Source organism: Klebsiella sp. K-3, assembly GCF_051207495.1.
Classification (GTDB): Bacteria; Pseudomonadota; Gammaproteobacteria; order Enterobacterales; family Enterobacteriaceae; genus Klebsiella; species Klebsiella aerogenes.
Map to the genome: position 1 here is coordinate 56,953 of NZ_JBPNXF010000009.1, position 55,017 is coordinate 111,969.

The window sequence follows — 55,017 nt, forward strand, 5'->3', positions numbered from 1 at the left end:
CGAACCGCGGCGCCAGTTTGCCAGGCAGCCTGGCTGACGGTTTTCAGCACCAGCGGCATCGATTGCCCTGCCACCGTCACCGTCAGCGTCGAGATATGGCCGGCGAAATCGACATCTACGATGCGAAAGGCGCTCTCCTGCGGCGCGCACGGCGACACCCGCAGTTGCTCCGGGCGCAGCATCACGCGCCCGCGGCCGCTGGCGTGAGGATTGTCAGTCGGCAATTCGCCGATGGCGCAACGCGCGCGCCCCTCCATGAGTTCGGCGTCGAGCACCAGCGCATCGCCAAGAAACAGCGCGGTGGCCTCGTCAACCGGGCGCGAATAGACCTCGAACGGGGTTCCTACCTGAGCAAAACGTCCTTGCCGCATCACCGCGACCTGGCTTGCAAACGACAGCGCCTCCGTCTGATCGTGAGTGACCAGAATCGACGCTACGCCAGCCTCGGCCAGCAGGTCGGCGGTGGCTTTACGCGTTGCCGCCCGCAGCCCGGTATCCAGCGCCGAGAAAGGTTCATCCAGTAACATCAGCGATGGCCGCTGGGCCAACGCGCGCGCCAGCGCAACCCGCTGCTGCTGGCCGCCGGAAATTTCATGCGGCCAGTGGTTCGCTAATGTCGAATCTAACGCCACCATCTCCATCAGCGCAGCGACCCGACGGCGTTTCTCTTCGCGGTTACAATCCAGCCCCCAGGCAATATTGTCCGCGACGTTAAGATGGGGGAACAGCGCCCCTTCCTGCGGCACGAAACCGATCCCGCGCTGATGCGCCGGCACAAACACGCCTTCGGCAAACAGGGTGTTGCCCTGCAGAACGATTCGCCCGTTATCCGGGGTTTCAAAACCGGCAAGAATTCGCAGCAGCGTGGTTTTACCGGAACCCGACGGGCCGACAATGGCGGTACGGCTTCCCGGCGCCACGGTCAGATTAAGGTTATCAAGCACCAGCGCGTCGGCGAAGGATTTCGAGATAGAGGACAATTCCAGCATGTTACAACCCTGCAATTTTTTTCGACTGCACATAAAGAACCGCCGTCAGCGGCAGCGAAATCACGATCATCAGCATCGCATAGGGCGCCGCGGCGACGTAGTCGATCTCGCTGGTCAACGCCCAAAAACCGGTCGACAGCGTGCGGGTGCCTAACGGCGATAGCAGCAACGTCGCGGTGAGCTCGTTGCTCACGCCAAGAAACACCAACGCGGCGCCAGCGGCCGCTCCCGGCGCGGCCAACCGCATGGTAACGCTCCATAAGGCGCGAGCCGGGCTGCGGCCAAGGCTACGGGCGACGTTTTCCAGCTCAACCGGCGCCTGGGCGATACCGGCGCGCAGGTTAATCAGCGCTCGCGGCATAAACATCAGCAGGTAAGCGAGGAACAGCGTCACTTCGGTCTGATACACCGGACGGGCATAGTGGATGGCGACCGTCACCAGCGCCAGCGCGGTGACGATGCCCGGCAGTGAGCTGGTGATATAATTACAGCCTTCCATCACGCGGAACAGCCGGCGCGGATAACGCACGCCGAGCCAGGCGATAGGAATCGCGCAAGCGGTGGTCAGCAGCGCGCCGCCCGCTCCCAGTAGCAGGGTCTGGCGCAGCGAATGCCAAAGATCGGCATGCAGCCAGTTCTCCACACCGCCAAGCCATAGCCAGCGGCACAGCACCAGCAGCGGGACGCCCATCGCCAGCATCACCAGCGTCAACAGCAGCAGTTGCGCGCCCCATGCGGCCACGTTGCCCAACGGACGACGCTTCTGTTCTCGCGCCGCGCCGGCGCCGATGCGCGCATAACGCGCTTTGCCGCGCGAGAGGCTCTCCAGTAGCAGGATAGCCAGGCAGCACAGCGCCAGTACCCCTGCCAACATATTCGCCGCCGGTCCGCTAAAGGTGGACTGGAACTGGTCATAAATGGCGGTGGTGAAGGTATCGAAGCGAATCATCACATACAGGCCATATTCCGCCAGCAGATGCAGCGCCACCAGCAGCGCGCCGCCGCAGATAGCCAACCGCAGTTGCGGCAGCACCACGCGGAAGAAAACCTTCCACGGCGGCGTGCCCAACGAGGCGGCAACATCTTCCAGAGTCGGGTCGAGACGACGAAGCACCGCCGCCACCGGCATGTAGATAAAGGGATAGTAGGCCAGCACCGAAAGGAACACCCCGGCGGACAGGCCGTGCAGCGAGGGAACCGCGCTAACCCAGGCATAGCTCTGGACAAATGCCGGGATAGCCAGCGGCGCGACCGCCAGCGCCGACCACAGCTGACGCCCGGCAAGCGCGGTGCGTTCAGTAAGCCAGGCCACCGCCACGCCAAGCGTGATGCAGATGGGCACCGCCAGCAGCGTCAGCCACAGCGTATTGCTGAGCAGTTCGGCCACCCGCGGGCGAAACACCAGGGCTTTAATAGTCGGCCAGCCGGTCTCAATCCCCACCGCGGCCACAAAACCTAAGGGCAGTAACGCCATTACAGAAAACAGTACAGCTAAGGCAACCATCGGAAATGCAGGACGCCTGCGCTCGGGCAGGCGTCCTGTTTTCTTTCCGAGTACCAGACTCAGGACAGACATAGATAAATCACTTCAGCATCAAATTACAGCAGGCCAGCCTGGGTCATCAGGTCGATCACTTTTTTGCTATTCAGCGTTGATGGCTCAACCTTCGGCGCGTCCAGCTCTTTCAGCGGCGTCAGTTTCGGGTTAGAGGCGGCATTCACGCCCACCGCATATTCGAAGGCATTATTGGTACGCAGCTCATCCTGACCCTGCTTGCCGGTAATCCATTTGATAAACGCCTGCGCCTGCTCTTTATGTTTGCTGGACGCCAGTACGCCGCCGCCGGAGATACTCACGAAAGCGCCCGGATCCTGGTTTTTAAAGTAATACAGCCTGGTGTTTTTGCTGTTCTCGCCGGTTTTCGCCTGGTCGACAAAGCGGTAATAGTGGTAGATCACCCCGCCGTCGATTTGTCCGGCGTTGACAGCTTTCATTACCGTGCTGTTGCCTTTGTAGGCCACGAAGTTCGTTTTCATCGCCTTCAGCCAGTCGAGCGTCGCTTTTTCGCCCTTCAACGCCAGCATGGCGCTAACGATGGCCTGGAAGTCTGCGCCCGATGGAGAGGCGGCCCAGCGCCCTTTCCACTCAGGTTTCGCCAGGTCCATCAGCGAATGCGGCAGCTGAGATTCGCTGATTTTCGCCGGGTTATAGACGAAAACGGTACTGCGGGCAGCAATGCCAATCCAGCGGCCGTGCTCAGGACGATACTGCGGCGCGACCTGATTCAGCGTCGCGGCATCCAGCGGCGCAAACAGTTTGGCGTTATCAACCAGCACCATTGAAGGCGAGTTTTCAGTCAGGAAGACATCCGCCGGCGAGGCTGACCCCTCCTGCACCAGTTGATTACCCAATTCGCTATCGTCGCCGTTGCGCAGCGTGACTTTAATACCGGTTTCTTTGGTAAAGCCGTCAACCCAGGATTTCACCAGGTTTTCATGCTGGGCGTTATACACCACAATGCCGTCGCCATTGTCAGCAGCCATAACCTGCGGAGCGGTAAACAGAGCCGAAGCAGCGAGCATCGCCGCGCAATATGCCGATAAGCGGAAATTCATAAGCTAATCCTTAGTATGGGTAGTCGAAAAGCCGTGGAGAAACCGGGTTGGCACGGATTAAATCACAGAGGAATGTGAATGATAATGAAAACAATTACCATCATTTTAAAAAAGTGAAAAACACCGCCAATTAGAATTTCCTGATGACAAAATGCTTATTTCGACGCGCGACTGAAACAAACATTAAGACAACATTAAGCCAGCAGCTTTAAATATTATCGCTGTTTAAAATCTTGATCGTCTTCACAGATTCTACCCACGACACGGCAACGGACAGCTGTTTGCCGGGTGAAACCATCACTCTTACCAATAATTTTAAATGAGAATGATCTTGATAATCATTCTCAATATCACATATCATCCTGTTCCAGCAGCAAGATACGAAGAAAAGACGACTAAAAAGCCGAAAATGGATATTTTATGTTTAAGGAAACCCTTTTAAACACTCTGGTTATAGGCTGCGCGTTGCTCATGAGCGCCTGTCACAGCCCGGTTTATCCCCTCTCCCCTGCCGGCGAGCGCGCGCTGGTAGAGCAGGCGGATATTCGCGATACCGCCAGCGGACGCTCCCTGACGCCGCAACAATTGCTGAACCAACTCGCTCAGGCGCCGCTGGTTATTGTCGGCGAAGAACATACCAACACCCAGCATCACCAGATTGAGCGCTGGCTGCTGCAGAACCTTCACACCCTTCGCCCGCAGGGCAGCGTACTGATGGAGATGATTGACCTAAGCCAGCAGGAGGCGGTTAATCGGGTCAAGCAGGCCAGCCTCAGCGGAACGACCGTGAGCGCCACTCGCGCGGCGGAAACGCTGCGCTGGAATCCCGGCTGGCCGTGGGCGCTTTATCGCGATGTCGTGATGACCGCGCTGCAAGCGCCTTATCCACTGCTGGCAGCTAACCTCAGCCGCCAGCAGGTGAGCGATATTTATCAACATCCCACGTTTCCCCGCGGAGCACTTTCCAACAGCCCGCAGGTACATGAATCGCTATCGGCCATTATCTTTCTGATGCATAACGGGCAAATCGATGGCGAGCAGGTTACCTCTATGCTCGCTATCCAACAGCAGCGCGATCGCCTGATGGCGATGCAAATGAAAGCCGCGCCGCGCCCTGCGCTGTTAATTGCCGGCGGTTATCATGCGGCGAAAGATATTGGCGTACCGCTGCATCTGGCCGATCTCAAGGCGGAAAAACCGCTGGTCTTACTGCTGACCACCGACGGCGCCACGCCGACGGCGAAGCAGGCTGATTATGTCTGGTCGGTAGCGGCAGAAAAATGAATATCCCTCTCTCCACGCCATTGATAGCGTCGCGCCCCCGCTGGTTCACGGGAACAACGGCCAGCGTGCTGGGTCATCTGGCGCTGGCCGTACCTTTTATCATTCATTTCGCCTCGCCGCCGGATGCCGCGCCCCCTGCCGCGGTGATGGTGGAGTACGCGCCGGAACTGGAAGTGTCATTTATTCATCCCGAGCTGCCGCCGGGCGTCACCCAGCAGCGCAAAGTCGAGGCGATGACCGAGCAGGAAACAGCCGCGGTGAAAGAGGCGCCGAAGCTACAAATTCACGACAATGCGCAAATAAAGCTGTCCGCCAGCAAACCCGAACCGCAGCGGAAAAAGAAAATCGAGGTTAAAAAACAGTCCCGCCGCCAGCAGCAAGAGGAAAAGGGCAATTCAACCATTACCAGCTTCGCCGCGCCCCCGGCGCCGGCCGTCCTTACTCAGCGCACCACCGCGCCGCTCGATAGCGATGCCGCGCGCCTGAGCCACAACAAGATCAGTTGGGAATCGCTGGTGAAAGGCAAAATCAACAAAATGCGCCACTATCCGGAAGATGCGCGCCGCCGTAAACGTACCGGTACCGTCATTATTACCTTCAGCGTCAACGAACGCGGCGAGGTGTTGCAATCGCAGTTGGCGAACTCATCAGGGACCCATTCGCTGGATCGCGCCGCGCTGATGGCGCTGGAAAATGCGCGTCCGCTTCCGCCGCCGCCAAAAGAGCTGCTGCGTAACGGTATAAATAAGGTCACCCTGCCGGTGGAATTCGGCTTATTAAAAATATAAACCCCAGGTTCCCTGTTATTTATTCAGGCAACCCGGACGTTATTTATAACGGTCACTGACCGCTAATAATTTTTTATTTTGGGCAATGTGTCATCGCACTTAGCAATAAGCGCGATGCACGCTGCTGCCCTTTTTGTGCGTTAAATATTTATTACCTCAGGATTGGATTATGGAAAAATCACAAATAATCACGGGGCTCGTTACCGGGCTACTTATCGTCAACGGCCAGGCTTTCGCCGCCGAAAGCGAAGGAGAATCGGTTTTCTCTCCTATCACCATTACCGATAACCCGCTGGCGGAGAATGCCGGCCAGGTCGGCTCCTCAGAGGAGAGCTATATCCGTCCCGGCGCCTACAGTTCGCGAACGCTCAATAAGAATCTGCAAAGCCTCGACGCCTCGCTGCGCAGCATGGCGGGCACCTATACGCAAATCGACCCGCTGCAGGGCACCATCAGCGTCAATATTCGCGGCATGAACGGGCTGGGCCGGGTAAATACCATGGTGGATGGCGTCACCCAGACCTTCTTCGGCATGGCGCCGGCTAACTATCACGGCGGGGCGAATACCGCCGCCGGGGTGCCGCTTGACCCCAACTTCCTGGCCGAAGTGGATATCACCCGCGGCAACAGCGCCGGTTCGCAAGGCGTCAACGCGCTGGCGGGCAGCGCCAACCTGCGCACGATCGGTATCGATGATGTGTTAAAACCGGGGCATCAGGTCGGCCTGCTGTCGCGTTTTTCCGTAGGCGATAACGGACTCGGCCGCACCGGTATGGTAACGGTAGCCGGCAAAACCGACGCCTTCGATAACGGCGGCGGCCTTGGCGCGCTACTCGGCATCAGCGGCACCCGCACCTATGCGACCTATAAAAACGGCGGCGGACGCAGCAGCGAAGAGTTTATCGGCGAAGATAATAAATATCTGCGCCAGGAGCCGCGCTCGCAGCTGTATAAAATCAATTTCAACGTCGATCAATTTAACCGCTTCGAGTTTTCCGGGCGTAATTACCGCAATAGCTTTACCCGTCGCGATATTAGCAGCGACGACTACTATCTGCGCTATAACTATGCGCCGCTCAATGAACTGGTCGAGTTCAATGTTTTAGCCAGCACCAGCCGCGGCAATCAGTCATATAAACCGGAGTCGCTGTATAACTTTAACGACTCCTCGACCACCAATAAGTCCAACGCGCTGGACGTGAACAACACCAGCCGTTTTCGTATTACCGACGATCTGTATGCCGCTTTCCAGCTCGGCGGTAAATTAATGGATACCCGCTATTCCCGCCACTTCGTGCAGGATAATGAGACCGACCACAACGCCTTTGCCCCGGCAGGCAAGCAGAAGATCGCCTCGCTCTATAGCGGGCTGACATTAAACAAGGATATTTATCAGCTCGATCTTAATCTCAACTATACCCGCAGCCGGGTACAGGGCTATAAACCGGCCTGTGCAAATAACGAAAAATGCTTCCCGCAAGGGGCAACCCAACTCAACGTCAAAGATAACGGTTTTAATCCCTCGGTGACCTTCTCCGCTCAGGTGACGCCATGGCTGCAGCCGTTTGTCAGCTGGAGCCGTTCCTCGCGCGCGCCGAACGTTCAGGAAGTGTTCTTCGCCAATGAGGGCGGCGCATCGATGAACCCGTTTCTGAAGCCGGAAAAAGCCGAGACCTGGGAGGCCGGTTTTAACGTTATCAAACAAGGATTATTGAGCGAGCAGGATAGCCTGCATCTGAAAGCTCTGACCTACCGCTCGCGGATTAAAGATTACATCACCAGCGAATCCTTCCTGCTGTGCAGCAACGGCGGGCTGTGTAAAGATGTCGCCAATGCTTCACCGGATTTCAACGCCAATATCTCGGTTAACGTCACCTCGCCGGTGACCACCGAGGGCTATGAGATTGAAGCCGGATACGACATCGGTTTTGCCTACGCCAATGTGTCATGGAGCAAGCAGCGTACCGATCAGCCCACCTCTATTGCCAGTACGGTCTATAGCTTCGCCTATAGCGACCTTAGCGATCTCCCCAGCAGCTACGCCACGGTGGATGTGGGCGGGCGCCTGTTCGATCGCAAACTCACCGTCGGCAGCCTGGTGAAATTCACCGGTAAATCAAAACGCCTGAGTACCGAAGGCATTAGCCTCGACACCAACACGGTGCCTAAAGAGAGCATGCCGAATATCCCGACCATTATCGACCTCTATAGCAGCTGGCAGATGACCGATAACGTACTGCTGCGCTTTAGCGTGCAGAACGTGACGAATCGTGACTACTCCGAAGCGCTAAACCGTATGAACCAGAGTCTCGATAACGCCAAAGAGGGCGCCTCTGTTAACACCACCGCCCGCGGCCGCACCTATATTTTCGGCGGCGAAATCCAGTTCTGATCCCTATTTATCAACAAGGATAACCATCATGACTAATCGCAACTTGATAAAACCGCTGGCTGCGCTGCTGCTCGCCGCCCTGCTCCCCCAGCCGGCTTTCGCCATCGATCCACCGCCGCGGGAGGCATCGCGCTTTGCGATGAAAACCAATTATCTGCAGGAAGCCAACGAAGGGGTTTATGAGCTGGCGTTCGATAATGGCGACAACCTGCTATTCGCCGCGGCGACCGACCGGGTTAACCGCGCGGCCAATAAAGGTTATCTCTACGCCTTTAATCCGGCCACCCTGCAGGTTATCCAGCGCTACGATATGCCCAGGCGTGCCTTCTCGCTGGCGATGAATCAGCCGGCGCGCGTGCTTTACGTCGGCCATACCCAGGCGGCTTCGCTGCGTATCAGCCAGTTCGACGCCGCCAGCGGTAAAATCACCCGTACCAGTCCGCGCCTGAGCTTCACCACCGACGGCGCCGCCGATGCGCGCTTCGAACATCTGCGGCATATGGTATACAGCCGCGCCGCTAACCTGTTATTTGTCAGCTACAGCCATATGCTGAAAACCCAGGACGGGATGCGTCCGCTGCATAAATTGTTGATGCTCGACGGCACGACGTTGCAGCTGAAAGGGGAAGTCAAAGGCGCCTATCGCGGCACCGCCTACGGCCTGACGCTGGATGAAAAGACGCAGAAGATCTACGTTGGCGGCCGCGACTATATCAACGAGATCGATGCCAGAACCCAGCAGGTTGTCCGCACTATCCCGCTTAACGCGCCGCAGTTGGCCAGCGCGCAAAACCTGATCGTTGATTCCGACTCAGGGCGTATTTTCGTCGTCGCCTTCGATCACGACGATCGCAGCGGCCCGCACGACGGCCTGTATATTTTCGATCTGAAAGACGGCAAATCGCTGGGTTACGTGCGTACCGGCGTCGGCGCCAACGCGGTGCGTTTCAATCCGAAATATAACGAGCTGTACGTTAGTAATTTCACCAGCGGCACCATTAGCGTCGTGGACGGCAAAACCTGGCGCGTGACACATGAATTCCGCACCCCGGTTTATCCGAATCAAATGGTGTTGTCGCCGGACATGGATACCCTGTACGTCGGCATTAAAGAAGGGTTCAATCGCGAGTGGGATCCTGAGGTATTTGTCGAAGGGGCGAAGGAGCGCATTCTGCGCATTGATTTGCGTAAATCATAATCCGCTAACCACCTGCCCGGCAGGTGGTTATTAGCCTTCGTTGGCCAGCTTCGCGCGCAGGCGCTTAATCGCCTGGCTGTGTAGCTGGCTGACGCGGGATTCTCCCACCTCCAGCACCGCGCCAATCTCTTTAAGGTTTAGCTCTTCCTGGTAGTAGAGGGTGAGGACCATTTTTTCACGTTCCGGCAAGGCTTCAATCGCCTCGATGACCCGCTGGCGCAGGCTGCCTTCCAGCAGATGATGCAACGGATTGGCCTCTTCATGCCCTTCCAGTAGTCGTTCGGCATTCTCGCCCTGCTCTTCCCGCCATTCGTCATAGGAGAACAGCTGGCTGTTATTGGTATCCAGCAGGATTTGTCGGTACTCGGCAAGGGTGATACCCAACGTCTGCGCGAGTTCGCTTTCCGTGGCCGGGCGGCCCAGCTGCTGCTCCAGCTTCTGCATCGCCTGAGCGACTTCGCGGGCGTTACGCCGCACGCTGCGCGGCACCCAATCGCGGCTACGCAGTTCATCAAGCATTGCGCCGCGGATACGTTGCACCGCATAGGTGGTAAAGGCCGTTCCCTGTAGCGAGTCGTAACGCTCGATGGCGTTCAACAACCCGATTCCCCCGGCCTGCAGCAGATCGTCAAGCTCGACGCTCGCGGGCAGCCTGACCTGCAGGCGTAACGCCTCGTGCCGCACTAACGGAACGTAGCGCAGCCAGAGGGAATTTTTGTCCATCACGCCTTCGGCGGTATACAAATCGCTCACTATTTCTGAAACCTGCGGATAAGAGAGTCAGCGCTATTATGCGCAGGGGCAAAAATGCCAATCGCCGGAAAAACCGCATAAAAGCGTCTCTATTTACGACATGCTCCGCCGTTGCGCCGTTTTGCGCCGGGTGGCTATGGCATAAAGCAAAAACCCCGCCGAAGCGGGGTTGCGATGCGACAGTAATCAGGCGTGCGATTAACGCAGCAGAGACAGGACGTTCTGAGTCGACTGGTTAGCCTGCGCCAGCACGGAGGTACCCGCCTGCTGCAGGATGTTCGCGCGGCTCATGTTGGACACTTCGGTCGCGTAGTCAGCATCCTGAATACGGGACTGGGAAGCGGACAGGTTGTTAACGGTGCTGTTCAGGTTGTTGATAACAGAATCGAAACGGTTCTGTACCGCACCCAGGGAGGAGCGCAGTTGGTCAACCTGGGACAGCGCTTTGTCGAGGGTAGCCAGCGGATCGGCAGTTTTCGGCGTGGTGCTCATTTCAGCGCCTTTGGTCACTTTACCGGTGCTGTCAGCGGTCGCTTTGAAGTATTTCGCATCCGCACCAGTACCTTCCTGGATGATGTAGGATTTACCACCATCGTAGGATTTCAGGCCAGTGGTATCGCCGGTTGCGGTTACTTCTTCGCCAACGGTGGTCACTGTTTTCGCTCCGGTCAAGCCAGTGACGGCACCAGAATCCGAGGTGCTAAAGCCAGTTACTTTACCTGTAGCTTTATCAATGGTGGCTTCATAAGTTTCGCTACCTGCGGCGTTAGTACCATAGATCTTACCGTCCTTAGCCTGTACAAAATGGTCCGGGTCGGCTGGAGTTGCACCGATTTTCTTACTGTTGGCATCGATAGCCAACGACTTACCGGTAGCAACAGTTGTGGTATCACCATCAATTTTAGTGGTATCAATACCGTCAGCCACGCTGAATTTTTCCAGACCCAGAGTCTTCGCATTGATATCTTTCAGATCGATATCGATAGTTTCGCCGTCGTTGGCGCCGACCTGGATGGTCAGCTTCTGGTCGCCGCTCAGGACTTTAACGCCGTTGAAATCGGTCTGTTCGGAGATACGGTTGATTTCTGACAGACGCTGGGAGATTTCATCCTGGATGGACTGCAGGTCGCTTGCGGAGTTAGAACCGTTCTGCGACTGTACGGTCAGACGACGGATGTTCTGCAGGTTATCGTTAACTTCGTTCAGCGCGCCTTCGGTGGTCTGCGCCAGGGAGATACCGTCGTTAGCGTTACGGGAAGCCTGAGTCAGGCCTTTGATGTTAGCGGTAAAACGGTTGGAGATCGCCTGACCCGCGGCATCATCCTTGGCGCTGTTGATGCGCAGACCGGAAGACAGACGCTCAATCGCCGTGCCCAGGGAAGACTGGGATTTGTTCAGGTTGTTTTGCGCCATCAGCGACAGGCTGTTGGTATTAATTACTTGTGCCATTATATGCATTCCTTACGAGTCAGTTGCGTTCAGTGCAACGTGGTTAAAAGGTTCGGGCTTGCTTGCCCACGGCGTCAACCACCGTCCCTTCTGGTATCGACGTATCCTTTGCAACCTTTAGCCATTTTTTGAAAAATTTTTGCCCCTCCGCCAATGGCGAAAATAACGCGCTTTTTCCCTCTTCTATTACGCCATCGCCTTTTTCACTTTTTCGGTAAACTTTTTCTCCACTGGGCCGATAACGCAATAAGCGAATAACGTCATTAGTAAGGAGAAACACCAATGGCATCGATCAGTTCCTTAGGCATCGGCTCAGGACTCGACCTCAACGGTTTACTGGACAAACTCAGCAAGGCGGAACAACAGCGCCTGACGCCGTATACCACTCAGCAAACCAGCTATAACGCGCAGCTAACGGCTTACGGCACGTTAAAAAGCTCGCTGGAAAAATTCGATAACCTGAGCAAGGAGCTGGCTAAGCCGGAGTTTTTCAACAGCACTACCGCCACCAAGCACGACCAGTTCACCATCACCACCACCAATAAGGCGGTGCCGGGCAACTATAGCGTTGAAGTGCAGAAGCTGGCGCAGCCGCAAACCCTGACCACCCAGGCGACAATTACCGACCAACAAGAGAAACTAGGAACCGCCGGCAATAGCAATCGCTCCATTACGATCACCGCCGGTAATCCGCCGAAAGAGACCACGATTCCGCTGAGCGACGACCAGACCTCGCTGCTGGAGATGCGCGATGCCATCAACGGCGCTAAAGCCGGCGTCACCGCCAGCATCATGCGCGTCGGCGACAATGACTATCAGCTGGCGCTGAGCTCCTCCACCACCGGCGAGAAAAACACCGTTTCGGTGCAGGTGAATAACGACGATAAGCTCGGCGCCATCCTCAACTACGACAGCAGCAGCAAAAGCGGCGCGATGAAGCAAACCGTCGCCGGGCAGGATGCGGAGATCGTCGTCAACGGCACCAAAATTAAGCGCAGCACCAACTCGATTGCCGATGCGCTGCAGGGCGTCACCATCGACCTGAAAACCACCACCAAAGCCGGCGAACCGCAAAACCTGGTGATCGGCATTGATAAGAGCGGCACCGCCGACAAAATCAAAGAGTGGGTCGATAACTACAATTCGCTGCTCGACACCTTCGGCTCGCTGACCAAATACACCCCGGTGAAAAGCGGTGAAGCGCAAAGCGCCAAGAACGGCGCGCTGCTGGGCGATAACACCCTGCGCGGCATTCAGTCTTCGATTAAAAGCGCGCTCAGCGCCGCTCAGGACAACCCGGAGCTGAAAGGCCTTGGTAACCTCGGGATCTCAACCAATCCCAAAACCGGCAAGCTTGAAGTCGACAGCACGAAACTCAATAAAGCGCTCGACGAGAAACCGGATCAGGTCGCCAACTTCTTCGCCGGCAACGGTAAAGACACCGGGATGGCCACCGAAATCCATAATGAAATCCAGAACTATATTAAAGCGGGCGGCATCATCGAGAACTCGACCAAAAGCATCAACACCAATCTCGATCGCCTGAATATCCAGATCGACACCGTTTCCGATAGCATCCAGAACACTATCGATCGCTATAAACAACAGTTTGTTCAGTTGGATACCATGATGTCCAAGCTGAGCAGCACGGGTAACTACTTACAACAGCAGTTCTCGTCCCAGTAACCCTTAATCAGGTAATGAAACAGCATGTATAACCGTAGCGGCACGCAAGCCTACGCACAGGTCAGTCTGGAAAGCAGCGCGATGAGCGCCAGTCCGCACCAGTTAATCGTAATGTTGTTCGACGGGGCGCTTAACGCCCTGCTTCGCGCACGCATCCTGATGAATCAGGGTGATATCGCCGGTAAAGGCCTGGCGCTGTCGAAGGCTATCAACATCATCGACAACGGGTTGAAAAGCGGCCTCGACCACCAGCAAGGCGGCGAAATCGCCGATAATCTGGCGGCGCTGTACGATTATATGAAGCGACGCCTGATGCAGGCCAACCTGCATAATGACGAAGCGGCGATCGTCGAAGTGGTCAAGCTGCTGGAGAATATCGCCGATGCCTGGCGGCAAATTGGGCCAAACTATCAACCTGCTCAGGGTACATTGTGATGGAACGCCAACAGCAGCTTTTAGCCGCCTATCAGCAGATCCATACCCTGAGCAGTCAGATGATTGCCCTGGCGCGCGCCGGGCAATGGGAAGCGCTGGTGGAAATGCAGTTTGCCTACGTGACGGCGGTTGAGAAAACCGCCGAATTTACCGGCAAAGCGGGGCCATCGCTGGCTCTGCAAGAGATGCTCAACGCTAAGTTGCAGCAGATTATCGACAACGAAGGGGTACTGAAAGGGCTGTTGCAGCAGCGGATGGAGCAATTAAAAACGCTGATCGATCAATCCACTCGCCAGAACGCGGTCAACAACGCTTACGGCCAGTTCGACGATCGTTCGCTCCTGCTTGGCGAACTGCAGTCCGATAATGTGGTCGCCATCAAGAGCAAAAGCGAAGAATTACAATAACAACAACAGCCTCACAGCCAGATATTCCGGCCAGGAAGCGCATGATGGGTCTCACCAGGGCAATGCAGAGTGTTGCCTGGTAAGCCATCGGCGGATTTTACAGGGCTAATAAGCAATAATATATAATCTATTATTTCATTTACGCTTCATACATTCATCAATTAAATATTCCAAACATCGCACCAGCTAAAATAAGCCACTCACGGGCTTAAGGAAATATGCCTGTAAAATATACTGTGTTATCTTGACCGGATTAATATGATATTACTCACGGGATAAAACATGGATGTATTCTTCGGGAAAACGCGTTTTTCCAATTATTTTATGGCCATGGCGCAAGCTGAAACTAACGGATTAATGAATACCGCGCTGGCGGTTTCTGCTTATCACCTTCATGATCCCCTAACCCGAGTCAGGTTTCAGGACAGCGTTAAAAGATTTGCCCTTTCACAGATTAACATTATCCGTCATAGCAGTGATGATAAGCAGTGCCAGCAGTGCATTCAGGCAATCAGGCAAGAGCGGGAAAATCTGCTTATTCAGGACAGAATGTTGCGAACCGGTGAAGCCATGCTCACTGCCTCCGCGCGGTTCTACCGGGAAAACGAAAAAGTCATCGGCTACATCATCGACGGAATCGGTGTTGTTCTTGGCGGTATGCAGGTTATCGGAGGTTTTGGAATAACGGCTAGCTCATTAATGACAGGAAACGTTATTGGCGTTATTGCTGGTGCAACATTGATGTTTCATGGCTTTGGCACAATGGCTGAAAAGTTAGATGGTGTTAATTTTGCAGAAAAATATTATGAAGATGCATCTCAATTTTTAGGGTTTAGTAGAGAGTTGGGAAAGCTTTCATATCAGGTAGTCGATCTTTCAACCTCTTTTTATGGCCTTGCCAAACTTACCTTAAAACCAGAAGCGTGGCGCTTGTTTTATTTCACTGGCCCAGATTTTTACCGAAAAGTAACAGCCATGAGTAAGCCAGCCATGGTGTTAAAAGGGATATCCTCAACGGTAAAAGGGATACAGATAGGTAACACGATGTATGAAGTTAAAGATAAATGACTATCTTATTTTTAGATACAATTTGTATGCTTTGAGCGCCATTGGAAACGGAGTTAGTTTGTAAACTACCGAGAAACCGAATAATAAAATGAAAAAATAGGCAAAATGATTAATTGACTCATAATTATAACACCAATGAATGAGCACTATAAAAACAATAAAAAAACCTAAGACTCCAGCCCAAAGTCTTTTGCGAAGTTCATCGATTAAATCAAAATAGCTTTTGTTTTGGCTTTCTTGCCGCGCCAGGATTTCACGCAGGCGCGCAATCTCTTTTTCGGTGAAGCCATGTTCACGAAGATCATCTTCTGTTAGCTGCTTTCCCACGCCCGGCTCCTCCATGCTGGTTATATATTTTTCCAATATTTCCGACTGAAGATACCCATTGTGTTGCTCAGCCAAATGCTCAGATGTAATGCCACTGCCGGGGTTACCACAGTCCGTGGAATATTGCCCCTGAAGTTGCCAGGGGTCAAGCGCGCGTTCATACCCTACAACGGTTTCACGCCCGAACCGCCAGAATGCTGTCAGTTTAAAGGAAAAACGTCACGCTAGCGCCCCGCCTTCATCCTCCCAACGGCAGACCATATGGTACAGCTCCCGCTCGTCGTATTCATCGTGGAATCTATTCACAACAACCTCCAGACGATTGTTAGACACGATCTAAGTTTAGTTGTTGGTAAGGAGGGGGTATATCAAGAAGAGTAAAAGCGGCGATTACTCGCTATCCTGTCGCCAGGTTTCATGAAACATCGCTATCGCAACAAAAGCTAAAACGACAAAAAATACAACGGTCTGAAGCCACAGCATAACGCCTCCGCGGAGCAAAATTTGCGCAGATTATTTGCCACCGGGCCGAGAAACGATAGTGAATTGCCATCCAAATTTAAATTTTCGCCTTACACTGCTAAAACAAAGATACCCTCTCTTCTGGCTGAAGAGCCGATATTTAATAATGGTGTAAGTTGTCCTTGTTAAGCCAACGCGAAGGCCACAATCGTCGCAATCGTTCCCCAAAAGACCAATAAACCGAGAAAAATCCCTATCCATACCTTACGCCGCAATTGATGGTCTACTTTTTCGGACATCTGCTATTCCAAATTAGAATTATTTTGGCAAGACCATACAGTTTGTAGTGGTAGTAGTCAGATCGTTTGTATCGATCGATGAGCCGCTATTGATCTGTATCCCCTATCAATTGTAGTGATATTTCAGTCTCATTCATTCACCGGTTGATGGATTAAAATCAATGCAGAGGCGAGCAATTTTTGTCGTTGTCGCCGTAAATAGACAAAACCGCCAGCGTTAAGCATAGCGGTTTGCAGGAAGAAGTAGCGTCGAGATTTTATGACTAAACCGGCATATTCATGATGTCCTGATAGGCCGCCACCAGCTTATTGCGCACCTGCACACCCATCTGCAATGAAACTGAAGATTTCTGTAAATCGACCATCACATCATTGAGGCTGATGCCCGGCACGCCCAGCTCGAAGTTCTGCGCCTGTTGACGCGCGGCCTGCTGGGTATCGCTGATTTTACCCAGCGCGGCGGTCAATTCACTGGCAAAACTGACTCCCTGCGGTACGCTATTCTGCCCGTTATTTCCCGCCTGAATCGCCATCGCCTGCATCTGTTGCAGTACGCCTTCAATACCCTGAATCGCCATCTTTTCCTCAATACTATCGTGATCGCCAGGCGCTATTTCACCCTGTACTTCTCCAATGCTGCACACCCTAACACAGCGATTTTTACTTAAAGCGGTTAATTAGCTGCAAAAAACCCGGCTTATCGGGCAATCAGAATCATCTGATAAGACGAATAATGGCCTGCCCAGAAATGGGAGCGCCGCTATTGAGAAAAGATGTGTATCAGGGAGTCTGTTTTGTCACATAACGCTATCCATACCGTTCGTCAGCACGCCAGCGCGCGTCGCCGCCTGAACGCCAGCGAAGGATACCGCCAACCATGAGTGCCTCGTTATCCGCCGGCGAAAGCCGCGACAACGGCCTGCAGGCCATCTGGAGCCGTCTGCGCGCCAATCCAAAAATACCGCTGCTGGTCGCCGCCTCCGCCGCTATCGCCATTATCGTCGCGCTGCTGCTGTGGGCGAAAAGCCCGGATTATCGCGTGCTGTACAGCAATCTGAACGATCGCGACGGCGGCGCTATCGTCACCCAGCTGACGCAGATGAACATCCCCTACCGCTTCGCCGAAAACGGCGCGGCGCTGATGATCCCGGCGGAGAAAGTGCATGAAACCCGCCTGCGTCTGGCGCAACAAGGGCTGCCGAAGGGCGGCGCCGTTGGCTTCGAACTGCTGGATCAGGAAAAATTCGGCATCAGCCAGTTCAGCGAACAGATTAACTATCAGCGCGCTCTCGAAGGCGAACTCTCACGCACTATCGAGTCGCTGGGGCCGGTGCAGAATGCGCGTGTGCACCTGGCGCTGCCGAAACCCTCGCTGTTCGTCCGCGAGCAAAAATCCCCTTCCGCCTCTGTCACCCTGACGCTGCAGCCGGGTCGTGCGCTGGATGATGGCCAAATCAACGCTATCGTCTATATGGTATCAAGTAGCGTCGCCGGCCTGCCGGCGGGCAACGTCACCGTGGTCGATCAGGCCGGACGCCTGCTGACGCAGTCCGACGGCACCGGGCGCGACCTCAACGCCTCGCAGCTGAAATATGCCAACGAAGTGGAAAACGGCTATCAGCGACGCATTGAAACCATCCTGGCGCCGGTGGTCGGCAGCGCCAACGTTCGCGCTCAGGTGACCGCGCAGATCGATTTCGCCTCCCGCGAGCAGACCGACGAACAGTATCAGCCGAACCAGCAGCCCGAGAAAGCGGCGATCCGTTCGCAGCAAACCAGCAGCAACGAGCAAATCGGCGGGCCGCAGGTGGGCGGCGTCCCTGGGGCGTTATCCAACCAGCCGAGCGCGCCGGCCACCGCGCCGATTGAAACCGCTAAACCGGCGGCCAATAACGCCAACAACACGACCAACACCCGTAGCGCCGCGGCCAACAGCGGCCCGTTAAGCACCCGACGCGACGCCACCACCAACTACGAACTCGATCGCACCATCCGCCATACCCAACAAAAAGCCGGGACGGTGGAACGTCTGTCGGTCGCCGTGGTGGTGAACTATAGCCTCAACGCCGACGGCAAAGCGCAGCCGATGAGTAAAGAACAACTGGCGCAGATTGAAGCGCTGGTGCGCGAAGCGATGGGCTACTCCAGCACCCGCGGCGATAGCCTGCAGGTGGTCAATACGCCGTTTACCGACAATCAGATGACCGGCGGCGAGCTGCCGTTCTGGCAGAGCCAGGCGTTTATCGATTTGCTGCTCGAACTGGGACGTTATCTGCTGGTACTGCTGGTCGGCTGGGTATTGTGGCGCAAGCTGATTAAGCCACAGCTGCAGCAGCGTCAGGCCGCACAGCAAGCCGCGGTCGCCGCCGCCAGCGCGCCGGTCGCTAAAGCAAACGACAGCCATAAACCAAGCAATGAGGAGCTGGCGCTGCGTCGTAAATCGCAGCAGCGCGTCAGCGCAGAAGTCCAGAGCCAACGCATCCGCGAACTGGCGGATAAAGATCCGCGGGTCGTCGCTCTGGTAATCCGCCAATGGATGAGTAACGAACTATGAGCCTGACCGGAACCGATAAAAGCGCCATTTTACTGATGACGCTGGGCGAAGACCGCGCGGCGGAGGTGTTCAAGCACCTCTCCTCCCGCGAAGTCCAGCTTTTGAGCGGCACCATGGCCGGCATGAGCCAGGTCTCGCATAAACAGCTCGGCGAGATCCTGTCTGAATTTGAAGACGATGCCGAACAGTTCGCCGCCCTGAGCGTCAACGCCAGCGACTACCTGCGATCGGTGCTGGTGAAAGCGCTGGGCGAAGAGCGCGCCGCCAGCCTGCTGGAGGATATCCTCGAGTCCCGTGAAACCACCTCCGGGATGGAAACACTCAACTTTATGGAGCCGCAGAGCGCCGCCGATCTGATCCGCGATGAACACCCGCAGATCATCGCCACCATCCTGGTACACCTCAAGCGCGGCCAGGCGGCGGATATTCTGGCGCAGTTCGATGAGCGCCTGCGCAACGACGTGATGCTGCGTATCGCCACCTTCGGTGGCGTACAACCAGCGGCGCTGGCGGAGTTGACCGAAGTGCTCAACAACCTGCTCGACGGCCAGAACCTCAAGCGCAGCAAAATGGGCGGAGTGCGTACCGCCGCCGAGATTATCAACCTGATGAAAACCCAGCAGGAAGAAGCCGTTATCGACGCGATGCGCGAATACGATGGCGAGCTGGCGCAGAAGATCATCGACGAGATGTTCCTGTTCGAAAACCTGGTGGAGGTCGACGATCGCAGTATCCAGCGCCTGCTGCAGGACGTGGACAGCGAATCGCTGCTGATTGCCCTGAAGGGCGCCGAGCAGCCGCTGCGCGAGAAGTTCCTCAAAAACATGTCCCAGCGCGCGGCCGATATTCTGCGCGACGATCTCGCCAACCGCGGGCCGGTGCGCATGTCGCAGGTGGAAAACGAACAGAAAGCGATTCTGCTGGTGGTAAGACGGCTGGCGGAGAGCGGCGAAATGATCATTGGCGGCGGCGAGGACACCTATGTCTGATCGCATTAATTCCATGCCCTGGCAGCCCTGGTCGCTCAACGACCTCGGCGACGCGGCGCCGGCTTTCGAACCGCCGCTACCGACGCTGGATAACGAAGCCTTGCAGCCTGACGCTCAGGCGGAACTGCAGCAGCAGCTTGCCGCCCTGCGCGTACAGGCCGAGCAGCAAGGTCAGCAATCCGGTTATGCCGATGGTCAGCAAAAAGGCTATGAAGCTGGATTTCAGCAGGGGCTTGAGGAGGGTCGCCAGCAGGGGCTGCTGGAAGCACAGCATCAGCAACAGCCGCTGACCGACCACTGGCAGCAGCTGGTGAGCGAGTTTCAGCACACCCTTGACGCGCTCGATTCGGTCATCGCCTCACGCCTGATGCAGCTGGCGCTGACCGCCGCGAAACAGGTGCTTGGCCAGCCTCCGGTCTGCGACGGCACCGCCCTGCTGACGCAAATTCAACAGTTGATCCAGCAAGAGCCGATGTTCAACGGCAAGCCGCAGCTGCGCGTACACCCGCAAGATTATGAGCGCGTTGAGCAGCAGTTAGGCACTACCCTCAGCCTGCACGGCTGGCGGCTGCTGGCGGACGGCGATCTACACCCCGGCGGCTGTAAGGTCAGCGCCGAAGAGGGCGATCTCGACGCCAGTCTCGCCACCCGCTGGCATGAATTGTGTCGCCTCGCCGCGCCGGGAGCGCTGTGATGACCGCCCGTCTCGGCCGCTGGCTGAATTCGCTTGAAGCGCTGGAACAGCGTATCGCCCGAACGCCGACCGTGCGACGCTACGGTCGGCTGACCCGCGCCACCGGCCTGGTGCTGGAAGCCACCGGCCTGCAGCTGCCGCTCGGCGCGACCTGCCTTATCGAACGCGACGGCGGCGACGGTGTGCAGGAAGTGGAGAGCGAAGTGGTCGGCTTTAACGATCAGCGGCTGTATCTGATGCCGCTGGAAGAGGTCGAAGGGATTGTACCGGGAGCGCGGGTTTACGCCCGCAGCGCGGCGGACGGCCAGCACGCAGGTAAACAACTGCCATTGGGCCCGGCGCTGCTGGGACGCGTGCTCGACGGCGGCGCCAGGCCGCTTGACGGCCTGCCCGCGCCGGAAACCGGCTATCGCGCGCCGCTGATTACCGCGCCGTTTAACCCGCTGCAGCGTACCCCTATCGAGCAGGTGCTGGACGTCGGCGTGCGCACCATCAACGGCCTGCTGACCGTTGGACGCGGCCAACGTATGGGACTGTTCGCCGGCTCCGGCGTCGGTAAAAGCGTACTGCTGGGTATGATGGCCCGCTACACCCAGGCCGACGTTATCGTCGTCGGCCTGATCGGCGAACGCGGCCGGGAAGTCAAAGACTTTATCGAGAATATTCTCGGCGCCGAAGGCCGCGCGCGTTCGGTGGTGATCGCCGCCCCAGCAGATGTATCGCCGCTGCTGCGCATGCAGGGCGCCGCTTACGCCACCCGCATCGCTGAAGATTTTCGCGATCGCGGCCAGCACGTGCTGCTGATCATGGATTCGCTCACCCGCTATGCGATGGCGCAGCGCGAAATCGCGCTGGCGATCGGCGAACCGCCGGCTACCAAAGGCTATCCGCCCTCGGTATTCGCCAAACTGCCGGCGCTGGTTGAACGCGCGGGCAACGGTATCAGCGGCGGCGGTTCGATCACCGCCTTCTATACCGTACTCACCGAAGGGGACGATCAGCAGGATCCGATCGCCGATTCGGCGCGCGCGATCCTCGATGGCCACGTGGTGCTGTCCAGACGGCTGGCGGAGGCCGGTCACTACCCGGCCATCGATATTGAAGCCTCGATCAGCCGTGCGATGACGTCACTTATCGATGACGAACATTATCGCCGGGTACGCACCTTTAAACAGATGCTGGCCAGCTTCCAGCGCAACCGCGATTTGATAAGCGTCGGCGCCTATGCCGCCGGTAGCGACCCGCTGTTGGATAAAGCCATTACCCTGTATCCGCAAATGGAGACCTATCTGCAGCAGGGAATTTTCGAGCGCTGCGGTTATGACGAAGCCTGTCTGCAGCTACAGCAGTTGATTGTTTAACGCCATCGGAGACGCCACGCGATGAAAGCACAGTCCCCTTTGATTACCCTGCGCAATCTGGCCCAGGAGGCCGTCGAACAGGCGGCGCAGCGCCTGGGCCAGGCGCGCCAGGCGCAACAGGCCGCCGAGCAACAGCTGACGATGCTGCTTAACTATCAGGACGAGTACCGGCAGAAGCTCAACAGCACCCTTTCCGGCGGCATGGAAAGCTCCCGCTGGCAGAACTACCAGCAGTTTATCGCCACCCTCGAACAGGCCATCGAACAACAGCGCCAGCAGCTGCTGCAGTGGGGGCAAAAGGTGGATCACGCCGTAAAGCAGTGGCAGGACCATCAGCAGCGGCTGAACGCCTACGACACCCTGCACACACGCGCGCAAAACGCCGAGCTGCAGTTGGAAAACAAACGCAATCAAAAATTGATGGATGAGTTCGCGCAACGCAGTACACAAAGGAATACCGCTTCATGAATCTCAATGCTTTGCCCGCCCTTAGCCTGCACGGCGACGCTAGCGCCCTGCCGGATCTGGCGCTCGATGACGTTCAGCTGTCGTCTGCCTTCGCGCAACTGCTTGGCGCGCGCTTCACGCCCGCGCCAAGCGGCACGCTGCCGCCGGCGGCGCTGAGCGCCGACGATGAAAGCGCCCCGCCGCTAAGCCGTAACCAGCTTAACCAACTGCTGGCCGCGCTCGGCGAACGCGGCGCGCTGCTGGTCAATGCGCTACCGGCATCGGCGGAAAACGCCGTCGACGCGACAGTGAAAAAAGAGGATGCCGACACGGATACGCCGCCGCTCAGCGAGGCGAAAACCGTAGATCCGGCGACGCTGCAGGCGCTGTACGCCATGCTGCCGGCGACAATCGTCGCTCAGCCGCCGCAGACCGCGCTACCGCAGGATCAACAACCTGCTCTTACCGGCGATAAAGCCGCGCTCCGTATCGGCAACGCGACTACTCAGGATATCGGGAATCTGCCGCCAGGCGAGCCGGCGGCGAAATTGCAGCCGGGCACGGATCCCCTTAGCGGACAAAATCTGCCTTCCCCTGTCGCGCAGGCCGCGACCACGCCGCAGCACGATATGGCCGAACGCCCGGCGGAGAATGCTCCAGCGCAGCCAGCCGCCATCGCTTTCGCCGCCGCCAGCCCCAGCCAAAGCGCCACGCCCGCCAATGCGCTGGTGACCGCGCCGCCGACACCGCAGCTTAATGCCCAGCTCGGCAGCCCGGAATGGCAGCAGGCGCTGAGCCAGCAGGTGCTGATGTTCCATCGCAACGGCCAGCAGAGCGCCGAACTGCGCCTGCATCCGCAGGAGCTGGGCGCGCTGCAGATCACCCTACAGCTCGACGATAAACAGGCGCAGCTGCATATCGCTTCCGCACACGGTCAGGTACGCGCGGCGGTCGAGGCGGCGATGCCGCAGCTACGTCACGCGCTGGCGGAAAGCGGAATCAACCTCGGTCAGAGCAGCGTTGGCGGCGAGGCGACGCCGCAGTGGCAGCAGCAAAACGGTAACGGTGAAGGCCGCGCCAGCTACGCTGAACGCCATGGCGGCGGCAGCGATGCCGCGCCGATTGAGCCAGTCAGCGCCCCGGCAGCCCTGCAGCGAATGGCCAACCAGCTCAACGGCGTCGATATTTTCGCCTGAGGGGCGCTAAACGGCCAATCTGGCCCCCATTTGCCCGTTTATTCCGGCTATTGCCTCGCGCGTTAGCCGCGATAATACCTTTATATGTCATACGTGCGGCGCCGCCGCGCGTGATGCCCGTCAGCAACGCGGCGGGCGGAACAACAGGAATTTGATTTGGCTATGTCTCAAAACTCCCTTCCGGCAACCGCGCCCAAACGTCCCTTACTGATCATCCTGCTGACGATCGTCGCCGTGGCCGCCTGCGCAGCAGCAGGTTACAGCTGGTGGCTGCTGCAACAGCGCGACGGCGGCGCGCAAACCGCCATCGAAAAGGAAAAACCGCCCGCGCCGCCGGTATTTATGCCGCTGGATACCTTCACCGTCAATCTGGTGACCCCGGACAACGATCCGGACCGCGTACTGTATATCGGCCTGACGCTGCGCCTGCCGGATGAGGCAACCCGCCGTCAGCTTAATGATTTTCTGCCGGAGGTGCGCAGCCGCCTGCTGATGCTGCTCTCGCGTCAGGAGGCCGGTCATCTGGCCAATGAACAAGGCAAGCAGCAGCTGGTCGCGCAGATCAAAGAGACGCTGAGCGCGCCGCTGGTTAAGGGACAACCGAAGCAGGTGGTCAGCGATGTGCTGTTCACCGCCTTCATACTGCGGTAATCACCATGGGCGATAGCATTCTTTCACAGGCAGAGATCGACGCCTTGCTCAACGGCGACAACACGGGCGATGAGCCCGAGACGGTTGTCGGCGGTAAAGAGAGCGAGGTTAAGCCTTACGATCCGAATACCCAGCGCCGCGTGGTGCGTGAACGCCTGCAGGCGCTGGAAATTATCAACGAACGTTTTGCCCGGCAGTTCCGCATGGGATTGTTCAACCTGCTGCGCCGCAGTCCGGACATCACCGTCGGGCCGATTAAAATTCAGCCGTACCACGAGTTTGCCCGCAACCTGCCGGTGCCGACCAATCTTAATCTGGTACACCTGAACCCGCTGCGCGGCACGGCGCTGTTCGTCTTCGCGCCGAGCCTGGTATTTATCGCCGTCGATAACCTGTTCGGCGGCGACGGGCGTTTTCCGACCAAGGTCGAAGGCCGCGAATTCACGCCCACCGAACAGCGGGTCATCAAACGCATGCTGCGTCTGGCGCTGGACGCCTACGGCGACGCGTGGAGCGCAATCTATAAGATTGACGTCGAATACGTGCGTGCGGAAATGCAGGTCAAATTCACCAACATTACCACCTCGCCGAACGATATCGTGGTGACCACGCCGTTCCAGGTGGAGATTGGCGCGCTAAGCGGTGAATTCAATATCTGTATTCCTTTCGCCATGATTGAGCCGCTGCGTGAACTGCTGACCAATCCGCCGCTGGAGAATTCCCGCCAGGAAGATAGCCAGTGGCGCGAAACGTTGGTCAAGCAGGTGCAGCACTCCGAGCTGGAGCTGATTGCCAACTTCGTCGATATCCCGATGCGCTTATCGAAAATACTTAAGCTGCAGCCTGGCGACGTTTTACCGATAGATAAACCGGATCGCATTATCGCCCATGTCGACGGCGTGCCGGTGCTAACCAGCCAATATGGCACCTTAAACGGGCAGTACGCCCTTCGTGTTGAACACTTGATTAACCCTATTTTGAATGCTCTGAGTGAGGAACAGCCCAATGAGTGATCCTAAGCAACCGTCTGGCGCAGGAAAGGAATCCGTAGACGATCTGTGGGCTGATGCGCTTAATGAACAGCAGTCGTCTGAGAAATCCAGCGCCACCACCGATGGGGTGTTCAAATCGCTGGAGGCCCAGGATGCGCTCGGCAGCCTGCAGGATATCGATCTGATCCTCGATATTCCGGTGAAGCTGACCGTTGAACTGGGGCGCACCAAAATGACTATCAAAGAGCTGCTGCGCCTGTCGCAGGGATCGGTTGTCGCGCTGGATGGCCTGGCGGGCGAACCGCTGGATATCCTGATCAACGGCTATCTGATAGCCCAGGGCGAAGTGGTAGTGGTGGCCGATAAATTCGGCGTGCGTATTACCGATATCATTACCCCGTCCGAACGTATGCGTCGGTTGAGCCGCTAATGACCGCCCCCGTTACCGTGCAGGCCAGCCAACCGGTTACCGAACCGGCAATATCCGGCGGCTCGGCGCTCATGCAGGTGAGTAGCGCGCTCGGCGCGATTCTGCTCCTGATCCTGCTGGCCGGTTGGCTGTTCCGCCGCCTCGGCTTTGCGCCGCAGGCGCGCGACAGCCGACTGCTTAACCTGCGCGCCAGCTGCCAGGTTGGCCAGCGCGAACGCGTGGTGGTAGTGGAAGTCGATAATACCCTGCTGGTGCTGGGCGTTACCGCCCAGCAGATCACCCCGCTTCATCAATTTCCGGCCCCGCCGCGCGATGAAGATACCGCAGGGGCAAGGCCTGCGAACGACTTCCGCCAGCTGATGCGCAACGTCCTCAACCGCCCGGAAAAATAGCCATGTTCCCTACTTTGTTCGCTTGCCTTCGCCGTCGGGCGCCGTGGCTCGCCGCCGCGTTACTGCTGCTGAGTCCTACCGCCTTCGCCCAGCTTCCGGGGCTTATCAGTCAGCCGCTGGCCAACGGCGGCCAGAGCTGGTCGCTGCCGGTGCAGACGCTGGTGCTGCTGACCTCGCTGACCTTCCTACCGGCGATGCTGCTGATGATGACCAGTTTTACCCGCATCATCATCGTACTGGGCCTGCTGCGCAATGCGCTGGGTACCCCCTCCGCGCCGCCGAACCAGGTAATGCTCGGGCTGGCGCTGTTCCTGACCTTCTTTATCATGTCGCCGGTGTTCGACAAGGTCTATGAGAACGCCTACCTGCCCTTTAGTCAGGATAAAATTGGTCTCGACGCAGCGCTGGATAAAGGCGCGCAGCCGCTACGCGAATTTATGCTGCGCCAGACCCGCGAAAGCGATCTGGCGCTGTACGCTCGTCTGGCCAACCAGCCGCCGCTGGCCGGGCCGGAGGCGGTACCGATGCGTATTCTGCTGCCCGCCTACGTCACCAGCGAACTGAAAACCGCTTTCCAGATTGGTTTTACGGTGTTTATTCCGTTCCTGATTATCGATTTAGTGGTCGCCAGCGTGCTGATGGCGCTGGGGATGATGATGGTGCCGCCGGCGACAATCTCGCTGCCGTTTAAGCTAATGCTGTTTGTGCTGGTGGATGGCTGGCAGCTGCTGCTGGGCTCGCTGGCGCAGAGCTTCTATTCCTGAACCGCCGGAGAACAATCATGACGCCGGAATCCGTGATGGCCATTGGCACCGAAGCGATGAAGGTTGCCCTGGCGCTGGCCGCACCGCTGCTGCTGGCGGCGCTAATCAGCGGGCTGGTGGTCAGCCTGCTGCAGGCCGCCACCCAGATTAACGAAATGACCCTGTCGTTTATCCCCAAAATTCTCGCGGTAGTGGCGACGATTATTATCGCCGGGCCGTGGATGCTGAACCTGCTGCTGGACTATATGCGCACGTTATTCAGCAACCTGCCTAATATTATCGGCTAGCCGTGATCCCCTTTGACAGCGCCCAGCTTAGCGAATGGCTCAGCCAGTATTTCTGGCCGCTGCTGCGTATTCTGGCCCTCATCAGCACCGCGCCGGTGCTGAGTGAAAAGCAGATAAGCAAAAAGGTGAAAATCGGCCTCGGCGGCCTGATTGCAATACTGATCGCCCCAACGCTGCCCGCCAACGCGATCCCCATTATCTCTGCTGCCGGTTTATGGCTGGCGGTTCAGCAGATCCTGATCGGCGCGGCGCTGGGGCTGACGATGCAGCTGGCCTTCGCCGCGGTACGCCTCGCCGGCGAAGTCATCGGCATGCAGATGGGGCTATCGTTCGCCACCTTCTTCGACCCCAGCGGCGGCCCCAATATGCCGGTGCTGGCGCGGCTGCTGAACCTGCTGGCAATGCTGCTGTTTTTAAGCTTTGACGGCCACCTGTGGCTGATCTCGCTGCTGGCCGACAGTTTTCATACCCTGCCGATCCAGAGCCAGCCGCTAAACGGTAACGGTTTCCTGGCGCTCACCCAACTGGGTTCGTTAATCTTTATCAACGGCATGATGCTGGCGTTACCGCTGATTTGTCTGTTGCTCACGCTCAATATCGCCCTGGGTCTGCTCAACCGCATGACGCCGCAGCTATCGGTATTCGTGATCGGGTTTCCGGTGACCATGACCTTTGGCATTATGACCCTCGGCATGATGATGCCGATGCTGGCTCCCTTCTGCGAACATCTGTTTGGCGAAATGTTCGATCGCCTGGCGGCCGTTATCGGCGGTATGACGTTTTAACCCTGCCGTTATTTCCCTCTTTTTCGCCGGACAAAATGGCAATAAAACCCGTTTACTGGGATAAAAGCCTGGAAAAACGTTTTTATTGCTACTAAGGCCCGAATATTCATAGCGGCTTGAATTAAAAAATAGCCACCCTACAATAAAGCCTGAATTTAATTGTTAGTGAATTTTATTTTTTAGAAAATTAAAACCTTGGGAAACGCAGAATATTTTTATGCGTGGGTTTAGTGCATCTTTAATAAAATAAGGAGCGACATCATGATTAAGGCGAAAGGTAACCGTATAGCGCGGCGTGTATTAGGCCTGCCCCACTGGGAAAGTAACCGATTTAAAATCGTGCTGGCCGACACCGCCGCTGGCGGAAAATGGAAAGTGGTGAAGAAAAAGAAATAATCCTGACTGGCAATTGATCTTTGCGCAACATAATTCCAAATTGCACAGTGCCGTAGCCCCGGTAAGCGCTCGCGCCACCGGGGATTTTGAGGCCACCCACACCGGCAGTTTCAGCCAGCATGGTGAATAAATTAAAGGCAGTCCGCACTGTTATCAGTGTGCAACTTTTTTAATGGTTTTTCCCGGACGCGGCGCGTTGCGCCTTCTCCGGGCTACCAAATCGCAAAGCGCAGTAGCCCCGGTAAGCGGCAGCACCACCGGGGATTTTGAGGCCACCAACACCGGCAGTTCCGTAGGTCGGTTAAGGCGCTAGCCGCCACCCGACAAAAAAGTACCGCGGGTAGATGCTGTGAATATTTTCCGCCCTACGTAACTCAAACTTATTCAATGACGATTAATACGCTAAGCTTTTCATTACGGAAAGAATGCGCTCTTCTCCGCGAAGCCCTATTGCATTTATCAATGCTCTATCAATTTTATTGCTGACAAGAAAATAAAGCATTTCCATATTATTGTTGTAGAGTGCCAAATATAACTGAGGCGATATATCTCTGAGTTTTCTTGCAGAAATCGCTGCCGTCTGAACCTTTCCATAAAGAGATGCGGCTGTCACTACCACAAAACTGGATCGGTTAAGTTGCATCATGACATCATTTTTGAAATTAAATGAGTTAACAATGATGATAGATAAAGCATTTGCAATTGCGCCCCTTGTTAGCAATCCACTTCGATAACTTGATAGACCTTTTGCAAGACTGATATCAAGATATTTTATCTCACTCACTTTTAAATATTTAAGTTCTTCCTCAATATACATTCTCATCATATCTGCAATGATATTTTTTCTTTTATATATCTCGTAAATACATTTTATGAAACGGATATCCTCTTCTGATAATTCCGAGCATATGGCCTTATACTCATCCAAAAGACATGTACTGTACCATGTAGCCCTCTCTAAACCAGATCGAACATCTTCCAGGACACTAATACTATTCTGTTGAACACCTCTTACAGCACGGTCGAGTGCTATAGCAGCATTCCTGTCGGTTTCCATTCTAAATTTGACCATCGAAGATATAGACATTGCCTGAATTCCCTTTTCATGATAAAAACACGAGGTGTAATTAGCACCATATCATGAGGAATGAATTATGAAAAAATGGATTTTTATTATTTTTTCTTTCATCCTATCATTTATCATCCTGGTTACCCTGATGTTTGAATTAGCGTTTCGCCTATTAAAGGCTGATGAAGTTATCAACTTTATGGAAAAATCAGTTTTTATCGATTCGTTTAATTCATGGTTTATCTTTTTGGTTATATTATCATTCATAGGCGCTATTATTATCAGCAGCGTGGTATTTTTAAAGATTAAAAAGGTGCTGTAATGTCCTGTTTATCTTCTTTTTTTAAAGAAATAATTAACGACCTTAAAGTTTATGTCATTATCATTTCTCTTTTTACATTTTATTACTTTGCAATTCCAGAATATTGGTTTCTATGCAGTATATTTACAATAATCATTTATGGTATTATTAAAATAGTTATAGCGTCAAAAAAAAGTAATAAAGGTGCTATTAAATGACGATGTTACTTTTGGTCGCATTCACTGGCAGCCTGCTCAGAATAATAACTTACCGTATCTTACCCTGACTTATACATAAAATCACACAGCATGACGCAACGCCCGAATTCCTTTTCCAGTCTGACGGCGCAGCAGCGCAAGCAGCGTTGACACCTCCGAATAACCCACGTCAGCGGTAATCGACTCTATATCTTTCCCCTCGGCAAGCAGCTGCTTTACTCGCTCGATCCGTAATTGCTGAAAAAAAGCCAACGGTGATTTACCCAGCGCGGCCTCCGTTCTGCGCTGCAAGGTGCGTGGATGCACGTTAAGCGCACCGGCGGCCGCCTGCAGGGAAAATCCCTGCGCCAGATGCGCCCGCGACCAGTGCTCAAAGCGGTTTATCAGGGCATCGGCATGCTGAGGATAACCCGCCGGCGAGCGGGAAACCTGAGGATGGCGGCTATCCCCCGCCATCGCTGTTGTCAGCAAATCCGCAAGCGGCGGGCTGCTCTGGCGAATCAGCCACAGCGCCAGCTCCACATGACCCATCATAGCGCCGGGAAGGATTGGCGGCGCCGCATTGAGCCATGACGTTGTGGCGGCCTGTTCATTGAGCAAACGGCTATCAGCCAGGATGAAGGTATTTAAACAGGCCGCGGCAATTTTAACGCCGTTCTTCGCCATGTTTTGCAAAAACCGCTTAGCGTCAGCAATATCGTGCCAGCCATCCGATGGCGATTGTCGTGCGTGAACATTGAGCGCCGGTACCACAATCCAGTCAGGAGAATCCAAACCCGATACCTGATGGGCAGGAATACTCAGCCCATGGGCTGATTTAACCTGCCCGGCCACGGCAATCATCTGCACATCAAAGCGAGAAATATTCATGCTCTGGCGTCGCGCCATATCATTAGCCGCAGCGAACGTATCCAGCAACGTCGCTAAGCCGGTATCGAACACGCCATCCAGAGCCAGAATATTTATCTTCATGTCGTTAATGGTATTGAAATTGTCATTTTTGCATATGGTTCTATTTTAACCTTAGCCATAGACTTTCCTCTATCGTTATTAATTACCAGAGCCAAATAACATGAAAAATAACCCCGAACTGATTATCCTTACGTTAATTTGCCTGCTAACGGTTATGATGTGGATCCCCTATATTATTGCCAGAGCCACGCGTGCTAACGCCGCGTCCGCAGCGGGGAGTGCTCATTCGCTATCAACCGGTCCAGCGCCCTGGGTGCAGCGTGCGCAAAAGGCGCATGCCAACGCGGTAGAAAACCTGGTTATTTTTGCCCCGCTGGTGGTGGTCGCCGCGTTGCTTAACGTCAATAACGCCATAACGTTAATTGCGGCTACAATTTATTTGCTCGCGCGCATTGTCCATTATATTGCGTATACCGCCGGGATCCCCGTTATCCGAACGCTCGCCTTTCAAACCGGTTTTGTCGCGACGGTTACTATTGCGATAGTTATTTTAAGTTCGGTTTTTTGAGGTTAAAAACTCCCGGCATCCGCTGCCAATGCCAGGCTTTGTAGCGCCGTCTTCAGCCATTTGGTTGCTCCTCGCTGCCCGCCGCGTTTATGGGAATAGATCTTCACGGTGAACGGGCTTATGGTGAACGGCAAAGGAAAAATCGCGATCGGGGCGGCATGAAGGAACTTCTCTGCGGCATAACGAGGAATCGCCATTAACAGATCGCTTTGCGCCACAATAAACGGCGCGCTGAGCATTGAGGGAGTTTTGAGCGCTATTTGCCGCGTATAGCCTAATTCCTGCAAACGTAAATCCAACACTCCCTGCTTTTCGTTCCACGGCGTGACCACCAGATGCCGCGCGGCGAGATAATCCGCCAGCGTCAGCGCCGTGCGACGGGTATTGCTAATAACCACATACTCATCCTCAAACCAGTCAATTTCGTCCAGTTCATGATGCCGGATATCTTCAGCGGTGCTGAAGCCCAGCGCCAGATCCACCTCCCCCGCCAGCAGCTCCGTCAGTGCCGGGCTATGTGGCAAATAACGGAGCTCAAAACGCAGGCCCGGCGCTTCATGCTGCAGCTTTTGCATCAGCGCAGGGAAAATGCATAACGCGGTGAAATCGGTAATGGCTATCTGGATCCGCTCTGTGCTGTCGGCGGCACTAAATTCCGGCTGTCGCGTGAGTTCCTGATTAAGTAATTTCAATACTGAAGCGATGGAGGGCGCGAGCTGAGTGGCATAGACGCTCGGGCACATCCGATGCCCTTCGCGAAAAAACAACGGATCGTTCAGCGCCACGCGCAGCCGTGACAGCGCGTGACTCAACGCGGAGGTACTCATCGCCAGCTCATCGGCGGCGAGACGAACGGAACTGTGGCGATAGATGGCATCAAAAACGAGCAACAGATTGAGATCGAGGCGTCTGAGCGCCGGATGCATAATATTCATCATTGGGTGATTTCATTGCACTTAATTCTTCTGACAATACCCCCTATGCTTAGCGTCATCAATATCGTTAACGTGTGAAAACGACAGGAAAAATGATGAGTATTACGATTAGACAGGCCCGTGCGGATGACGCTTCTGCCATCTACAATATGATTTATGAGCTGGCGGTGTATGAAAAAGCCCCACAGGAAGTGGTTACCACCCCCGAAGAGATCCGCGAAACCCTGTTTGGCGACGACAGTAAGACCGAAGCGCTGATCTGCGAAATTGACGGTAAAACGGCGGGCTATGCCGTGTTCTTCACCAGCTATTCAACCTGGCTCGGACGCAACGGTATTTATATGGAAGATTTGTATATCTCACCGGATTATCGCGGCCAGGGCGCGGGTCGAGCGCTGCTAAAAACCATTGCCCGGTATGCGGTTGCGCGACGCTGCGGACGCCTTGAGTGGAGCGTGCTGGACTGGAACCAGCCGGCCATTGATTTTTACCTCAGTATTGGCGCCGCGGCGCAAAGCGAATGGGTCCGCTATCGCCTCGATGGCGAAGCGCTGTTGAAATTTGCAGAGTAAAGCCGTATTTCCCCATCAGGGGCATTCGTTTGCAAGATGATGTGTCTGGAGTGCTCGAACCAGATGGCGGCATGGCTGAGCTACGTAGATCGCAGTGGGGACTTTACTCTGCCTGGAGATATCAAACCAAAGCCATGACGGTTAACTGCCGACATAATTAGTATCCCGGAAGAATTCTATCAGCGCATGGTTCGTTTTGCCGGGATACTTACAATACCATGTACAACAGGCGTTACCGTACCTTCGCATAAATCGCTTTTCTCCCTTTCTCTGCGGCTAAAAAGAACATTTCCTCCACGGGAAGTTAGTAACCCATTGTTACTATGCTGTTTTAGCCCTCTCGCCTCACAAAAACAGATCACACATTTGACGGATGGATACTACTGACGCATACACAAATACCTGTGCTATTCAGTGAGCGGGTTATTTTCCGCGTTCAGGGCAATAATAAAATAAGGAATCAATTAAGATGATGATATCCCGGAGATCGCTTATCGGCAGCGCCATTGCCAGCAGCGCGCTAATGGCCGTAGCGAGTGGACGTGCGTTTGCGCAAAATGCGCCAGCGCAGGCGGCCGACAATAAGCCGAAGCTGCCTGCGTCAGCGTCGCCGATTTTGCTAAAGAACATCGTTATTGGAACGGCAAGCGCGCCAACGGATGTCCTGATTGCCGAAGGCAAAATAGCCCGTACGGGCCACGCCTTATCCGCCGCGAATGCGCAATCGATAGATTGCACGGGTTGTCTGCTGTTACCCTCTTTCATTGATACCCACGTCCACCTCGACAAAACGCGCTTCGGCGCGCCGGAGCGTCTACACCATATCGCCACCGCCAGCGTAGCGGAACGAGCGGCCAACGAACGCAAACTGCGCGTAGAGCTTAAACATGACCCCTACCTTTATGGCTCCAACCTTGTACGGCAGATGGCGGCAATGGGAACGACGCATCTGCGTAGCCATATCGACATCGACCCGCTTACTAAGCTGTCCGACGTTGAAGCCCTGATGCGCATTCGTGAGGATTTTAAGGGCTACATGAGCATGGAATTCGTCGCTTTTCCGCAATCAGGGATTATTAAATCGCCAGGCGTTGCGGATTACATGGCTCAGGCGCTGGATATGGGCGTGGAATACATCGGCGGCCTCGACCCGCAGGGTTTTGATAACGACCGCAAAGGCCACCTTGATGTCCTCTTTACCCTGGCGGAAAAGACCGGTAAGCCGATCGATATTCATTTGCACGAGCCGGGTCAGATGGGGCTGGCTTCCATCAAAGAGATTATTGTTCGCGGCAAGGCGCTGGGGATGAAGGATAAAATCACTCTCTCGCACGCGTTTTCACTCGGACAAATATCCGAAAGCGAACTGAACGCCGTTCTGGCCGACATGGCTGACTTAGGCGTCCGCGTTATCGGCACGGCTCCGGGCAATGTCGCATTCCCGCCTATCGAACCACTATTGGATGCCGGAATTCTCTACGCTGCGGCGAACGACAATATTCAGGATATGTGGTCCCCCTGGGGAGATGGCGATCAGCTACAACGTGCGAAAACGTTCGCCTACAGCGCCAATTACCGTGCAGATGCGCCGCTGATGCGCCCCTTCGAGATGATAACGCGTATTCCGGCCCAGCATATTAATCTGCCGAACCACGGGCTGGAACATCTGAAGGAAGGTAACGCCGCCAACCTGGTGGTGCTGGAAGCCAGCGACGTACCGGCAGCGGTGTTATACACGCCGCCGCGCAAGCTGGTATTGAAAGACGGAATTATTATTGGTCGTGACGGTAAGAGCGCGATACCGCAGAAAATCTGAGTTCAGGGGACAATCTGCTGCGGGCCGATCGCATTTTCTGGCGGCCCGCAGCGGATCACCCCGGCATGAGATTGAACGGTTAGCAATAATCGGGTAGCATCCGCTCTTTCGGATAAAGAAAATGTCTGTTACCGATTCACTTCTCGCTTTTTCCCTTGCTGCGCTTTTGCTTACCCTGACTCCCGGCCTGGACACGGCACTCATTTTGCGCACCGCCTGTGCTGAAGGTGGTAAAAAAGCATTTCAGGCGGCGCTGGGCATTGATACTGGTTGTTTCATCTGGGGAGCGATTGTTGCACTGGGCCTCGGCGCCCTGCTGGCGGTTTCAACGTTGGCTTACACGATTCTGAAAATCGGCGGAGCCGCCTATCTGAGCTGGCTTGGCATACAGCTTCTGATGCGGCCTCGTTCGTCTTTCAACCACGATAATGGCAGCGTAGCTTCACACAACAACTGGTTTATCAGAGGGATGCTTGGGAATGTGCTTAACCCCAAAATGGGCATATTCTATATCTCGTTTTTGCCTCAGTTTATTCCTGCCGGGCACTCCCCTTTACTATGGACATTTATCCTGGTCAGCATTCACGTCACGATTGGCACTCTCTGGTCAGTGACGCTTATCTTATCCACGCATTTTGCTTCAACCATCCTGAAAAAAAGCAGCGTTGTTAGCATCATGGACAGAGCAACCGGCGGTTTATTTTTGTGTTTTGCGGCTAAACTGGCTATCAGTTCGAGATAATCCTGGCCGATAAATGATGCCCATCTCTGGCATCGCTCGGGAGAGATGCTTTACGCGAGAAACGGAAGCTGGAACTGCCGAAGCCATGCCTATTCACCCGTCCTCTTAGCGCAGACTCCTGCGCTTAACATCAGGCTGGAAAATTTCCCATGATATGAGCTTGATGGTTCAGCGTTTCTTTTATGTTATCGACTCTGACCTTCCTGATATCTGAACTGCGCGAAGATCCATAACGTAAAATCACCTGCTTTAAGTGACTGAATCACGCCAAATACCGATAAGGTCAAGAAGTGAGTAGCGCAGGGTCGTCCATTCACGCTCTGAAACCATTTATGAACATCATATTGCAGAGGATTTAATGGTTGTACATGCATATTTAAGAGCAGGGGTAACAGCAAGGGACCACTTAACTCATACCAGATTTACCTAACAAAGAAGAGCAATTGAATCACATGCAGCACATTATCCTTATAAAAATAGACAAATAGTTTATTAGATCGAATATTAGATTATTCCGAGATTAACATCTTATTTGTGCAATATGAAATCCTGCAACCATCAGAGCCGACAAATGCACTCTGCATCAACTAGTTATGTATATACACCACACAATTCAATGCTTTTTAGCCCCCTTGAAATTCAACGACTTAAATAAGCAATGCCTTGTAACTCTAAATACTAAACGAGTTGTATAAAAAAGTAATGAACCTAAACTTTTGCATTAGGCGATTCAATGGATAGATGATTACCAATCAAGGTAAAGACACTTGCTGTTAAATGCGAGTCATCTGCTGCATTAAAAAAAACCGCTATTGATATTAATCAATGGTGCAGGCATGCGTCTTAATAAATATGGTACATCTCTTAGATCAGCATTCCTATAACAGTCATAACGAGAGAGGTTTTTCATTTAAGTATTTTTAATCAAAAAAACATGTAACGTCTACCGTGGATGTTTCAACTCTGCTTTATGATAAAAACAACCACAACACATCTATAAACTATTAAATTTAAAATGAAGAGGTTTAAATGAGAACATCTAATATTCTGTATGTTATAGCTGGCATTATCTTCATTATGTCAACAACGACTTACGCAAGCGAAAAAGTACCGAAAGGTGCGTTAGTTGTTCGTTACGGCGCCGCAAATATGGATGAGAATTATGAAAATCAGGATGGATACCCTGATAATTTGCAAAATGTTTCGGCTCTTTGCTCCCGAAAAGACTCTGGCGCGAACCAGGATTTAGTAAATGAGTTAATAGGCTCTGATAAGACCCGAAAGAGCATCTGGAAAAAAGCAGGAGCGACTAAAGCCTCAACTTTAATAAATAAAAATGCCAAAATTGAATCAGACCCGCTACCAAAGAATCCGAATCATTGTTTAATTAGCAACATTAGCTTAGCGAATATCAAAGGGACATGGGTTATTTATGTTAACCCCCCAGAGTTAAGTGTTCATGAACAATAACTCGCGGTCTTAAAAGAACTGTATTTGTTGGTATAAAACAAATGATGGATAGATATATGCCACGGGTTATCATGATTGGACTCTAATGTGTATCTACTATCAATTCAAAAAAAACACTTCACTAATTACGGAGGGGATATGCATTACTGAAAGATATGATATGCTTATAAACATATATAATTAATGTGATTATTTTTAATTCGAGTGTTTCATTTTCAGCATAAGCGAAGGCTCAAAATATATGGCTAGTAATTTAACAAATAACTTGTCATGTAAGGTTATATCATCATCTACATCTAACCTAAATCAAATGATTTCATGTTGATTCCATTTGATGTTTAGGAAAAACAATATTATAGGAGTTTGCTATGTTCAATGAAAATGCAGTACAGTCGGCACATGAATATTTCAGAAAAATTTATGATTTAAAAGATGCTGAGGTTCTTTCAGAGGATCTTCCGCTTGTTCAAGGGCTTTCTAAGGAGGGCGCTGTTCAATATCAAACATATCAATTTAATGATGCTCCAGAAGCGTTGAAGGAACAGGTCAAAGTAGGCCGTTTATTAATGGAACGCTTCGTAGGTGTAGCCAGTGCGGCTGTTAATAAAAAGGCACCCAGCAGCACCGACAAGTATAATTTCGAGCAATGGCAAGAAGTCACTAAGCATCTTACTAATGCGTTTTTCACAGATCCTGTTTCAGGTGACAGAAGTTTAAATACGTCAGTACAAGGTATTGAGATTGCAAAAAGTGTAATTAACTTTGCATGTAACGTTATAGCAGGCGATGTTACAGCCTTCGCAAATTTCCTGAAGGGATTTGGTGACGGCCTCAGTGCACAAATGAGTAAAACGCAAGCTGCCTATAATTATTTATATGCATATTCTACTCATGATTTATTCAAAGATCAAAGCGGTAACGTATTTTACAAACCTAGCTTTCTTGTATATGGAACTTACTTTAGCCAGGAGCAAAAGAAAATATCTACATCCTGTGCTTCATATAATGAAGTCAACCTTAATTTTGGTGTAAACACAATCGGCGGGACATTTAAAATTGAAGAATACATGAGCAATGATAAGTTTAAGGCAGCAGTCGATGATTTTCTGGATAAATTTGAAGGAAAATCAATTAAAGATACAGATTCATACTTTGACGGGATATTTAATAACTCATCCCCTTCTGCATCTTATCAATACAAAAAGTCAGAATAAGCCTATTTACCCAATCAAGGGAGATGATTGACTTATTTAAAAGACTATATGAGAGTAGGCATTATTTGCCTACTCTCTGTTTTTACAAAAAGCACGTCTCCGGCGTGTAAAAAGAGTCTGCTGCGATATGCCTGCTATACCAGCATTCGCTGACGGTAAAACGTGTACCAGCAAATACCTATCAAAGTAATGAGCACCATGAAAGTACGCTCGCCGCCAGATACAGCCCAATGCCATAGGCCAGGTGCGCCAGTAGGCTCAGCGAGCGCGCCAGCCACGGTCGGGGAGTCCGTGAGGCCGCGACGCCAAAACCAAATGCGGGCTGCAGGATCAAGAACGGCGCCAATAAGGTTACGACCCCTGACAGCAGCGCTGTCGCCAGAGTGGGGGCATAAAACCAATCGGCGCCACTCAACATAAACGGCACAGCCGCAAAAGCGATACCGATTAAATAATGGCATAACCAGCCGGTAAAACGCTCTCCGTGTAGCGGAGGGGTTGCGGTGATGGTGTTATGTCGCACTGTCCCCCGCGCAAGCCATAACGCCCAGCGACCGACCAGCGCATAGTTCAACGGCGCAATCTTGAGTATATGCTTCTGAAAGAGCGACCATAAATCCATGACTAACGTCGCGCCGATCCCCGTTACTAAAATTTGCACAACAACCATGATATTCAATTTATTCTTCCTTTTTATGCGTCAATGCTACTCTGTCGACGAGTGTGCAACTTAAAGCGAGGTTTAAGTCAATCATGAAAGAACTGGATATCCGCGAGGTCGCGACGCTTTCCGGCATTACGCCTTCTGCGCTGCGGTTTTATGAAAAGAAAGGCTTAATCAAGCCGATCGGTCGCCATGGTCTGCGAAGGCAGTACCATGAAAATGTGTTGAGTAAGCTGGAACTGATCGTGCTGGGACAGGCCGCCGGTTTTTCGCTTGCGGAGATAGCCGAGATAGTTAACGCTGACGGCAAGATAGCGATTGATCACCAACGCCTTGAGCAGCGCGCGAAGGAGATTGATAACACCATTCGCCGATTACAGCTGTTAAGTCAGGGGCTAAAACACGCTGCCCGCTGTACTGCGCCGGAACATATGCAATGCCCTGAATTTAAAAAAATTGTGGCAAAGGGCATTAGATTGTTTAAATAAACACTCCAGCACTATGGCTTGATTGATGAGAATTAGCGCATTGAGGCGCAAACCATTATCGCCACGCCTTGTTCTGGAGTACCACCCTGTAGCCATCTGGATCAACGAACGTTTGGCCATTGATATCCCAATAAGGGTTAAAAGAATTCGTTAAGTTAAAGCCTGCTTCGCGCATTCTGGCGCAAGCATCTAACCACCCTTTCTTATCCGGGTAATACAGCACGAGTAGATCCTCCTCCGTCTGCAAGGGTTGTACTGGATGATATTGGCACCAGGTGAATTCTATATGCCAGCCCAATCCCTCTCGCCCTAACATTATTCCATTAAAACCATCGTGATCGTTGAATTCAGCAATTTTGTGTAAGCCCAATCCTTGACAGTACATCAAACAGGACCTTGCAAGATCGGTGACGGGTTTGGCGATACGCATATGAGTAAACATCCGGAATTCTCCTTGAGAGGATATGGTGTGAAGGTTGGGATCCGGTTTGAGTTTACACGCTATGAGGTGGTGAATTTGTCGCTGAGAGCCCCCCACTTCCACCTGATAAAAAAAGGGCACCTCACCCCGCGTACACAGAGAGAACGGGATGAGGTGCCAAGGTGCTAAATGAAAAAGCGGTTATTCGTGATTAGCGATTCATCTGAAACAGCGACATACCCTGCATATCGCTGAAAGTTTTATAAGATGCCTGCAGCGCCGCCTGCTGCATAAAATAAGAAGAGATAGATTCCGCAAGGTCGGCATCGGTCAGGGCGCTCATCTGCAGCTGGTTGGTCATATCACGCTCTTTACCGATGCTATCGAGCTGATCCATCTCCTGCAGCTGGTTACCCAGCTCGGCGCGCACGCTCAATACCTTGTTGTAGGAGTTATCGAGGCCGCGATTAGCCTTCGCCAGCGCATCGTTCACCTGCTGTTTGGTGGCGTCATCGGCCCCCTGCAGCGGCGTTTTCAACGCTTCCAGCGCAATATCGATACTGGCGAACACATCGGCGACCGGCGCGCTGCCGTCCGGCTCCGGCTTCGGATTGCTGGTCAGCGCCATAAATACCGAATTACCGGTATGGCCGATGGTCATCGTACGGTTGGCGTCAACCTTCTGTTCAACGGTTTTATCGCCGCCCTGATAGCTAATCTTGCCGTTGGTATCGACAAACGGCGGCTTATCATTCTCATAGCCGCCAAACAGGTAGCGTCCGTTGCCGTCGGTACTGTTGGCCTGGTTCAGCAGTTGATCCTTCAGCCCCTGTAGCTGGGTCGCCAGCGAATCGCGGTCGTTATCGCTCTCGGTGCCGCCGGCGTTAACGATCAGCGCCTTGATATCAGAAATCGTCGAGGTGGCTCCGGAAAGCACGGTCTCTTCCATCGATACGCTCTGGCGGGCGAAAGTACGCGCCAGGGTGTACTGATTGTTCTCGGCCTGCGATTGCGACAGCATCACCGCCCGCGATGCCGCCAGCGGATCGTCGGAGGGATTAATCACCTTCTTGCCGGTTGAAAGCTGCTCGGCGGCCTTCATAAACAGCGACTGATTGCCGGTGATGCCGGTCATGTTCTGTTGGTACATCATGCTGGTGCTCATGCGCATGCTGTCAGTTCCTCAATACAATCAACGAATATTCAGCAGCGCGTCGAACAGCGAGCTGGCGGTCTGGATCACCTGGGCGTTCGCCATGTAGTACTGCTGGAAACGCAGAAGCTCGCCATACTCTTCGTCGAGGTTTACCCCGGAGAGCGACTGCTGTTGACGAGCCAGTTGGGTGACGATACTGGACTGCGATTCGCTGCTCACCTTCGCAGCGGCGGTCTGGTTGCCCACGCCGCTGACGATCCCGGCGTAGGCGCCGCTGAGCGTTGCTTTGCCATCCACCAGGTTTTTGGTCTGCAGGTCGAGCAGTTTTTTAGCGTTATCGTTATCGCCGCGGCCGCTATCATCTTTACCGGCGGCGGCGATTTTCGCTGAATCGGTAATCGCCACTTTCAGGTTGCCCGCCACGTCGCTGACCGGCTTCACCGTAAAGCTATCTTTCTGCTGCGGGTTGCCATCGATACTGACTTCGAGTCCATCAAAGCTCAGCGTCGGGTTACCGTCTGCATCTTTACCGGCGGTGGCGTTGACTTTGACGTTGTCCGGCAGACGGCTGACCTGCCAGTTGGCGCCGTCATACTCCACGCGGTAGTCGTTGGCTTTTACCTTGCTGGTATCGGTATACGAGACCGACAGCGAGGCATCGCCGGTATTGCGCGTATTATCAACCACCCGCGCGCCGCTGAAGCTGAAGAAATCGCCCCCCTGCTCACCGTTGAGATCGAAGCCCTCGCGGTGCTGTTGGTTAAAGCTATCGGCCATCGCCAGCGCCAGTTGGCCGAGCTGATTGCGCACGCCGTCCAGCGTCTCGCTGCGAAAACGCAGCACGCCGCTCAGGCTGCCGCTGGTGATCTGCCCTTCCGGCACTTCGCTGGCGCCGCTGCCGCGGTTATAGCCGAGAGTCAGGCGCGAAGGGTCGCTGCTGGAAGGGATCGCTTCCACCTGATAGCTGTTGTTACCCTGCACCAGGGTCAGGCCGTTGGCGAAGGAGACGGTATAAGCGTCGCCGTCCTGCTGGGTTACCTGAACGCCCACCAGTTGGTTGAGTTCGCTGACCAGCTGATCGCGCTGATCGAGCAGCGCGTTCGGTTCGCCGCTGGCGCTGCCGCGCAGGCGGGTAATCTCATCGTTAAGACGGGCAATCTGCTGGCTATAGCTGTTAATCTGCTGGGCGGTGTCGTTAATTTGCTGATTAACGCCGCTGTCCATGTCGCGCAGATATTTATCGGTATTATTAAACTGGTTGACCAGGCCGTTAGCCTTACCCAGTACCGTCTGGCGCGCCGCGTCGTCGCCGGCGTTGCTCACCAGGTTCTGCAAATTGGTGAAAAAATCCTGCAGGCTCCCCGACAGGGTATTAGTTTTGCTGGCCAGCAGATTATCGATCTGCGAAATCTTTTCGTAGTAGGCGTTCTGCGAACCGGCCGCGCTCTGCGCGCCGCGCAACTGGTTGGTGATGAACTGGTTATATTCGCGGTTCACGCTGGTCACGGTCACGCCGTTACCGATAAAACCGTTCATAGTGGCCAGGCCGCCGTTTTGGGCCAGAATCGCCGTCTGTCGGTTATAACCCGCTACGTTGTAGTTAGAGATATTGTTGCTGACGGTACTGAGCGCCACCTGCGCCGCATTCAGTCCGCTCATCGCCGTATTGATTAAGCTATTGGACATCAGGGTTCCTTATGCTGCCAAGTCAATTCGCTCAGCTTGCCCTTGTTATCGGTCAGAGAAGTAAAAACTTGAGTAAATCTGCCTGCAAAATTCCGCAGCCGCTTTTATGCCGGATGGCGCTACGCTTATCCGGCCTACGCGCTGTGCGATTTGGTAGCCCGGAGAAGGCGCGACCTTCGAACCTAGAACAGATCGTTAATATCCGCGGCATAGGCTTTCACCGCCTGCGCCCCGGCGTGCTTCATCTGCTGAATCACGCTGACCAGCTTGCTGGCGTATTGCGGGTCGGTGGCGTAGCCTGCGCGCTGCAGCTCGTGCGCCGCCTGCTCCGGAGTCGATGCTTCAGCAACCGAGGCATAACGCGGGTTGTTGGTCAGCAGCTTGACGTAGTCAGCAATCGCCGAGAAATACGAATCGTAAACGCGGAATTTGGCCTTCACCTTCTTCGCCCCCCCCTGTTCAAACTCAGTGGTGGTGATCTCGGTAACCGGCCCCTTCCAGTTGCCCCCGGCTTTAATACCAAACAGGTTGTAGCTCGGCGTACCGTCAGCGGTCGGGATTTCGCGCTGCCCCCAGCCGGATTCCAGCGCCGCCTGGGCGACAATCAGCTGATGCGGGATCCCGCTGCGCTCACTGGCGGCGCGCGCCGGCATTGACAGACGGGCAACGAAATTGCCGTTGTTGAGCGATAGCGGCGCGGCGACCGGCGGCGCTTTCGGCACCGCCCGGCGGATCATCTGCTCCAGCGCCTGATTCGGCAGCGTCTGCAGCACCTCATTATCCAGCGCCATCGGCGCGGTGCCCGCCGTTTCGCTGGGGATCGCGTTGGCGTTGCTCATCTGCTTGACCATCATGTCGGCCAGCCCTAATCCCTTTTGCGACATCTGCTGAGCAATCTGCTGATCGTACATCGAGGTGTAGAGCCGGGTCTGGTCGCTGCTGAGTACGCCATCCTGCGGTAGCGCGGCGCGCATGCTCTTTAGCATCATCTGTACAAACATGCCTTCGACCTGCTGCGCCACCTGCTTGAGGTTGCCCTGCGGATCGGCGGCGGCATCGCGCTTCAGGCCGTTCAGCGCCTGGGCGTCATAGGCGGCGCCCGACATCGCCATAACATCGCTGGCCATTAGATAATTTCCAGTTTGGCGCGCAGGCAGCCGGCGCTTTGCATGGCTTGCAGAATCGACATCAGGTCGATTGGCGTCGCTCCCAGCGCGTTCAGCGCGCGCACCACGTTGTTGAGGTTGGCGCTGGCGTTGATTTTCTGCAGTGAACCGCCCTGCTGCTGCATTGAAATCTGGGTATTCGGCGTGACCACCGTCTGGCCGCCGCCAAACGGCGTCGTCGGCTGGCTGACGCTGGTTTGTCTATCGACCACCACCGACAGGTTGCCCTGAGCCACCGCGCAGGAATCAAGGATCACCTCGCGATTCATCACCACCGAACCGGTACGCGAGTTGATGATCACTTTGGCGTCCATGGCGCCAACGTTAACGTTGATATTCTGGATCTCGGCGAGGAAACGCACCTGCGAGCTATTGCCCTGCGGCACCAGTACCTGAATAGTACGCGCATCGAGCGGCGATGCGGTGCCGCCGCCGCGCTGGCGATTAATCGCATCGCTAATCTGCTGCGCGAGGGTGAAATCTTCATCATTGAGCTGCAGGTTGAGCACCCCACCGCTGCCGAACGTGGTCGGCAGTTCGCGCTCGATGGTGGCGCCGTTGCTGATGCGCCCGCCGGCTAACTGATTGACCTGCACGCTGCTGCCGCCCGCCGCCGCGCCGGCGCCGCCCACCAGCACGTTGCCCTGCGCCAGCGCATAAACCTGGTTATCCACCCCTTTGAGCGGCGTCATCAGCAAGGTCCCGCCGCGCAGGCTTTTGGCGTTGCCCATTGATGAGACCACCACATCGATATTCTGCCCCGCGCGCGCGAAAGGCGGCAGCTTCGCCGTGACCATCACCGCGGCGACGTTCTTAAGCTGCATGTTGGTGCCCGGCGGCACGGTAATACCGAGCTGCGATAGCATGTTGCTCAGGCTTTGGGTGGTAAACGGCGTTTGCATGGTCTGGTCGCCGGAGCCGTCGAGCCCCACCACCAGGCCGTAGCCGATTAAGGCGTTATCGCGCACGCCCTGTACCGTCACCAGATCGCGAATACGCTCCGCCGTCGCCGGTAAGCTGGCCGCGCCGATTAATAGCGCAATGATGAGTTTTTTAACCATGTGAATCTCTTTTCAGTAACAGCGCCAATGGCCCGCTCATTAGTACGGGGAGACGTTGAGGAAGAACCGCTGCAGCCAGCCCATCGTCTGCGCTTCATTGATGTAGCCGTTGCCGACATACTCGATGCGCGCGTCCGCCACCTGCGTTGAGGTAACCGAGTTGCTACCGCTGATGGTGCGCGGGTTAACCACCCCGGAGAAGCGGATGAACTCGGTGCCCTGGTTAATGGCGATCTGTTTTTCCCCCACCACGTGCAGGTTGCCGTTGCTCAACACCTGATTAACGGTGACGGTAATGGTGCCGTTGAAGGTGTTATTGGCGTTCGCCCCGCCTTTACCGCCGAAACTGTTATCGCCGGAAATATCCATATCGGCGCGGGCGTTGCCCAGCAGGCCGTCTAAGTAGCGCGGCGCGGTGGCGACGCCAAACTTGCTGGAACCGTTACGGCTGGCATTGGCGGAAGAACTCTTGCTGGCGCTGACGTTTTCCTGCAGCACAATAGTCAACGTGTCGCCAACATTGCGCGGGCGGCGGTCTTCGAACAGCGGCTGATAGCCGTAGTTCATCGGCTGCGCAGCCTGAAAAATTGAGCCGTTCGGTACCGGCGCGGTCGGCGGCGCGGGCTGCGCCGAGGTCGAACCATCGACCAACGGTTTATGCGGAATGTACGCGCAGCCGCTCAGCGTCAGCATCACCATGCCAGCCAGCAAGCGTTGTCCCTGGCGCGGCAGGGTGGCCATCGAATGTGTGGTTACCACGGGGTATCGCCTTTGTTACACCAAAATAGCGACGGGCGCGGCAGGCGACGCCCGTCATCAAACATTACAGTTGGGTCAGCTTCTGCAGCATCTGATCCGACGTCGAAACCGCTTTGCTGTTGATCTCATAGGCGCGCTGGGTCTGGATCATATTGACGAGCTCTTCCGCCACGTTGACGTTCGAGGTCTCCACATAGCCCTGGTAGAGCATACCGGCGCCGTTCAGGCCCGGCGTGCTCTCATTCGGCGCGCCAGAGCTCTCCGTTTCCTGGTACAGGTTCTCGCCCACGCTTTCGAGGCCGCTGTCGTTAATAAAGGTGGTTAACGTCAGTTGACCGACCTGCTGGGCGGCGGTCTGCCCCTGCTGGGTGACGCTCACGATGCCATCGCGGGCGATGGTAATGGTCAACGCGTTGGCCGGTATGGTGATCGCCGGCTGTACCTGGAAGCCGCTGGCGGTCACCAGCTGGCCGTTCTGATCGATCTGGAACGAGCCGTCGCGGGTGTAAGCCTGGCTGCCGTCCGGCAGCAGGACCTGGAAGAAGCCCTGGCCTTTAATCGCCACGTCTTTGCTGTTGTTGGTCTGCGACAGGTTGCCCTGGCTATGCAGACGCTCGGTGGCGACCGGGCGCACGCCGGTACCGATCTGCAGGCCGGAAGGCAGCGTGGTCTGCTCGGAGGACTGCGCCCCCGGCTGGCGCATGGTCTGGTACAGCAGGTCTTCAAACACCGCGCGCTGGCGTTTAAAACCGTTGGTGCTGACGTTCGCCAGGTTGTTGGCGATCACGTCCATATTGGTCTGCTGCGCATCAAGACCGGTTTTCGCAATCCATAAAGAGGGAATCATTGGTTATTTCCTTTGGCCGCGGGCCGACTGGCTATCAGCTTACTGACAGCAGAGAGTTCGCCCGCTGTTCGTTCTCATCCACGCTGTGGATGACCTTCATTTGCATTTCAAAGCGACGGGCGTTGGCGATCATATCGACCATGGTCTCCATCGGCTTGACGTTACTGCCCTCCAGCACGCCGGGCATGACCCGCACCTGCGGGTCGTTAGCCAACAAGTTGCCGCGGCGCTGCTGGGTTTCCGGGGTTAAGCGGAACAGGCCGTCATCGCCGCGCATTACTTCGCGCGCGTCGGCTTTCACCAGCTTCAGGCGGCCAATTTGCGCGATGGTGTTCGGCGGATCGCCGGGGTTCAGCGCCGAAATCGTGCCGTCGGCGGCGATAGTGATTTCCGCCGACGGCGGCACCTCAATCGGCCCGCCGTCGCCCTGCAGCGGCATTCCCTGCACCGTCAACTGACCGTTAGCTGAAACCTGAATGCTGCCGTTGCGGGTATAGGCTTCGCCGCCGCCCGGCAGGCTGAGTGCCAGAAAACCGTCCTGCTGCAGCGCCACGTCCAGCGGGCGCCCGGTGTAGTTCAGCGCCCCCTGGCTCATATCGGCGCCCGGCGTCGAGGCCGCCACCAGCGTGCGGGTGGCGAGGCTCGGCCCGTCAACCGGCACCGCGCGTAGCGCGGCGAGCTGGGCGCGAAAGCCCGGCGTCGAGGCGTTGGCGAGATTGTTGGCGGTAATCGACTGTTGCTCCAGCGTCTGGCGCGCGGCGCCCATCGCGGTATAAATCGCGTGATCCATAACTCAGTTCCGTTAGCGCAGGCTGACCAGCGTCTGCAGGATCGAATCCTGCGTCTTGATGGTCTGGGCGTTGGACTGATAGTTACGCTGGGCGACAATCATGTTCACCAGCTCCTGGCTCAGGTCGACGTTGGACGATTCCAACGCGCCGCTGGTCAGCTTGCCAAAACCGCCGCCGCCGGAGAGTCCCACGCGTGGCTGGCCGGACGCGCCGGTCTCCTGCCAGACGTTATCGCCCTGCGACGCCAGACCTTCCGGGTTGGAGAAGTTGGCCATCACAATCTGCCCCAGGACCTGGGTCTGCTGGTTGGAGTAGATACCGACGACGGTACCGTCATCATTAATCTGGAAGTTGGTGTATTCACCGGCGGCATAACCATCCTGCGCCACTTTACTCACCGAATCGCTACCGACGTTCTGCTGCATACTACCGGCGAAGCTGAGCGTGAAGTTCTGCGCCGGGGCGCCGTCTTTCGCGCTCATCGGAATGGTCATGCTGAACTCGCCCGCCTGGCCGTTAACGCTGACCAGGTTGCCGCTGGTATTGAACTCCATGGTGCCCGCGCTGACCGCAGCCGCGCTGCCGTCCTGGGTATAGACCTGCCATTTGTTATCGTCGGTTTTCACGAAATAGGCGTTGATGTTGTGGGCGTTACCCAGCGAATCGTAGGCGGTGATGGTGTTGACGTAGTTGTAGCTATCCTGCTTCGCCGGGTCGAAGGTCTTGTTCTCCGGCACTTTATGCGTGGACTTCAGGTTGGCGACCATTTCACCGGAAGTCGACGCTTTGGCGTTCATCATCCCTTCCGGTATGCTCAGCGGTACCGGGTTGGCGCCCTGCTGAATGGTCGGCGGCGTGCCGGCGGCCGGATAGCCGGTAAGCTGCAGCCCCTGCATATTGGTCAGATTGCGGTTTTCGTCCAGCTTAAACTGACCGTTGCGGGTATAGAAAATACCGCCGTCTTTATCCTGCATGCGGAAGAAGCCGTTGCCGTTGATCGCCACATCCAGCGCGCGGCTGGTGCCGGTGGTGGTGCCGCCTTTAAAGTTCTGGGTGATCCCGGAAACTTTAACCCCCAGCCCGACCTGCGAACCGGCAAACATATCGGCGAACGACACGCTGCCGGATTTGAAACCCGCGGTCGCGGAGTTAGCGATGTTGTTGCCAATCACGTCGAGATTGGTGGCCGCCGCGTTTAAGCCGCTGACTGCCTGAGAAAAGGCCATGTTACTCTCCAAATATTGAGGATATCGATAAAATCCAGATGCGAATTACAGGATCTGCCGCACTTCCTCGAGACTGGCGTTACCGGCCAGGCCGAGATCCAGCTTCGCGCCGTTGCTGTCGTTAATCACGCCGTTAACCATGCCGAAATGCAGGCTGCGCGCCACCAACTGCTCGCCGTTGCCCTTGGCGTTAATCGCCACTTTATAGGCGCCGTCCGGCGCGGCGGTACCATCATCCAGCGAGCCGTCCCAGGTGAAGGCGTGCACCCCGGCGGTGAGGCCGCCAATCTCAATGGTCCGCACCACCTGGCCGTTGGCGTTGGTAATGGTTGCCGTGACCTGATCGGCGGCCCGTTCCAGCTCGACGCCAAACGGCGTGGTGCTGACCTGCCCTTCTTTACTGCCGACCAGAATGTTATTACCCGGTACCATCACGCCGTGGCCGATCAGCGCGCTGGCCTGCAGCGACTGGTTGCTGTTGATCTGCCCGGAGATCGCGCCAAGGGTGGTGTTGAGTTTTTCGATGCCCTGTACGGTATTAATCTGCGCCAGCTGCGAGGTCAGCTCGTTGTTTTGCATCGGGTTGGTCGGGTCCTGATTTTTCAACTGCGCCACCAGCAACGTCAGGAAGCTGTTATGCAGATCCTGGCTGGTGCTGCTTTTGCTGGCGGAATCAAGAACCGCGTTATTGGTCGATTCATTGGTGGTTGCGGCGATAGCCATCGGGATCTCCGGTTACTGACCCAATGTCAGGGTTTTCATCATCATCGACTTAGTGGTGTTGAGCACTTCGACGTTGGCCTGATAGCTGCGGGAGGCGGAGATGGTGTTAACCATTTCGCTCACCACATCGACGTTCGGCATCCGCACATAACCCTTAGCATCAGCCAACGGGTTGCCCGGTTGATAAACCATCCGAGCGGGCGCCGGGTCATCGACCACCTGCGAGACGCGCACGCCGCCGGTCTGCTGCCCTGGCGCCGCGGCCACTTCGAACACCACCTGCTTCGCGCGATAGGGTTCGCCATCCGGGCCGGTGACGCTATCGGCGTTGGCCATATTGCTGGCGCTGACGTTCATCCGCTGCGACTGGGCCGAGAGCGCCGAGCCGGAGATATCAAAAATATTGAGTAAAGACATTCGCCTTATCCTTGTTGCAGCACCGACATCATCCCTTTGATCTGACCGTTGAGCAGCGTCAGGTCGGTCTGATATTTCAGGCTGTTGTCAGCGAAGTTGGTGCGTTCGCGATCCATGTCCACCGTGTTGCCGTCCATCGACGGCTGGTCCGGCACCCGGAACAGCAGATCCAGCTCCGGCGGCTGCATGGTTTGCGCCGGAATATGGCGCGCCGCCGTCAGGTTAAGCGCCATGCCGTTGCCGTTTACCCGCCCCTGTTGCAGGACTTTATTCAGTTGGCTGGCGAAATCGATATCCCGCGCCTGATAGCCCGGCGTGTCTGCGTTGGCGATATTGGCGGCCAGTATTTCCTGGCGCTGGGCGCGCAGGTTCAGCGCCTCCTGGCCAAAACGCAGAGCAGCGTCCAGTTTGTCGAGCATGCTCCCTCCGCAAGGTTAGAATTTGGAGCCGACAGCATAAACGCCCCCTGCGCCAACCTATCGCGGGAATAGGGGCAAAATGGGGCGCTATTTATCTGTTTAGTCCCTCGGGGCAGCCGTTACACTTAACCCCTTTCCGGGTGGCGTGAGGGGAACGCGATGAAAAGTAAAATCCTGCTGGTCGGCCTGCTGTGCAGCCTGAGCGCCCGCGCCGACACGCTGGCGACGCAAATCGAAAGCTTCATTAAAAGCAAATTCAACGATAATGCCGTGCAGGTGAAAGTGCTGGTGCGCACGCCGCCCGCCCAGTGGCCGCCGTGTGAATTACCGCAGCTGTCGCTGCCGCCCAATGCGCGAATCGGCGGCAATATCAGCGTCTCTGCCCGCTGCGGGCAGGAGCGGCGGTTTATTCAGACCCAGGTGCAGGTATTTGGCCGTTATCTGACGGTGGCGCGCGGTATTAGCGGCGGAACGCCGCTGACCCCAGCGGATGTGGTGCTAAAATCAGGCAGGCTCGATACCCTGCCGCCGCGTACGCTGACCGACAGCAAGAAAGCGCTGGGCGCCGTGACGCTGCGAAATATCAGCCCAGGCCAACCGCTGACGCTGTCCATGCTGCGTCGCGCTTGGGTGATCAAAGCCGGTCAGCCGGTACAGGTCATGGCCGAGGGCGATGGCTTTAGCATCAGCGGTTCCGGTAAAGCAATGAATAACGCGGCAGCCGAAGATAGCGTGCGCGTGCGCATGGTTTCCGGCAAAATCGTCAGCGGTATCGCCGGGGAGGATGGCGCCATCCGTATTACGTTATAAAAAAGTAAAGGTTTGCCAGCCCCTGCCGATAACCCCATTAGAAACCCATTTTGGAGATGGACCATGAGTATCGATCGCACCCAGCGGTTACAGCCGGTTTCCACGGTGCAGCCGCGTGAAACCCCGGCCGACAACCCGCTTCAGCCGCGCAAGGCCACCGCGGCGGAAACCGCCGTTAGCGCCACCAAAGTGAAACTGAGCGATGCGCAGGCGCGGCTGATGCAGCCAGGCACCCAGGATATTGATATGAACCGGGTCGAGGCCATCAAACAGGCGATTCGTAGCGGCGAACTGAAAATGGACGCGGGCAAAATCGCCGACGCCCTGCTGCAGGATGCGCACAACGATATCCAGCGCCTTGCCGGTAGCAAAACAGATAAGGCCTGATGATGGACAGATTACGCACTCTGCTGGATAAACTGGCGGAAACCCTGCGGGCGCTGGATGACGTGCTGGCGCAAGAGCAACAGTTGCTGTGTGCGGATGAACTGCCCGGCGTAGCGCTGCAGCGCGTCACCGATAGCAAGAGTCAACTGCTGGCGACGGTAGCCTGGCTTGAACAACAGCGTCCGGCGCTGGAAGCTAACCTTGCGCTACGCGCGCCTTACCCCGGCCATGAAAGCTTCGGCGAAAGCTGGCGGCAGATCCAACAGTTAAGCCAGAGCCTGCGTGAAAAGAATCAGCATAACGGCCTGTTGCTCAATCAACAGATCGCCCATAACCAGCAGGCGCTGGCAATTCTTAGCAAGAATAATAAATCGCTGTACGGGCCGGATGGCCAGTCGCGCACCGCGAGTCTGCTGGGCCGTAAAATCGGCGTCTGAATTCCTTTCTCTGTATTTCCCCAATGGCGACGGTTACCCGTAGCGCCGTTTTTTGTCAGGTGGCGCTACGCTTACCTGACCTACGCCGGCATGTGATCTGTAGGCCCGCGCAAGCGTAGCGCCGGATGGCGGCTGCGCCTTATCCGGCCTACGGTCTGTATTAATACAAAACTTTCCCCCGCGACTACTGATAATTAACGATAACCTGATTGGCAATCGCCCGCAGCGGCGGGTTTAACGGCCCGCGGGTCTGTACGGAATAGACAAACCGCAGCGGCCCTTCTGCCGCCTCGCCTGCCAACGCGTGGCTGGTACCGCTGGCGCTGGTCAGCGGAATACAGCGATTCAGGCTACATAAATGCACCTGCAGCCCCGCCGGCTCCGCTGACAGCAGACGATAGCGCCAGCTAACGGTCTCGATGCGCGCATTGCCGCCGGGTAGCGTATTGGGCGGCAGCAGCGCGGCGGAAGAATCACTCATCCCGCCCTGTTCAAGAGTGACGCCGGGCCCTTCGGCAATCCATGAGCCCGACGCCGCGCCGGCGGCAACCGGCAATAAAAGGCACAATAAAGGAAGATAGCGCGTCATCAGGCCGCTCCAATGGTTGAGGTCATGCGAATCTGGCGATCGTCGTTGATCTCCAGGTTGGAAAGCACCGCCATCTGCGGCAGGCTACGACGCAGGAAGCGCGCCAGTAGCGGGCGCAGCGCGTGGTTAACCAGCAGCACCGGCGGCGCGCTGAGCATCTCCTGGCGCTGCAGCGCCTGCCGCGCCTGCTCAAGCAGGCGGTCGGCAAGCCCCGGTTCGAGACCGCCGCCTCCCTGCAGCGCCTGTAGCAGCAGTCGTTCCAGTTGGGTATCCAGGCCGATAACCTGAATTTCGCCGTTGCCGGGGAACCACTGCTGGGCAATGGCCCGCCCCAGCGCCACGCGCACGACGGTGGTCAGCTCGTAAGGATCGCTTTGCGTCGGCGCATGCTCCGCCAGCGTCTCGATAATGGTACGCATATCGCGGATCGATACCCGCTCGGCCAGCAGGTTCTGCAACACCTTATGCAGCGTGGTCAGCGACACCACGCCCGGTACGAAATCTTCGGTCAGCTTCGGCATCTCCTGCGACACGCGGTCGAGCAGTTGCTGCGTCTCCTGGCGGCCAAACAGTTCGCTGGCGAACTGGCCGATGAGGTGGTTGAGATGGGTTGCCACCACCGTACTGGCCTCCACCACCGTATAGCCCTGGATTTGCGCCTGCTCGCGCAACGCGCTATCGATCCACACCGCCTCCAGACCGAAGGCCGGATCGATGGTTTTATCCCCCGCCAGCTCGCCGATGGCATTGCCGGGGTTAATCGCCAGCCAGCGCCCAGGCTGCGCTTCGCCGCTGCCGATTTCCACTCCTTTCATCAGAATGCGGTAGCGGGCGGGCGCCAGTTCGAGGTTATCGCGAATATGCACCACCGGCGGCAGATATCCCATCTCCTGGGCGAATTTCTTGCGGATCCCGCGGATTCGCCCCAGCAGCTCGCCATTTTGCTGAAAATCGACCATCGGGATTAGCCGGTAGCCCACTTCCATACCCAGCGGATCTTCCAACTGGACATCGGCCCAGCTGGCTTCCGCTGCCTGGGTATTCTCCTGCACGATGGGTTCGTCGGCGGCTTTCGGCGCCTGTTTTTCACGGCCGCGCAGCCACCAGGCCAGCCCGAGCAGCGCGGCGGTAAACAGCAGGAAAACCAGGTTCGGCATCCCCGGCACCAGCCCCAGCAGCCCAAGTACCGCGGCACACAACAGCATGACCTTTGGGTTATTGAATAGCTGGCCGACCATCTGTTCGCCGACATCCTGATCGGTCGCCACCCGGGTAACGATGACCCCGGCGGCGGTAGAGATCACCAGCGCCGGGATTTGCGCCACCAGCCCGTCGCCGATGGTCAGCAAGGTGTAGCTTTCCGCCGCCGCGCCCAGCTCCATACCGTGCTGCACCACGCCGACCAGCAGTCCGCCGACCACGTTAATCACCATAATCATTAGCCCGGCGATGGCATCGCCGCGAACAAACTTGCTGGCGCCGTCCATCGAACCGTAGAAGTCGGCTTCCTGCGTGACTTCGGCGCGGCGTTTTTTCGCCTCTTCTTCGCCGATAAGCCCGGCGTTCATGTCGGCATCGATCGCCATTTGCTTACCCGGCATGCCGTCGAGTACGAAACGCGCCCCCACTTCGGCGATACGCCCGGCGCCTTTGGTGATAACCATGAAGTTGATCAGTACGAGAATGATAAACACCACGATACCGATGGCGAAATTACCGCCGACCAGGAAGTGACCGAAGGCCTCCACGACCCGCCCCGCGGCGGCGGCCCCGGTGTGCCCTTCCATCAAAATGATGCGCGTCGAGGCGACGTTGAGCGACAGGCGCAGTAGCGTCGAGAACAGCAGAATGGTCGGAAACGCGGCGAAGTCCAGCGTGCGCTGGGTAAACATCGCCACCAGCAGCACCATGATCGACAACGCGATATTGAAGGTGAAAAGCAGGTCGAGAATAAACGCCGGCAGCGGCAGCACCATCATCGACAAAATCAGCAGGATCAAGATTGGGCCTGCCAGCACCTGCCATTGTGTATCTTTAACATTCCCTGGCAAACGCAGCAGGGAGGCCAAATTAGCCATCAGAGTCACTCTCTTTTGCAAAATCCAGTGCTTCCGGCACCGGTAAATGTTGAGGTTTTTTCGGGATCAGACCGCCCTCGCGCCGCCAGCGGCGCAGCTGATAAACCCAGGCCAGCACTTCGGCGACCGCGGCATAGAGGGTGGCGGGAATATGCTGGCCGATCTCGCTATGGCGATAGAGCGCGCGGGCCAGCGGCGGCGCTTCCAGCATCGGAATGCGGTGTTGCGCCCCCAACTCGCGAATACGCAGCGCAATCTCCCCCGCCCCTTTAGCCAACACCTTCGGCGCACTCATTTTTTTATCGTTGTACTGCAGAGCCACGGCATAGTGGGTCGGGTTAGTGACGATCACGTCCGCTTTCGGCACATCGGCCATCATCCGTCGCTGGGCAATCGCCCGCTGCTGTTGGCGGATCCGCCCTTTAACATGCGGGTCGCCTTCCTGATCTTTGAATTCGTCGCGAATATCCTGTTTGGTCATCTTCAGCTTTTTGAAGTGGCTCCACAGCTGATAAAAAACGTCAAATGCCACCATCGGCGTCAATCCGAGCACCACCAGAAATCCGCAATAGAGGATCATCTGCAGCGCATTGGCCAACGCGTCGAGCGGCTGTTGGGTCATCAGATGCAGCATCGCCGCCCAGTTGTGCCACAGGTACAGCCCGGTTACCCAGCCGACCAGCGTGGCTTTGAGGATCCCTTTTAACAGCTCCGCCAGCACCTGAGTGGAGAACATGCGTTTCAGACCAGAAAGCGGATTCAGCCGTTTAAGATCGAATTTGAGCGACTTGGCGCTGAATAAAATGCCGCCAAGCAGCATTGGCGCAGCCAGCGCCACCAGCACCAGCCCGGCCATTACCGGCAGCAATGCCAGCACCGCCTGACGCAGCAGCATTCCCAGCTGGCGCAGCATTTGTTTGTCATTGCTGACCATTCCGTGGTCGAAATGCAGACCCTGCGTCAGCATCTCCGCCAGTTGGCGAG

General features: G+C 55.6%; 61 protein-coding genes (2 of these 61 cut by a window edge). 33 read left to right on the forward strand and 28 right to left on the reverse strand.

What is annotated here, in order from left to right; translation table 11 throughout:
• The 3 genes in view from ACSEMK_RS16095 to ACSEMK_RS16105 are tightly spaced (at most 23 nt apart) and all read right to left on the reverse strand, a layout consistent with a single transcriptional unit that may run on beyond the window.
• Positions 1–989 carry the 5' portion of an ABC transporter ATP-binding protein gene (locus ACSEMK_RS16095; protein WP_316424513.1) on the reverse strand. The gene continues 40 nt to the left of window position 1, outside the view, so the window shows 989 of its 1,029 coding nt (coding positions 1–989); the start codon lies at positions 987–989; the stop codon falls past the left edge of the window.
• Between the two features lies 1 nt (position 990).
• Entirely contained in the window at positions 991–2,565 is a 1,575-nt protein-coding gene (locus tag ACSEMK_RS16100; protein WP_316424512.1) for an ABC transporter permease, read from the reverse strand.
• Positions 2,566–2,588: 23 nt separating this feature from the next.
• Positions 2,589–3,605 carry an iron ABC transporter substrate-binding protein gene (locus ACSEMK_RS16105; protein ID WP_015704968.1) on the reverse strand — a complete coding sequence of 339 codons (1,017 nt, stop codon included), beginning with the start codon at positions 3,603–3,605 and terminating at the stop codon, positions 2,589–2,591.
• A gap of 420 nt (positions 3,606–4,025) precedes the next feature.
• Here ACSEMK_RS16105 and ACSEMK_RS16110 point away from each other — a divergent pair, with 420 nt between their 5' ends.
• The 4 genes from ACSEMK_RS16110 (at position 4,026) to ACSEMK_RS16125 (ending at position 9,267) form a co-directional block, all read left to right on the forward strand.
• Positions 4,026–4,889 carry a ChaN family lipoprotein gene (locus tag ACSEMK_RS16110; RefSeq protein WP_430915009.1) on the forward strand — a complete coding sequence of 288 codons (864 nt, stop codon included), beginning with the start codon at positions 4,026–4,028 and terminating at the stop codon, positions 4,887–4,889.
• Complete coding sequence (locus ACSEMK_RS16115) at positions 4,886–5,677, forward strand: energy transducer TonB (protein WP_430915008.1); 792 nt, start codon at positions 4,886–4,888, stop codon at positions 5,675–5,677. The genes ACSEMK_RS16110 and ACSEMK_RS16115 overlap by 4 nt, the downstream gene beginning before the upstream one ends.
• 169 nt (positions 5,678–5,846) lie before the next feature.
• Positions 5,847–8,069, forward strand: coding sequence for a TonB-dependent receptor domain-containing protein (locus tag ACSEMK_RS16120; RefSeq protein ID WP_430915007.1), 2,223 nt, complete (start codon positions 5,847–5,849; stop codon positions 8,067–8,069).
• A gap of 28 nt (positions 8,070–8,097) precedes the next feature.
• Positions 8,098–9,267 carry a YncE family protein gene (locus tag ACSEMK_RS16125; protein ID WP_430915006.1) on the forward strand — a complete coding sequence of 390 codons (1,170 nt, stop codon included), beginning with the start codon at positions 8,098–8,100 and terminating at the stop codon, positions 9,265–9,267.
• Positions 9,268–9,297: 30 nt separating this feature from the next.
• Here the strand turns inward: ACSEMK_RS16125 and ACSEMK_RS16130 are convergent, their stop codons facing one another.
• The 3 genes from ACSEMK_RS16130 to ACSEMK_RS16140 all read right to left on the reverse strand — a co-directional run bounded on the left by ACSEMK_RS16130 (position 9,298) and on the right by ACSEMK_RS16140 (position 11,758).
• Complete coding sequence (locus tag ACSEMK_RS16130) at positions 9,298–10,020, reverse strand: RNA polymerase sigma factor FliA (protein WP_113374243.1); 723 nt, start codon at positions 10,018–10,020, stop codon at positions 9,298–9,300.
• A 198-nt stretch (positions 10,021–10,218) separates the two neighbouring features.
• Entirely contained in the window at positions 10,219–11,469 is a 1,251-nt protein-coding gene (locus tag ACSEMK_RS16135) for a FliC/FljB family flagellin (RefSeq protein ID WP_087858071.1), read from the reverse strand.
• Positions 11,470–11,512: 43 nt separating this feature from the next.
• The gene (locus ACSEMK_RS16140; protein ID WP_020079192.1) at positions 11,513–11,758 is read right to left on the reverse strand and encodes a hypothetical protein; all 246 of its coding nucleotides are present in this window, start codon (positions 11,756–11,758) and stop codon (positions 11,513–11,515) included.
• Between ACSEMK_RS16140 and fliD the strand changes: the two genes are divergently transcribed.
• The 4 genes from fliD (at position 11,752) to ACSEMK_RS16160 (ending at position 15,065) form a co-directional block, all read left to right on the forward strand.
• The gene (fliD, locus tag ACSEMK_RS16145; protein WP_047043640.1) at positions 11,752–13,155 is read left to right on the forward strand and encodes a flagellar filament capping protein FliD; all 1,404 of its coding nucleotides are present in this window, start codon (positions 11,752–11,754) and stop codon (positions 13,153–13,155) included. The genes ACSEMK_RS16140 and fliD overlap by 7 nt on opposite strands.
• A gap of 24 nt (positions 13,156–13,179) precedes the next feature.
• Entirely contained in the window at positions 13,180–13,590 is a 411-nt protein-coding gene (gene fliS / locus ACSEMK_RS16150) for a flagellar export chaperone FliS (protein WP_015704959.1), read from the forward strand.
• Positions 13,590–13,997 (forward strand): flagella biosynthesis regulatory protein FliT, encoded by a 408-nt coding sequence (gene fliT, locus ACSEMK_RS16155; RefSeq protein ID WP_032714211.1) that lies wholly within the window; start codon positions 13,590–13,592, stop codon positions 13,995–13,997. Before fliS ends, fliT begins: the two co-directional genes overlap by 1 nt.
• Positions 13,998–14,279: 282 nt before the next feature.
• A complete protein-coding gene (locus tag ACSEMK_RS16160) occupies positions 14,280–15,065 on the forward strand; it encodes a DUF4225 domain-containing protein (protein ID WP_316424508.1) in 786 nt (261 codons plus the stop codon).
• On the opposite strand, the gene ACSEMK_RS16165 is transcribed toward ACSEMK_RS16160, so the two are convergent.
• The 3 genes from ACSEMK_RS16165 to fliE all read right to left on the reverse strand — a co-directional run bounded on the left by ACSEMK_RS16165 (position 15,066) and on the right by fliE (position 16,731).
• On the reverse strand, positions 15,066–15,392 hold the full coding sequence (locus ACSEMK_RS16165) for a hypothetical protein (RefSeq protein ID WP_289576837.1): 327 nt from the start codon (positions 15,390–15,392) through the stop codon (positions 15,066–15,068).
• 647 nt (positions 15,393–16,039) lie between these two features.
• Entirely contained in the window at positions 16,040–16,153 is a 114-nt protein-coding gene (locus ACSEMK_RS16170) for a YmiA family putative membrane protein (protein ID WP_410477028.1), read from the reverse strand.
• A gap of 263 nt (positions 16,154–16,416) precedes the next feature.
• Positions 16,417–16,731 (reverse strand): flagellar hook-basal body complex protein FliE, encoded by a 315-nt coding sequence (gene fliE / locus ACSEMK_RS16175; RefSeq protein ID WP_015367290.1) that lies wholly within the window; start codon positions 16,729–16,731, stop codon positions 16,417–16,419.
• A 299-nt stretch (positions 16,732–17,030) separates the two neighbouring features.
• Between fliE and fliF the strand changes: the two genes are divergently transcribed.
• The 14 genes from fliF to sra all read left to right on the forward strand — a co-directional run bounded on the left by fliF (position 17,031) and on the right by sra (position 28,091).
• Complete coding sequence (fliF, locus tag ACSEMK_RS16180) at positions 17,031–18,707, forward strand: flagellar basal-body MS-ring/collar protein FliF (RefSeq protein ID WP_087858079.1); 1,677 nt, start codon at positions 17,031–17,033, stop codon at positions 18,705–18,707.
• Positions 18,704–19,696 carry a flagellar motor switch protein FliG gene (gene fliG / locus ACSEMK_RS16185; protein WP_430915004.1) on the forward strand — a complete coding sequence of 331 codons (993 nt, stop codon included), beginning with the start codon at positions 18,704–18,706 and terminating at the stop codon, positions 19,694–19,696. Before fliF ends, fliG begins: the two co-directional genes overlap by 4 nt.
• Positions 19,689–20,390, forward strand: a complete 702-nt coding sequence (gene fliH / locus ACSEMK_RS16190) for a flagellar assembly protein FliH (protein WP_411325406.1) — start codon at positions 19,689–19,691, stop codon at positions 20,388–20,390. Before fliG ends, fliH begins: the two co-directional genes overlap by 8 nt.
• The gene (gene fliI, locus ACSEMK_RS16195; protein ID WP_411325405.1) at positions 20,390–21,751 is read left to right on the forward strand and encodes a flagellar protein export ATPase FliI; all 1,362 of its coding nucleotides are present in this window, start codon (positions 20,390–20,392) and stop codon (positions 21,749–21,751) included. Before fliH ends, fliI begins: the two co-directional genes overlap by 1 nt.
• 21 nt (positions 21,752–21,772) lie before the next feature.
• A complete protein-coding gene (fliJ, locus tag ACSEMK_RS16200; protein ID WP_015367295.1) occupies positions 21,773–22,219 on the forward strand; it encodes a flagellar export protein FliJ in 447 nt (148 codons plus the stop codon).
• Positions 22,216–23,394 (forward strand): flagellar hook-length control protein FliK, encoded by a 1,179-nt coding sequence (locus ACSEMK_RS16205; protein WP_430915003.1) that lies wholly within the window; start codon positions 22,216–22,218, stop codon positions 23,392–23,394. The genes fliJ and ACSEMK_RS16205 overlap by 4 nt, the downstream gene beginning before the upstream one ends.
• A gap of 162 nt (positions 23,395–23,556) precedes the next feature.
• Positions 23,557–24,045: a flagellar basal body-associated protein FliL gene (gene fliL, locus ACSEMK_RS16210; protein WP_015367297.1), complete on the forward strand. Its 489-nt coding sequence runs from the start codon at positions 23,557–23,559 to the stop codon at positions 24,043–24,045.
• A 5-nt stretch (positions 24,046–24,050) separates the two neighbouring features.
• On the forward strand, positions 24,051–25,058 hold the full coding sequence (gene fliM, locus ACSEMK_RS16215) for a flagellar motor switch protein FliM (protein ID WP_015367298.1): 1,008 nt from the start codon (positions 24,051–24,053) through the stop codon (positions 25,056–25,058).
• Complete coding sequence (gene fliN, locus ACSEMK_RS16220) at positions 25,051–25,467, forward strand: flagellar motor switch protein FliN (RefSeq protein ID WP_015367299.1); 417 nt, start codon at positions 25,051–25,053, stop codon at positions 25,465–25,467. Before fliM ends, fliN begins: the two co-directional genes overlap by 8 nt.
• Complete coding sequence (fliO, locus tag ACSEMK_RS16225; RefSeq protein WP_113374252.1) at positions 25,467–25,859, forward strand: flagellar biosynthetic protein FliO; 393 nt, start codon at positions 25,467–25,469, stop codon at positions 25,857–25,859. The genes fliN and fliO overlap by 1 nt, the downstream gene beginning before the upstream one ends.
• Positions 25,860–25,861: 2 nt before the next feature.
• Positions 25,862–26,623, forward strand: coding sequence for a flagellar type III secretion system pore protein FliP (gene fliP, locus ACSEMK_RS16230; protein ID WP_430915002.1), 762 nt, complete (start codon positions 25,862–25,864; stop codon positions 26,621–26,623).
• A 17-nt stretch (positions 26,624–26,640) separates the two neighbouring features.
• Positions 26,641–26,910, forward strand: coding sequence for a flagellar biosynthesis protein FliQ (fliQ, locus tag ACSEMK_RS16235; RefSeq protein ID WP_015367302.1), 270 nt, complete (start codon positions 26,641–26,643; stop codon positions 26,908–26,910).
• 2 nt (positions 26,911–26,912) lie between these two features.
• Complete coding sequence (gene fliR / locus ACSEMK_RS16240; protein WP_430915001.1) at positions 26,913–27,695, forward strand: flagellar biosynthetic protein FliR; 783 nt, start codon at positions 26,913–26,915, stop codon at positions 27,693–27,695.
• A 261-nt stretch (positions 27,696–27,956) separates the two neighbouring features.
• Positions 27,957–28,091 (forward strand): stationary-phase-induced ribosome-associated protein, encoded by a 135-nt coding sequence (gene sra, locus ACSEMK_RS16245; RefSeq protein ID WP_072251507.1) that lies wholly within the window; start codon positions 27,957–27,959, stop codon positions 28,089–28,091.
• Positions 28,092–28,485: 394 nt separating this feature from the next.
• Here sra and ACSEMK_RS16250 read toward each other — a convergent pair whose 3' ends face one another.
• Positions 28,486–29,178: a hypothetical protein gene (locus ACSEMK_RS16250; protein ID WP_430915000.1), complete on the reverse strand. Its 693-nt coding sequence runs from the start codon at positions 29,176–29,178 to the stop codon at positions 28,486–28,488.
• A gap of 67 nt (positions 29,179–29,245) precedes the next feature.
• Here ACSEMK_RS16250 and ACSEMK_RS16255 point away from each other — a divergent pair, with 67 nt between their 5' ends.
• Positions 29,246–29,482 carry a hypothetical protein gene (locus ACSEMK_RS16255; protein ID WP_213317032.1) on the forward strand — a complete coding sequence of 79 codons (237 nt, stop codon included), beginning with the start codon at positions 29,246–29,248 and terminating at the stop codon, positions 29,480–29,482.
• 278 nt (positions 29,483–29,760) lie between these two features.
• Here the strand turns inward: ACSEMK_RS16255 and ACSEMK_RS16260 are convergent, their stop codons facing one another.
• On the reverse strand, positions 29,761–30,651 hold the full coding sequence (locus ACSEMK_RS16260; protein WP_430914999.1) for a GlxA family transcriptional regulator: 891 nt from the start codon (positions 30,649–30,651) through the stop codon (positions 29,761–29,763).
• Between the two features lie 100 nt (positions 30,652–30,751).
• Between ACSEMK_RS16260 and ACSEMK_RS16265 the strand changes: the two genes are divergently transcribed.
• Positions 30,752–31,159, forward strand: coding sequence for an MAPEG family protein (locus ACSEMK_RS16265; protein WP_430914998.1), 408 nt, complete (start codon positions 30,752–30,754; stop codon positions 31,157–31,159).
• Between the two features lie 2 nt (positions 31,160–31,161).
• Here the strand turns inward: ACSEMK_RS16265 and ACSEMK_RS16270 are convergent, their stop codons facing one another.
• On the reverse strand, positions 31,162–32,097 hold the full coding sequence (locus ACSEMK_RS16270) for a LysR family transcriptional regulator (RefSeq protein WP_087858092.1): 936 nt from the start codon (positions 32,095–32,097) through the stop codon (positions 31,162–31,164).
• Positions 32,098–32,189: 92 nt separating this feature from the next.
• Between ACSEMK_RS16270 and ACSEMK_RS16275 the strand changes: the two genes are divergently transcribed.
• The 5 genes from ACSEMK_RS16275 (at position 32,190) to ACSEMK_RS16295 (ending at position 37,908) form a co-directional block, all read left to right on the forward strand.
• Entirely contained in the window at positions 32,190–32,666 is a 477-nt protein-coding gene (locus tag ACSEMK_RS16275) for a GNAT family N-acetyltransferase (protein WP_087858093.1), read from the forward strand.
• Positions 32,667–33,135: 469 nt separating this feature from the next.
• Positions 33,136–34,482: an amidohydrolase gene (locus ACSEMK_RS16280; RefSeq protein WP_113374257.1), complete on the forward strand. Its 1,347-nt coding sequence runs from the start codon at positions 33,136–33,138 to the stop codon at positions 34,480–34,482.
• A gap of 121 nt (positions 34,483–34,603) precedes the next feature.
• A complete protein-coding gene (locus tag ACSEMK_RS16285) occupies positions 34,604–35,224 on the forward strand; it encodes a LysE family translocator (protein WP_087858095.1) in 621 nt (206 codons plus the stop codon).
• Positions 35,225–36,253: 1,029 nt separating this feature from the next.
• A complete protein-coding gene (locus ACSEMK_RS16290) occupies positions 36,254–36,694 on the forward strand; it encodes a hypothetical protein (RefSeq protein WP_213793857.1) in 441 nt (146 codons plus the stop codon).
• Between the two features lie 368 nt (positions 36,695–37,062).
• Entirely contained in the window at positions 37,063–37,908 is an 846-nt protein-coding gene (locus tag ACSEMK_RS16295) for a hypothetical protein (RefSeq protein WP_430914997.1), read from the forward strand.
• 181 nt (positions 37,909–38,089) lie between these two features.
• On the opposite strand, the gene ACSEMK_RS16300 is transcribed toward ACSEMK_RS16295, so the two are convergent.
• Positions 38,090–38,587: a DUF2938 domain-containing protein gene (locus tag ACSEMK_RS16300; protein WP_430914996.1), complete on the reverse strand. Its 498-nt coding sequence runs from the start codon at positions 38,585–38,587 to the stop codon at positions 38,090–38,092.
• Between the two features lie 74 nt (positions 38,588–38,661).
• Between ACSEMK_RS16300 and ACSEMK_RS16305 the strand changes: the two genes are divergently transcribed.
• The gene (locus ACSEMK_RS16305; protein ID WP_430914995.1) at positions 38,662–39,060 is read left to right on the forward strand and encodes a helix-turn-helix domain-containing protein; all 399 of its coding nucleotides are present in this window, start codon (positions 38,662–38,664) and stop codon (positions 39,058–39,060) included.
• 55 nt (positions 39,061–39,115) lie between these two features.
• Here the strand turns inward: ACSEMK_RS16305 and ACSEMK_RS16310 are convergent, their stop codons facing one another.
• From ACSEMK_RS16310 to flgB, 12 genes are all read right to left on the reverse strand, one after another.
• Positions 39,116–39,502, reverse strand: a complete 387-nt coding sequence (locus tag ACSEMK_RS16310; RefSeq protein ID WP_087858100.1) for a VOC family protein — start codon at positions 39,500–39,502, stop codon at positions 39,116–39,118.
• 190 nt (positions 39,503–39,692) lie between these two features.
• Entirely contained in the window at positions 39,693–40,652 is a 960-nt protein-coding gene (flgL, locus tag ACSEMK_RS16315; protein WP_087858101.1) for a flagellar hook-associated protein FlgL, read from the reverse strand.
• A gap of 21 nt (positions 40,653–40,673) precedes the next feature.
• Positions 40,674–42,323 carry a flagellar hook-associated protein FlgK gene (flgK, locus tag ACSEMK_RS16320; RefSeq protein WP_015704937.1) on the reverse strand — a complete coding sequence of 550 codons (1,650 nt, stop codon included), beginning with the start codon at positions 42,321–42,323 and terminating at the stop codon, positions 40,674–40,676.
• Between the two features lie 182 nt (positions 42,324–42,505).
• A complete protein-coding gene (gene flgJ / locus ACSEMK_RS16325) occupies positions 42,506–43,450 on the reverse strand; it encodes a flagellar assembly peptidoglycan hydrolase FlgJ (RefSeq protein WP_430914994.1) in 945 nt (314 codons plus the stop codon).
• The gene (locus ACSEMK_RS16330; RefSeq protein ID WP_015367323.1) at positions 43,450–44,550 is read right to left on the reverse strand and encodes a flagellar basal body P-ring protein FlgI; all 1,101 of its coding nucleotides are present in this window, start codon (positions 44,548–44,550) and stop codon (positions 43,450–43,452) included. Before ACSEMK_RS16330 ends, flgJ begins: the two co-directional genes overlap by 1 nt.
• Positions 44,551–44,589: 39 nt before the next feature.
• Positions 44,590–45,291: a flagellar basal body L-ring protein FlgH gene (flgH, locus tag ACSEMK_RS16335; RefSeq protein ID WP_015367324.1), complete on the reverse strand. Its 702-nt coding sequence runs from the start codon at positions 45,289–45,291 to the stop codon at positions 44,590–44,592.
• A gap of 82 nt (positions 45,292–45,373) precedes the next feature.
• A complete protein-coding gene (gene flgG, locus ACSEMK_RS16340) occupies positions 45,374–46,156 on the reverse strand; it encodes a flagellar basal-body rod protein FlgG (RefSeq protein ID WP_015367325.1) in 783 nt (260 codons plus the stop codon).
• A 34-nt stretch (positions 46,157–46,190) separates the two neighbouring features.
• Positions 46,191–46,946 (reverse strand): flagellar basal body rod protein FlgF, encoded by a 756-nt coding sequence (locus ACSEMK_RS16345; RefSeq protein WP_015704934.1) that lies wholly within the window; start codon positions 46,944–46,946, stop codon positions 46,191–46,193.
• Between the two features lie 12 nt (positions 46,947–46,958).
• Positions 46,959–48,173, reverse strand: a complete 1,215-nt coding sequence (gene flgE / locus ACSEMK_RS16350) for a flagellar hook protein FlgE (RefSeq protein ID WP_015367327.1) — start codon at positions 48,171–48,173, stop codon at positions 46,959–46,961.
• 45 nt (positions 48,174–48,218) lie between these two features.
• Positions 48,219–48,896 (reverse strand): flagellar hook assembly protein FlgD, encoded by a 678-nt coding sequence (gene flgD, locus ACSEMK_RS16355; protein WP_015367328.1) that lies wholly within the window; start codon positions 48,894–48,896, stop codon positions 48,219–48,221.
• Between the two features lie 12 nt (positions 48,897–48,908).
• The gene (gene flgC / locus ACSEMK_RS16360; RefSeq protein WP_015367329.1) at positions 48,909–49,313 is read right to left on the reverse strand and encodes a flagellar basal body rod protein FlgC; all 405 of its coding nucleotides are present in this window, start codon (positions 49,311–49,313) and stop codon (positions 48,909–48,911) included.
• Positions 49,314–49,318: 5 nt separating this feature from the next.
• Entirely contained in the window at positions 49,319–49,732 is a 414-nt protein-coding gene (gene flgB / locus ACSEMK_RS16365) for a flagellar basal body rod protein FlgB (protein WP_015367330.1), read from the reverse strand.
• Between the two features lie 159 nt (positions 49,733–49,891).
• On the opposite strand from flgB, the gene flgA reads away from it, so the two are divergent.
• From flgA to ACSEMK_RS16380, 3 genes are all read left to right on the forward strand, one after another.
• Positions 49,892–50,542: a flagellar basal body P-ring formation chaperone FlgA gene (flgA, locus tag ACSEMK_RS16370; RefSeq protein ID WP_430914993.1), complete on the forward strand. Its 651-nt coding sequence runs from the start codon at positions 49,892–49,894 to the stop codon at positions 50,540–50,542.
• Positions 50,543–50,605: 63 nt separating this feature from the next.
• Positions 50,606–50,929 carry a flagellar biosynthesis anti-sigma factor FlgM gene (gene flgM, locus ACSEMK_RS16375; RefSeq protein WP_015704933.1) on the forward strand — a complete coding sequence of 108 codons (324 nt, stop codon included), beginning with the start codon at positions 50,606–50,608 and terminating at the stop codon, positions 50,927–50,929.
• A 2-nt stretch (positions 50,930–50,931) separates the two neighbouring features.
• Positions 50,932–51,366, forward strand: a complete 435-nt coding sequence (locus tag ACSEMK_RS16380) for a flagella synthesis protein FlgN (RefSeq protein WP_162750210.1) — start codon at positions 50,932–50,934, stop codon at positions 51,364–51,366.
• A gap of 184 nt (positions 51,367–51,550) precedes the next feature.
• Here the strand turns inward: ACSEMK_RS16380 and ACSEMK_RS16385 are convergent, their stop codons facing one another.
• The 3 genes in view from ACSEMK_RS16385 to flhB are tightly spaced (each overlapping or abutting the next) and all read right to left on the reverse strand, a layout consistent with a single transcriptional unit that may run on beyond the window.
• Complete coding sequence (locus tag ACSEMK_RS16385; protein ID WP_047065474.1) at positions 51,551–51,955, reverse strand: flagellar protein FlhE; 405 nt, start codon at positions 51,953–51,955, stop codon at positions 51,551–51,553.
• The gene (gene flhA, locus ACSEMK_RS16390; protein ID WP_020079225.1) at positions 51,955–54,033 is read right to left on the reverse strand and encodes a flagellar biosynthesis protein FlhA; all 2,079 of its coding nucleotides are present in this window, start codon (positions 54,031–54,033) and stop codon (positions 51,955–51,957) included. Before flhA ends, ACSEMK_RS16385 begins: the two co-directional genes overlap by 1 nt.
• Positions 54,026–55,017, reverse strand: partial view of a flagellar biosynthesis protein FlhB gene (flhB, locus tag ACSEMK_RS16395; RefSeq protein WP_430914992.1) — the 3' portion only. 160 nt of this gene lie beyond the right edge of the window; the window shows 992 of its 1,152 coding nt (coding positions 161–1,152); the start codon falls outside the window, past its right edge; the stop codon is at positions 54,026–54,028. The genes flhA and flhB overlap by 8 nt, the downstream gene beginning before the upstream one ends.

Excerpts from the sequence above, each read along its gene's own strand:
- ACSEMK_RS16105 (WP_015704968.1), bottom strand. The coding sequence starts at position 3,605 with ATGAATTTCCGCTTATCGGCATATTGCGCGGCGATGCTCGCTGCTTCG.
- fliN (WP_015367299.1), top strand. The coding sequence starts at position 25,051 with ATGAGTGATCCTAAGCAACCGTCTGGCGCAGGAAAGGAATCCGTAGAC.
- ACSEMK_RS16385 (WP_047065474.1), bottom strand. The coding sequence starts at position 51,955 with ATGACGCGCTATCTTCCTTTATTGTGCCTTTTATTGCCGGTTGCCGCC.
- ACSEMK_RS16305 (WP_430914995.1), top strand. The coding sequence starts at position 38,662 with ATGAAAGAACTGGATATCCGCGAGGTCGCGACGCTTTCCGGCATTACG.
- fliJ (WP_015367295.1), top strand. The coding sequence starts at position 21,773 with ATGAAAGCACAGTCCCCTTTGATTACCCTGCGCAATCTGGCCCAGGAG.
- ACSEMK_RS16285 (WP_087858095.1), top strand. The coding sequence starts at position 34,604 with ATGTCTGTTACCGATTCACTTCTCGCTTTTTCCCTTGCTGCGCTTTTG.
- ACSEMK_RS16250 (WP_430915000.1), bottom strand. The coding sequence starts at position 29,178 with ATGTCTATATCTTCGATGGTCAAATTTAGAATGGAAACCGACAGGAAT.
- flhA (WP_020079225.1), bottom strand. The coding sequence starts at position 54,033 with ATGGCTAATTTGGCCTCCCTGCTGCGTTTGCCAGGGAATGTTAAAGAT.
- fliP (WP_430915002.1), top strand. The coding sequence starts at position 25,862 with ATGTTCCCTACTTTGTTCGCTTGCCTTCGCCGTCGGGCGCCGTGGCTC.
- fliD (WP_047043640.1), top strand. The coding sequence starts at position 11,752 with ATGGCATCGATCAGTTCCTTAGGCATCGGCTCAGGACTCGACCTCAAC.
- ACSEMK_RS16380 (WP_162750210.1), top strand. The coding sequence starts at position 50,932 with ATGGACAGATTACGCACTCTGCTGGATAAACTGGCGGAAACCCTGCGG.
- ACSEMK_RS16100 (WP_316424512.1), bottom strand. The coding sequence starts at position 2,565 with ATGTCTGTCCTGAGTCTGGTACTCGGAAAGAAAACAGGACGCCTGCCC.
- ACSEMK_RS16115 (WP_430915008.1), top strand. The coding sequence starts at position 4,886 with ATGAATATCCCTCTCTCCACGCCATTGATAGCGTCGCGCCCCCGCTGG.
- ACSEMK_RS16330 (WP_015367323.1), bottom strand. The coding sequence starts at position 44,550 with ATGGTTAAAAAACTCATCATTGCGCTATTAATCGGCGCGGCCAGCTTA.
- fliS (WP_015704959.1), top strand. The coding sequence starts at position 13,180 with ATGTATAACCGTAGCGGCACGCAAGCCTACGCACAGGTCAGTCTGGAA.
- ACSEMK_RS16125 (WP_430915006.1), top strand. The coding sequence starts at position 8,098 with ATGACTAATCGCAACTTGATAAAACCGCTGGCTGCGCTGCTGCTCGCC.
- ACSEMK_RS16270 (WP_087858092.1), bottom strand. The coding sequence starts at position 32,097 with ATGATGAATATTATGCATCCGGCGCTCAGACGCCTCGATCTCAATCTG.
- ACSEMK_RS16345 (WP_015704934.1), bottom strand. The coding sequence starts at position 46,946 with ATGGATCACGCGATTTATACCGCGATGGGCGCCGCGCGCCAGACGCTG.
- flgK (WP_015704937.1), bottom strand. The coding sequence starts at position 42,323 with ATGTCCAATAGCTTAATCAATACGGCGATGAGCGGACTGAATGCGGCG.
- ACSEMK_RS16290 (WP_213793857.1), top strand. The coding sequence starts at position 36,254 with ATGAGAACATCTAATATTCTGTATGTTATAGCTGGCATTATCTTCATT.
- fliF (WP_087858079.1), top strand. The coding sequence starts at position 17,031 with ATGAGTGCCTCGTTATCCGCCGGCGAAAGCCGCGACAACGGCCTGCAG.
- ACSEMK_RS16260 (WP_430914999.1), bottom strand. The coding sequence starts at position 30,651 with ATGAAGATAAATATTCTGGCTCTGGATGGCGTGTTCGATACCGGCTTA.
- ACSEMK_RS16110 (WP_430915009.1), top strand. The coding sequence starts at position 4,026 with ATGTTTAAGGAAACCCTTTTAAACACTCTGGTTATAGGCTGCGCGTTG.
- ACSEMK_RS16205 (WP_430915003.1), top strand. The coding sequence starts at position 22,216 with ATGAATCTCAATGCTTTGCCCGCCCTTAGCCTGCACGGCGACGCTAGC.
- ACSEMK_RS16170 (WP_410477028.1), bottom strand. The coding sequence starts at position 16,153 with ATGTCCGAAAAAGTAGACCATCAATTGCGGCGTAAGGTATGGATAGGG.
- flgD (WP_015367328.1), bottom strand. The coding sequence starts at position 48,896 with ATGGCTATCGCCGCAACCACCAATGAATCGACCAATAACGCGGTTCTT.
- ACSEMK_RS16120 (WP_430915007.1), top strand. The coding sequence starts at position 5,847 with ATGGAAAAATCACAAATAATCACGGGGCTCGTTACCGGGCTACTTATC.
- flgA (WP_430914993.1), top strand. The coding sequence starts at position 49,892 with ATGAAAAGTAAAATCCTGCTGGTCGGCCTGCTGTGCAGCCTGAGCGCC.
- ACSEMK_RS16275 (WP_087858093.1), top strand. The coding sequence starts at position 32,190 with ATGAGTATTACGATTAGACAGGCCCGTGCGGATGACGCTTCTGCCATC.
- flgJ (WP_430914994.1), bottom strand. The coding sequence starts at position 43,450 with ATGGCCAGCGATGTTATGGCGATGTCGGGCGCCGCCTATGACGCCCAG.
- fliM (WP_015367298.1), top strand. The coding sequence starts at position 24,051 with ATGGGCGATAGCATTCTTTCACAGGCAGAGATCGACGCCTTGCTCAAC.
- fliH (WP_411325406.1), top strand. The coding sequence starts at position 19,689 with ATGTCTGATCGCATTAATTCCATGCCCTGGCAGCCCTGGTCGCTCAAC.
- ACSEMK_RS16310 (WP_087858100.1), bottom strand. The coding sequence starts at position 39,502 with ATGTTTACTCATATGCGTATCGCCAAACCCGTCACCGATCTTGCAAGG.
- fliT (WP_032714211.1), top strand. The coding sequence starts at position 13,590 with ATGGAACGCCAACAGCAGCTTTTAGCCGCCTATCAGCAGATCCATACC.
- fliQ (WP_015367302.1), top strand. The coding sequence starts at position 26,641 with ATGACGCCGGAATCCGTGATGGCCATTGGCACCGAAGCGATGAAGGTT.
- fliG (WP_430915004.1), top strand. The coding sequence starts at position 18,704 with ATGAGCCTGACCGGAACCGATAAAAGCGCCATTTTACTGATGACGCTG.
- fliE (WP_015367290.1), bottom strand. The coding sequence starts at position 16,731 with ATGGCGATTCAGGGTATTGAAGGCGTACTGCAACAGATGCAGGCGATG.
- fliI (WP_411325405.1), top strand. The coding sequence starts at position 20,390 with ATGACCGCCCGTCTCGGCCGCTGGCTGAATTCGCTTGAAGCGCTGGAA.
- ACSEMK_RS16255 (WP_213317032.1), top strand. The coding sequence starts at position 29,246 with ATGAAAAAATGGATTTTTATTATTTTTTCTTTCATCCTATCATTTATC.
- sra (WP_072251507.1), top strand. The coding sequence starts at position 27,957 with ATGATTAAGGCGAAAGGTAACCGTATAGCGCGGCGTGTATTAGGCCTG.
- flgB (WP_015367330.1), bottom strand. The coding sequence starts at position 49,732 with ATGCTCGACAAACTGGACGCTGCTCTGCGTTTTGGCCAGGAGGCGCTG.
- ACSEMK_RS16280 (WP_113374257.1), top strand. The coding sequence starts at position 33,136 with ATGATGATATCCCGGAGATCGCTTATCGGCAGCGCCATTGCCAGCAGC.
- ACSEMK_RS16265 (WP_430914998.1), top strand. The coding sequence starts at position 30,752 with ATGAAAAATAACCCCGAACTGATTATCCTTACGTTAATTTGCCTGCTA.
- ACSEMK_RS16160 (WP_316424508.1), top strand. The coding sequence starts at position 14,280 with ATGGATGTATTCTTCGGGAAAACGCGTTTTTCCAATTATTTTATGGCC.
- fliL (WP_015367297.1), top strand. The coding sequence starts at position 23,557 with ATGTCTCAAAACTCCCTTCCGGCAACCGCGCCCAAACGTCCCTTACTG.
- flgH (WP_015367324.1), bottom strand. The coding sequence starts at position 45,291 with ATGGCCACCCTGCCGCGCCAGGGACAACGCTTGCTGGCTGGCATGGTG.
- ACSEMK_RS16295 (WP_430914997.1), top strand. The coding sequence starts at position 37,063 with ATGTTCAATGAAAATGCAGTACAGTCGGCACATGAATATTTCAGAAAA.
- fliO (WP_113374252.1), top strand. The coding sequence starts at position 25,467 with ATGACCGCCCCCGTTACCGTGCAGGCCAGCCAACCGGTTACCGAACCG.
- ACSEMK_RS16135 (WP_087858071.1), bottom strand. The coding sequence starts at position 11,469 with ATGGCACAAGTAATTAATACCAACAGCCTGTCGCTGATGGCGCAAAAC.
- flgM (WP_015704933.1), top strand. The coding sequence starts at position 50,606 with ATGAGTATCGATCGCACCCAGCGGTTACAGCCGGTTTCCACGGTGCAG.
- flgL (WP_087858101.1), bottom strand. The coding sequence starts at position 40,652 with ATGCGCATGAGCACCAGCATGATGTACCAACAGAACATGACCGGCATC.
- flgG (WP_015367325.1), bottom strand. The coding sequence starts at position 46,156 with ATGATTCCCTCTTTATGGATTGCGAAAACCGGTCTTGATGCGCAGCAG.
- flgE (WP_015367327.1), bottom strand. The coding sequence starts at position 48,173 with ATGGCCTTTTCTCAGGCAGTCAGCGGCTTAAACGCGGCGGCCACCAAT.
- flgC (WP_015367329.1), bottom strand. The coding sequence starts at position 49,313 with ATGTCTTTACTCAATATTTTTGATATCTCCGGCTCGGCGCTCTCGGCC.
- ACSEMK_RS16140 (WP_020079192.1), bottom strand. The coding sequence starts at position 11,758 with ATGCCATTGGTGTTTCTCCTTACTAATGACGTTATTCGCTTATTGCGT.